Source organism: Robinsoniella sp. RHS (assembly GCF_001029355.1).
In the GTDB taxonomy this organism is placed as follows: domain Bacteria; phylum Bacillota; class Clostridia; order Lachnospirales; family Lachnospiraceae; genus Robinsoniella; species Robinsoniella peoriensis.
The window spans coordinates 1-57,671 of sequence record NZ_JNGB01000038.1; the positions used below are offsets into that span (position 1 = coordinate 1).

Here is a 57,671-nt window from a genome sequence, read left to right on the forward strand (position 1 = left end):
GGTTAGTGCGTGTACGTATTATGAATATCCGCCTGGGACATTTGAAAGCAGGAACATACCGTAAACTGACCGATAAGGAAATCGAAGAACTTTATCAGATGATACAGGATTCCAGTAATGGACCGGAATACACAAGCCGTATATAGGGGATGAATGAGTTATAAATATATAAGCACATTGCTGTAGAGTTTAAGAATCAGTAAAGAGAGGCCATATTATGAAACAGAGAATCGACGAACTTAAAGAACAGATCAATTACCACGCAGATCGTTATTACAACATGGATGCACCGGAAATTAGCGACTATGAATATGATCAGCTGATGCAGGAATTAAAGAAGATTGAAGCAGAGAATCCGGAGCTGGTGACTCCGGATTCCCCCACGCAGAAAGTAGGTGGGAGTGCAAAGAGGGAAGCCGGAATACTTGTGAAACACAGGGTTCCCATGTTAAGCCTTCAGGATGTCTTTTCCAAAGAAGATGTAATCCAGTTTGTAGAGGACATGAGGCAGCAGCTTCAGGAGCCTGAATTTGTGGTTGAAACGAAGATTGATGGTCTGTCCATGGCTCTGCGCTACACGGATGGTGTTCTTACTACAGCCATTACCAGAGGGGATGGGGTAACTCAGGGAGAGGATGTAACGGAAAATGCAAAAGTAATCAAAGATGTGAAGAAAAAACTGAAACATCCGATTCCTTATCTGGAAATCCGTGGAGAGGTCTACATGACCAATGCTGCTTTTGACGAGGTGAATGAGAAGCAGGAAATACTGGGTAAGAAGCCGTTTGCCAATCCGAGAAACTGTGCAGCGGGAACCCTGCGTCAGTTAGAGAGCAAGGTGACGAAAGAGCGGAATCTTTCTATGTTTATCTTTAACATCCAGGAAACCCAGGGAAGGACATTTGAAACCCACACAGAAGGGTACGAATACCTGAAAAGTAATGGCATTAAGGTAATTGACCAATATACGATCTGCCATACAGGGGAAGAAGTCTGGGCAGCCATTGAGAAAATAGGTGAGCTGCGGGGATCTCTGGCTTATGACATTGACGGAGCGGTAGTGAAAATTAACCGGCTTTCTGACAGGGAAACCCTTGGCAGCACATCGAAAGTGCCAAGGTGGGCAGTAGCTTATAAATACCCTCCGGAAGAAAAAGAAACCGTGCTGCAGGAAATTGAACTCTCGGTAGGAAGAACCGGAAGAATCACACCTACGGCAATCTTTGAACCCGTCAGGCTATGCGGAACCAGTGTGGCAAGAGCGACGCTGCATAATCAGGACTTTATTGATGAATTGGACATAAGGATTGGAGATTCCATTGTCGTTTATAAATCTGGAGAAATTATTCCAAAGATAAAATATGTTGTAAAAGAAAAAAGGCCGGAAGGTGCCATGCGTTATGTGCTGCCGGATGTATGCCCTGTCTGTGGCTCTCCGGCTGTCCGGGAAAAAGATACGGCGGATATCAAATGTACCGGCGCCAACTGCCCGGCACAGCTGGAACGGCACATCATTAATTTTGTGGGCAGGGATGCCATGGATATAAAAGGCTTTGGCGAAAGTTATATTATGGAACTTGTCCGGCAGGGATATCTGAAAAATGTCGCAGATATCTTTGTGCTTAAAGATCACAGAGATGAAATGATAGAAGCCGGAATCATCGGAAAAGAGAAAAATACGGATAAATTACTGGCGATGATTGAAGAAGCAAAAAAGAATGAACCACAGCGCCTGCTCTCCGGACTGGGGATTGCAAATGTAGGCAAGGCAACGGCAAGGGAGCTGATGCGTCATTTTGGTTCCATTGACCGGTTAAAAGAGGCTACTTTAGAGGAGCTGGTTGCAGTCTCCGATATTGGAGAAATCAGTGCCGTATCCATCCGCCGATTCTTTGATGACCCGGTAAATCAGGAAGTGATGGAGAGACTGCGGGAATACGGCGTAAACATGACTGCAGAAGAGGAAGATGGGGATGATTTGTTTGCGGGCATGACTTTTGTGGTAACGGGGACACTCCCTACACTTGGAAGGACAGAGGCAAGTGAACTGATTCAGAAGCACGGCGGAAAAGTCTCCGGTTCTGTTTCGAAAAAAACATCCTATGTTCTGGCTGGAGAAAATGCCGGAAGCAAGCTGACGAAAGCACAGGACCTGGGAATACCTGTGATTTCCGAAGAACAATTGAATGAAATGTTAGCCGGAGAGAAATAATAATTATAAACGTATCTGCGGGATGGAAGCCTTCACATCAGACAGGCATCCATCCCTTTTGTGTATTAAAAAAGAATGTATGAGGATAGACTTTCTAAATTATTTATGAATATTTTACACTTGCTTCGTTGACAATTCAGAATACTTCACCTAAGATAGACTTTATATTAATAATTAACCCAAGATAAAAGATTGATGTCTTTTATATCAGATAAGGAGGAAAGGATTATGAAAGAAGTAAAACCGTCAAAAAAGCCTCTTATTTTTTATTATGTTACAGCAGTGATAGTCATATTTTTATTAAATGGGCTTTTATTTCCAAAACTGCTGTCTCCCAAAGTTCAGGATGTGGATTATGGGACATTTTTGGAGATGATGAATAACAAGCAGATTAATGAAGTGGAAGTCTCCAGTGACGAAATATTATTCTCGGACAAAGCAGAAAAGCCTAATTATTATCGGACCGGTGCTATGAATGATCCTCAGCTGGTTGACAGACTGTACAGTTCCGGAGCCAAGTTTTCCCAGGAAATCGTTCAGCAGATGTCACCGATTCTGAGTTTTCTGCTTACCTGGATACTGCCAATTGTTCTGCTCTATGGAATTGGAACTTTCTTTATCAAAAAGATGATGGGAAAGGTTGGTGCCGGAGGTGGAATGGGAAATGCCATGTCCTTTGGGAAAAGCAATGCCAAAGTGTATGTGGAGTCCACAACGGGTATTAAATTTGCAGATGTGGCAGGTGAGGATGAGGCTAAAGAAATTCTGACAGAAATCGTTGATTTCCTGCATAATCCGGCTAAGTATACCGAGATTGGTGCAACCATGCCAAAAGGTGCACTGCTGGTAGGACCTCCGGGTACTGGTAAAACGCTGCTTGCAAAAGCAGTTGCAGGGGAAGCCAGTGTTCCGTTTTTCTCAATTTCCGGTTCGGAATTTGTGGAAATGTTTGTAGGTATGGGGGCGGCAAAGGTTCGTGACCTCTTTAAACAGGCATATGAAAAAGCACCATGTATCGTATTTATCGATGAGATTGATACGATTGGTAAAAAACGTGATAATGGCGGAATGGGTGGTAATGATGAAAGAGAACAGACCTTAAATCAGCTTCTCACCGAGATGGATGGTTTTGACGGCAGAAAAGGCGTTATTATTCTGGCGGCAACAAACAGACCGGATTCGCTGGATCCGGCACTTTTAAGACCGGGACGATTTGACCGCAGAGTTCCGGTGGAACTTCCAGATTTAAAGGGAAGGGAAGATATCCTGAAGGTACATGCCAGGAAGATAAAGATATCGGATGATGTGGACTTTAATGCAATTGCCAGAATGGCATCGGGAGCATCCGGCGCAGAACTTGCCAATATGATCAATGAAGGAGCACTCCGTGCAGTCAGGGATGGCAGAAAGTTTGTCAGCCAGAGAGATTTAGAGGAAAGCGTGGAGGTAGTAATAGCAGGTTATCAGAAGAAGAACAAGGTATTGTCGGATAAGGAAAAACTGATAGTCTCTTATCATGAAATCGGACATGCGCTGGTTGCTGCAAAACAGAACCACTCGGCTCCGGTTACCAAGATTACGATTATTCCGAGAACATCAGGTGCCCTTGGCTACACCATGCAGGTGGATGAAGGGGAACACAACCTGATGACGAAAGCGGAAATAGAAAATAAAATCGCAACTTTTACAGGCGGGCGTGTGGCAGAGGAACTGGTATTTCACTCGGTCACTACAGGAGCTTCCAACGATATTGAGCAGGCAACGAAACTTGCAAGGGCAATGATCACCAGATTCGGAATGTCTGATGAATTTGACATGGTGGCATTGGAAACTGTCCAGAATCAATATCTGGGCGGGGATACTTCTCTTATGTGTTCTGGTGATACGGCAGCTGTGGTGGACAAAAAAGTTGTGGAGGTAGTAAGGGAACAGCACGGGAAGGCAAGAAAAATTATAGAAGAGAATATTGGCAAGCTGCATGAACTTGCAAAACATCTCTATGATCAGGAAACCATTACCGGAGAAGAATTCATGAGAATTCTGGATGGCAGGGAGGCAGAATTGCCGGTGCAGCCTTAAGCAGCAGCCCTGGGAAATCATATAAGAAATAAAAAAGCGATCGTAGTTTATCGCTTTTTTATTTGCTGTGTTTTCCGATAATGTGTCGGATGTCATCATAAATATAGGGTTTTATCACCTCAATAGGAGCAGGCTGGTCATATAGTATGGGACTGTATATACTGCCGCTTACCAGTTCAATGATCATATAGATCATGATTTCAGGCTCCTCAAAAGTTCTTCCGGATTCTGCCAGAATCTGTTCGTAGAGCTCATATACATTTTTATCGTAATCGTTATCCATTCTTGTCATGGCATTTTTGAAGATACCCCAGCTTAAATGCTTGGCAATTAAAAACAGCAGGGATTTGTCTGCAACCAGGTGGTCAATGATATTGTCTACCATGAAGATCATCTGCTCTTCAAAGGCTTCAAAATTCTTCGTCTTCATTTCCTCATAGGAGGAGCTTAACAATTGATTTGCCTTATGGGAAATTAATTTGTTGCGCAGGTCATATTTATCCGTAAAATACAAATAAAAGGTTCCCTTGGCTACCCCGGCCTTCTCTACAATATCGGCAATGGATGTCTTTTGAATACCCTTTGTGATGAACAAGTCAAAGGCGGTGTTTAACAGGGCATCTTTTTTTTGCTTTTTATTACTCTCTAATTTACTCATCAAAATCATCTCCTTCGCATAGAAGTGTTACAATCATTATTCTATAGAAATGACTAAAAGTCAATGGGACAAATTCTATTTCTAAAAGAATTGTAAAATTTATACTCAAAAGATTGACTAATGGTCACTTTTATAGTATAACATGTTTGAAAGTAAATGACTAGTGGTCATTTAAATGAAAGAAGGAGATGTAAAAAGGATGATGATTAAGATTGGCAAAAAGATTGTAAAGTTTCGTATTCCTATTTTTATACTATCCCTTCTGCTGTTGATACCGGCAGGGATTGGTTATCTGAACACAAGAATCAATTATGATATCCTGAGCTATCTGCCAAACTACCTGGAGACAGTAAAAGGACAGGATATTATGGTAGATGAGTTTGGCATGGGTGCATTTTCCATGGTGATTGTGGAAGATATGGAGCCAAAAGATGTGGTAAAGCTAAAAGAAGAGATTAAAAATGTGGATCATGTGAAGGATGTACTCTGGTATGACAGCATTATGGATATTACCTTTCCCATAGAGATGCTGCCGGACAGTATTCGGGAGGCATTTAACCAGGGTAATGCTACGATGATGATCGCATTGTTTGATGACACCACTTCTGCAGACAACACGATGAAAGCGGTAAGTGAGATGCGTACCCTCTGTTCTAAGCAGTGTTTTATCAGCGGAATGTCCGGTGTGGTTACAGACATAAAGAATCTCTCTCTGCAGGAAATGCCGGTTTACGTGGTAATTGCGGCACTCTTATCCCTGTTGGTGTTAAGCCTGACTATGGAATCTTTTGTTGTACCGGTATTATTTTTATTCAGTATCGGAGCAGCGATTGTTTATAACCTGGGCAGTAATGTGTTCCTGGGGCAGATCTCCTATATCACCCAGGCACTGACAGCGGTGTTACAGTTGGGAGTTACCATGGATTATTCCATTTTCCTGTTAAACACATATGAGGAAAACAAGATACGGTTTGAAGGAGATAAGAATCGTGCAATGGCACATGCCATATCCAATACATTCAAATCTGTGGCAGGAAGTTCCGTTACTACGATCGCAGGGTTTGTGGCACTTTGTTTTATGACATTTTCCCTCGGACGTGATATTGGGGTTGTAATGTCAAAAGGTGTTGTAATTGGCGTTATTTGCTGTGTTACACTGCTGCCTTCCCTGATATTAATATTTGATAAGCCCATTGAAAAGACAAAGCATAAATCCCTGATTCCAAGCCTGGATAACATTTCAGCATTTATTACGAGGCATTATCGGATTTGGATGGTACTGTTTCTCATTCTGATTATACCAGCGGCTTACGGAAATGCGCATACGAAAGTGTATTACAATATTGATAAATCACTTCCCCGGGATCTGGCAAGTTCTGTTGCAAACGAAAAACTGGGCGATGAATTTCATATGAATAATGTATATATGGTGCTGCTGAAGAATGGGCTGGATGTCAAAGATAAACAGGAGATGCTGGATGAGATAGAGAAAGTGGCAGGCGTTAAATGGGCGCTTGGCATGGATTCCTTTGTAGGAGCCGGAGTGCCGGACGATATGATTCCGGATGACATTAAGAGCATGCTGAAAAGTGGTCACTATGAGGTCCAGTTTATCTGCTCGGATTATAAGACTGCAACGGATGAAGTTAATAAACAGATCGCTGATGTAAATGAGATTGTTAAAAGATATAGTCCGGAATCTATGGTAATAGGAGAAGCACCCCTCACCAAAGATTTGGCGGATGTAACCGATGTGGATTTGAAAAATGTAAATATTGCTTCCATTGCAGCAATCTTTGTAATAATTATGATTGTGTTTAAATCAATTACGCTCCCGGTAATTCTGGTATCAGTAATTGAATTTGCAATTTTTGTAAATATGGCGATTCCCTATTATGCCGGTATTACGCTTCCTTTTGTGGCGAGTATTGTAATTGGTACCATACAGTTGGGAGCTACAGTTGATTATGCCATATTGATGACCAGTAAGTATCAGAGGGAGAGAAGCAGGGGAGCAGGGAAAATGGATGCGATCCGGACGGCACACCAGTCTTCCATGAAATCTATATTAATCAGCGGGTTCAGTTTCTTCGCAGCAACATTTGGGGTAGGACTTTATTCTAAGATTGATATGATCAGTTCGATTTGTACACTGCTTTCAAGAGGTGCCATAATCAGTACGGTGGTAGTTATCCTGGTACTGCCCGCAATGTTTGTAGTGTTTGACAAAGTTATTATAAACACATCCATTGGATTTAAACCTAAAAAGCAAAAATAAGGTGAGGAGGATAAGAATCATGAATAAGAATAGAGTGTTAAAGAAAACATTGGCTGCCGGTCTAGCTGTTATGGTGGCTGGCAGTACCTGCTGTCTGGACGCAGGAGTGGTATATGCTTCCGATAAGGATGCCGGAAAAAAAGATGGTAAACAGGAAACAAAAAAGGTGGAAAACCAGACAGAGGCAAAGCAGGATGTTGATAAAGAAGAAACGGTTTATGTAAAAGCTAAAGCAGATGGCAGTACCGACAAGGTGATTGTCAGCGACTGGCTGAAAAATTCAGGAACGGATGTGGAAATCCAGGATGCCTCAGATCTGCAGAATATTAAAAATGTCAAAGGTGATGAAACATTTAAACAGAATGGCAGCAGCCTTGTCTGGGAAGCGAACGGCAATGATATTTACTACCAGGGAGAGACGGATAAGCCCCTTCCCGTAGAAGTGAAAGTGACATATTATCTGGATGAGAAAGAAATCAGCCCGGATGATCTGGCGGGAAAGAGCGGAAAGGTCAGAATCCATTTTTCTTATATCAATCAAGCTAAAGACGGAGAAGTGTATACGCCATTTACGATGGTGACCGGTATTATTCTTCCGACTGCCAATTTTACCAATGTTCAGGTCACAAACGGAAAGGTAATCTCAGATGGAAGTAAAAATATCGTAATCGGTATGGGATTCCCCGGGCTGTCAGATTCCCTGAAACTAAAGGATACTGACTTTGGAAAAGATATTGACTTGCCGGATTCCTTTGATGTAACGGCAGATGCAACCGATTTTACACTGGCTATGACTGCTACGGTTGCTTCAGCAGATACTCTGTCAGAATTTGGACTGGATAAGACAGACAGCCTTGATGAATTGAAGGATTCTCTGAATGATATGAAATCTGCGTCGGAAAAGCTGGTAAATGGCAGCGGAGATCTTCTGAAAGGAGTAAAGACGTTAAAGGATGCCTGCATAGTTCTGAAAGACGGAACCGGCACCGTAAATGAAAAAATGGGAGAACTGGCTGAAGGAATCGGAACCCTGAACATTAAAAAGGGAGAACTGATTACCGGGCTGAATACGTTAAATGATGGGATCGAAACTCTGCACACCGGAGCATCTGACCTGAAAAACGGGATTGGTCAGTATACCGGTGGTGTCGGTACACTTAGCAGTGGTTTAAGCCAGTATATAAAGGGTGCCAATACACTGTCTGACGGAGCCGTACAATATGTAAATGGAGCAGGAGCCCTTGCAGATGGAACTACCCGGTATGTGAATGGAGCTAAAAAATTAACAGATGGAGCCGCAAAGTATGCAGATGGGGCAGAACAGGTGGCAGCAGGAGCAATTCAGTATGTTGAAGGCTCTAAGAAACTGTCATCCGGAATTTTGGGTTATGTGACAGGAGCTGACCAGCTGGCAGCAGGAACCGCACAGTATGTGGCGGGAGCAGGAAAAGTGGAAGAGGGTGCGGCAAAATACGTGGCAGGCACAACAAACCTTGCGTTAGGTGTTCAGCAGCTGGGGCAAAACGCATCCGGTCTGCCGGACGGAATAATGGGAATTAACGGCGGAATCAAAAGCGCAGGAGAAAATGCGGCTAAGTTATCCGAAAATATGGATACTTTATATCAAAAAAGTGACCAATTGGCGTCGGTATTGGAGTCTATGAGCGGATCAGTAAGTGGATCCGGGAATGCTTCAGGAAATCCGGGCAGCCGGACTGATTCCATGGGAACAGACCAGTCAGGTGCTATCACAAGCCTGCAGTCATCGATTGCCCAAAATGAAGAAGTCCTGCGAACCTTAAATGATGTCAGAAGTAAAATTTCTTCCGTTCCTGAACTTTTAAAGTCACAGTTTAGTGATGCCTATCAAACTTATTCAGGGGCATTGGATGCAAGTATCCAGGAGATGAACAATAGTATTGAATTACAAAAATCAGTCCTGAATTCCCTGGTTGCCCAGCAGAATCAGCAACTGGAAAACCAGAAACAGCCTAACCGGTCAAATGAGCCAAACCAGTCAAATCAGCCTAACCAAAGCCAGAGTAATGATATTAACGGCCAGGGCGTCAGCCAGTTGGCGAAGAGTGCCAGAGAACTGGCAAACGGTATTCAGAAAGTATCAGAAGGATCGGAATCTCTGGCAGGGGGATTAGAACAGCTTGGCAGTTTAAGCGGATTGTTGTCTGAGCAGACAAAAGATCTTCCACAGGCACTAAACGGACTGACAGAAGGCGCTAAAAATCTGACGGCAAACAACCAGGAATTAACGGACGGAATCTCAGAGCTGCAGAAAAATAACAAAGAGCTCCAGGACGGAGCAGCAGCCGTACAGGCGGGAAGTAAAACGGTAAAAGAAGGAACAGCGGAATTAGGTAGCAACGATAAAGCCCTGAAAGACGGTGCTTCAGCTGTATTGGGTGCCGGAAAAGACTTAAGAACCGGAGCAGCAGAATTAAACAAAGCAGATAAAAACCTGAAAGACGGTGCTGCGCGGATTAAACAGGAAGGGAAAAAATTAAAATCCGGAGCTTCCGATCTGGAAAAGGCCGGAAAAACGGTAAAAGAAGGGACGAAAGCTCTGACAGATAAGAGCCAGGATTTAAATACCGGTGCGTCAAAACTGTATGACGGCACCAAACAATTAGCAGAGGGAAGCAGCCGGCTGTCAGCAGGAGCAGCCACACTCAGTGATGGAATCGGAAAGCTTGCAGATGGAAGTACGCAGTTAAAAACAGGAACTGCCGCCTTGGCAAAAGGAGGCACGGATCTGTCTTCTGGTGTTGGCGAATTGTATGATGGTGCCAAAGATTTAAATAAGGGCATGAAAAAGTTTGATAAAGAGGCAGTGGACAAATTAAAAGATACGGTTGACGGGGATATTCAGAGTGTCCTGGACAGATTGGATAAAGTTCTGGATGCCGGAAAGGAGTATAAAACTTTCGCCGGCACTGCGGATGATAAAGAGAGTAGTGTTAAATTTGTGATTGAAACGGCGGGGGTATCAAAGTAGCAGAATGTTACTGTGAAAATAAGTATTGCAGATAAGAAGCGGTGAACAGAGTGAGAATGAGGCTGGCTATTGCCAGCCTCATTCTCATTTCCACGTCTAAGATTTTTATTTGTACATAGGATTCTTTATTTTAAGTAATGATTCATAAGTTTATCCTAAAAAAACCTTTTCCCTATTGCTTATTTCATCCACTTTGAGTACAATGTCTTTATGCGTATTAAGAACACATTAAAATTGGTGGCATAATACTAAATTCGCATTAAAATTTTACATAATCATGATAATTTTATATTAAAATTATGCGAAAAGAAAAAAAGATTTTATTAAGACACTTTGGAGGAAAACATGAAGATTATTATTATAGGCTGCGGAAAAGTTGGGGCAACCCTGGCGGAGCAGCTTAGTAAGGAAGAAAACAGTGTAACAGTAATTGACCGCAAATATGATGTGGTGCAGAGTTTATCCAATGAATTTGACGTAATAGGACTGGTGGGGAATGGTGCCAGTTATTTAACCCAGGTAGAGGCGGGAATTGAAGAAGCGGATCTGATGATCGCGGTTACCGGTTCGGATGAACTGAACCTGCTTTGCTGTTTGATTTCGAAAAAGGCAGGTAACTGCCAGACTATAGCCAGAGTAAGAAATCCGGAATACAATCATGAGATTCGGTTTATTAAGGAAGAATTGGGACTTGCAATGGTTATAAATCCCGAGTATGAAGCTGCAATGGAAATTGCACGGGTTATGAGATTTCCATCGGCAATTAAAATTGAGCCCTTTGCAAAAGGCAGGGTGGAATTGCTGAAGTTCAAGATCCGTGAAGGTTCTGTTTTACATAATATGGAGGTAAGGGAAATTACATCAAAGCTGCGATGTAATGTTCTGGTATGTATGGTTGAACGTAAGGACGAAGTCATCATTCCTACCGGTACCTTTGTACTGCATGAAAAAGATATTGTATCGATTGTTGCGCCGCCAAAATTGTCAAATAGTTTCTTTAAACATATTAAGGTTGGAACAAACCGTGCACATACAGCAATGATCGTCGGAGGAGGTTCCATTGCCTATTATCTGGCAAATCAGCTGCTCCGCATGGGAATTGATGTGGAAATTGTGGAAAAAAGCAGGGACAGATGTGAAGTACTCAGTGAGCTGATTCCGAAAGCAACGGTGATTCACGGAGATGGAATCAACCAAAATTTATTGCTGGAAGAGGGACTTGCCCGTATGGATGCATTTATCGCGCTTACCAACCTGGATGAAGTAAACATTGTATTGTCGTTGTTTGCCAGAAGTAAAGGCGAGATGAAGACGGTAACAAAGATCAACAGCATTAATTTTGATGAAGTCATTGATGGGCTGGATCTGGATAGTGTTGTTTATCCCAAATATGTTACGTCAGAAAGTATCATCCGTTTTGTCCGGGCAATGAAAAATTCTATAGGCAGTAATGTTGAGACACTGTACCGGCTGGTTGGAAATAAAGTAGAGGCACTGGAGTTTATTATAAAAGATAACGCGCCGCTTCTGAATATTTCATTAGAAGAGCTGGAACTGAAAAATGGTCTTTTAATTGCCTGTATTCATAGAAACGGACAGATTATTATCCCCAAAGGAAAAGATGTGATAAAAATGGGAGATACGGTTGTAATTGTTACTACAAATATGGGGCTGAACGATATCAGCGATATTTTACTAAATTAAAGAAAGGTATAGAGCGTGTACGCTCTTGAGCCGCTGTAAAAGGCGGCCCGGAGGGAACTATGAATTACGCAATGATTAGATACATGTTGGGATATATCTGTTATTTTGAAGCTGTCTTCCTGGCACTCCCATGCATCGTATCTATAATATACAAAGAGAAAAGCGGATTTTCTTTTGCTGCTATTATGCTGTTGTGTGCGGCTATCGGCTTCACCATGACATTTAAGAAACCGAAAGACAGGACCATGTTCGCAAAGGAAGGTCTGGTTATTGTTGCCCTAAGCTGGATTATACTGAGTATTTTAGGTGCCATGCCTTTCGTCATATCAGGGGAAATACCCTCTATGACGGACGCATTTTTTGAAACCGTTTCCGGATTTACCACAACCGGAGCCAGCATATTAACAGAAGTGGAAAGTTTGTCCCAGACAGCATTGTTCTGGCGAAGCTTTACCCATTGGGTAGGGGGGATGGGTGTGCTGGTATTTATACTGGCAATTATCCCTACGAAAAGTGATTCGGGCATTCATCTAATGAGAGCGGAATCACCGGGACCATCTGTTAATAAACTGGTACCTAAGGTTCGGACAACCGCAATGATTTTATATGGCATATATCTGGGAATGACCGTCGTAGAGATTGTATTTCTTTTAATAGGGGGAATGCCATTGTTTGATGCCCTTACCATTGCTTTTGGTACTGCGGGTACCGGTGGTTTTGCCATTAAAAATGACAGCATAAGCAGTTATTCCACTTATTTGCAGGGAATTGTTACGGTTTTCATGATTTTGTTTGGAATTAATTTCCATGTTTACTATCTGTTTTTGGTTAAGCGGCCGAAGGAAGCGCTGCGGACCGGTGAATTATGGGCATATCTTGGAATCATAGGTACGTCCATACTGGTGATTGCTTTTAGTGTCAGGGATATGTTTCCTTCTTTCTTTATGGCATTTCACCAAAGCGCATTCCAGGTAGGATCCATTATCACCACCACCGGTTATGCCACGGTAGATTATGAGACCTGGCCGGAAATAGCACGGACGATACTGGTGCTGTTAATGTTTATTGGTGCCTGTGCAGGCAGTACCGGAGGGGGAATTAAAGTATCCCGTATAATCCTTTTATTTAAAGGGGTAAAAAAGGAGATTACAATGATTTCCCATCCAAGGAGCATCAAGAAAGTTAAAATAGATGGAAGGCTGGTCGAACATGATGTTGTACGTTCTGTAAATGCATTTCTTGTCATCTATGCAGTTATTTTTGTAATCTCCCTGATGATCATTTCCCTGGATAATATGGATATGACCACAAACTTTACCGCAATCGCGGCAACCTTAAACAATGTAGGGCCCGGACTGGGCGTAGTAGGTCCTACCGGAAATTATGCGGCTTTTTCCGATCTGTCTAAGCTTGTGATGTCTTTTGATATGCTGGCAGGAAGACTGGAACTGCTGCCGATGCTGATTTTATTTGTTCCATCTACGTGGAGGTAGCGCTCTGAATCCTCAAACAGACTCTGACTACGTGGAGGTAGCGCTATGCATTCTCAAACAGACTCTGATATTGTGACTTTGTAACTAGTACTCAATCCAGCCAGTAGCGAGAAAAAGGAACTTTATCTTGTGAATAATATAGCACCATGGTATAATTATCATATCTCCAAACTCCAAAGGGCAGCACCTGAGGGGAAAGGGCCATGAAGACAAAGTCATTAATTTAGGCAAAATGAAAACACTGGCGGAACAGCAGTTTCCGGCAGTGTATATTTGTTAAACATGCTCTATAGCCGGTGCTGTAATTAGTACCGGCTTTTTTGCGTGGAAAGGAAGTGAAATATGGATACAAGGATTGCAGTAATTGCAATTATAGTAGAAGACAACCGGGCGGCAGAGGAAGTGAATCATCTGCTCCACCAATATGCAGAATATGTGGTGGGAAGGATGGGGGTACCTTACCGTCCGAAAGAAGTTTCAATTATCAGTGTTATCCTGGATGCTCCGCAGGATGCGATCAGTGCACTGTCCGGTAAACTGGGAATGCTAAGCGGTGTCAGTACCAAGACCGTTTACTCAAAAGTCTGATTAGGGAGGTGTTAAAAAAATATATGGAACATAGAAAAATTTGCAAAGAATATATTGAGCGGCTCGCTGTCTGTCAGGTTCTTAGTGCGGAAGAATTCACCTATCTGATTCTGAATTATGATCAGGAGGTCAGTGACTACCTTTTTGAAAAGGCGAGACAGGTCAGGACCAGATATTACAACCACGATGTCTATATCCGGGGACTGATTGAATTTACCAATTACTGCAGGAACGACTGCTATTACTGCGGTATCCGAAGCGGCAATAAGAAGGCCATTCGTTACAGATTGAGTAAAGATGAAATTTTAGGCTGCTGTGAAACGGGATATCTGCTGGGATTTCGTACGTTTGTATTGCAGGGCGGTGAAGATGGCTACTATACCGATGAACGGATGGCGGATATCATAAGAAGTATACGTGATAAGTATCCGGATTGTGCCATCACACTGTCTGTGGGAGAAAAATCTTATGAGACCTACAAATTGTTCTTTGATGCAGGGGCGGACCGTTATCTGCTGCGCCATGAGACGGCAAATGAAGAACATTATGCCAGACTGCACCCCGCAAAGCTATCCGGAGCGGCACGAAAGAATTGTCTGTATGATCTGAAAAAGATTGGGTATCAGGTGGGAAGTGGATTCATGGTAGGATCCCCCTGTCAGACTGCCGGGAATCTGGCGGAGGATCTGTTATTCCTAAAAGAATTGCAGCCGCAGATGGTAGGAATCGGACCGTTTATTTCCCATCACGATACACCTTTTGCCAAAGAAAAAAGCGGAACGCTGGAATTAACTCTTTTTATGCTGGGACTTTTGCGGCTGATGCTGCCAAAGGCATTACTGCCCTCAACCACAGCGCTTGGGACGATTCATCCAAAAGGCAGGGAACTGGGCATTCTGGCAGGTGCCAATGTGGTGATGCCGAATCTGTCACCACAGGGCGTTCGGGATAAATACCTCCTTTATGACAATAAGATCTGTACCGGAGATGAAGCGGCTGAATGCAGACAGTGCATGGAGCGCAGAATGCGTTCTATCGGGTATGAAGTAGTTGTATCCAGAGGAGACAATGTGGATTTCAGGTAACTTGACGTTTAATAGAATAAAATCATAGAAAATACGAGAGAAGGTAAAATTATGTATGATATAAAATCTTTAAAAGCAGAAGAATTTATCAGCCATCAGGAAATTTTAGACACGCTGGCTTATGCAGAGGCAAATAAGCATAATGAAAAACTGATAAGCGAAGTGATTGAAAAAGCGAAACTGAGAAAAGGCCTTACCCATCGGGTAAAGCCATTCTTCTTCTGGACTGTGATATAGAAGAAAAGAATCAGGAAATTTATGCGTTGGCGGAACTAGATTAAAAAAGATTTTTATGGCAACCGTATTGTTATGTTTGCGCCGCTGTATCTGTCAAATTATTGTGTGAATGGTTGTGTTTACTGTCCATACCATGCGAAGAATAAACATATTGCTAGAAAACAGCTGTCACAGGAAGAAATTGTGAAAGAAGTTGTGGCACTGCAGGATATGGGACATAAGCGTCTGGCATTGGAAACGGGGGAAGATCCGGTAAACTGTCCCATAGAATATGTGCTGGAAAGCATTAAAACAATTTACAGTATCAAACATAAAAACGGAGAAATCCGCCGTGTCAATGTTAACATTGCTGCTACGACCGTGGAAAATTACCGCAAATTAAAAGATGCGGGAATTGGAACTTATATATTATTTCAGGAGACTTATCATAAAGAAAGTTACGAAAAACTGCATCCCACAGGTCCAAAACATAATTATACTTATCATACGGAGGCTATGGATCGTGCAATGGAGGGCGGTATTGATGACGTTGGGATCGGTGTGCTCTTTGGGCTCGAACTGTTTCGCTATGAGTTTGTAGGATTGTTAATGCATGCGGAACATCTGGAAGCTGTGCATGGGGTTGGACCGCATACCATCAGTGTGCCCAGAATCCGTCATGCAGATGATATTGACCCGAATGCATTTGATAATGGTATTGATGACGAAACCTTTGCCAAACTAGTTGCCTGTATCAGGATCAGCGTGCCTTATACCGGCATGATTGTCTCCACCAGAGAGAGCCAGAAATGCAGGGAAAAAGTATTGCATCTGGGAATTTCTCAGGTCAGCGGCGGATCCAGAACAAGTGTAGGCGGTTATGACCACCCGGAAGAAGAAGACGATAATTCATCCCAGTTTGATGTGAGTGATAATCGTACATTGGATGAGGTCGTAAACTGGCTTATGAGGTTAGGGTACATACCGAGCTTCTGTACAGCCTGTTATAGAGAGGGAAGAACCGGCGACAGGTTTATGAGCCTGTGTAAGAGTGGTCAGATACTGAACTGCTGTCATCCAAACGCACTTATGACTCTGAAAGAGTATCTGCTGGATTATGCATCGGAAGACACAAGGAGGATTGGTTATGAGCTGATCAAAAATGAAATTGGAAATGTTCCAAAGGAAAAGATCCGGGAAATCTTATGCCGGAATCTGGAGGAAATAGAAGAAGGAAAACGAGACTTCAGGTTTTGATGAGATTAAGTTCGTTAGATAAAGATTAGGATTAAGTTCGTTAGATAAAGATTAGGATTAAGATATTTAGATAAGGTTAGGAGGACACATATGGGATTAAACAGTACACCTTCGGCTGACCGGGTGCATATTGGGATTTTTGGGAGAAGAAATGCAGGAAAATCCAGTGTCATTAATGGGATCACCGGCCAGAGCCTGGCAATAGTATCGGATGTAAAAGGAACGACGACGGATCCGGTGTCAAAGGCAATGGAACTGCTTCCCCTGGGACCGGTAGTAATGATTGATACACCTGGGATCGATGATGAAGGGGAGCTTGGCGCTTTGCGTGTACAAAAAAGTTATCAGGTCCTGAACAAAACAGATATTGCCGTTTTGGTGGTGGATGCATCCCTTGGAATGACCAGCCAGGATTATGCGCTGGTGAAAAAGATCGAAGAGAAACAGATTGCTTATGTAGTAGTTTTTAATAAGTCAGAGAGTCTATCGGAAGACGAGATAAATAAATTATGCCTGGGACGTCCCAATTATATAGCAGTCAGTGCGGTTACCGGACAAAATATTTATAAGCTAAAAGAACTGATCGCAAGCCAGGCACCGCATGATAAGCCGGAAATTCCTATTGTGCAGGATTTGCTGGATCCTCTTGACATGGTAGTGCTGGTAGTGCCTGTAGATAAAGCGGCTCCAAAGGGCCGGCTGATTCTGCCGCAGCAGCAGACAATTCGGGATATCCTGGAGGCAAGGGCATCTGCGTTGGTGGTACAGGATGTGGATCTGGCCAAAACCCTTAAGAAACTGGCACAGCCTCCAAAACTTGTAATAACTGACAGCCAGGCTTTCAAACAGGCTGACAAAGAAACACCCCGGGATATTCTGCTCACTTCATTTTCCATTCTTTTTGCAAGGCATAAAGGAAATCTGAAGACTTTGGTGGAAGGGGTGGCAGCGTTAGAGAATCTAAAAGATGGAGACACCATATTAATTTCGGAGGGATGTACCCACCATCGACAGTGCAATGACATCGGAACAGTTAAGATTCCCGCCTGGCTGAAAGAATACACGAAAGCAGCAATTAATCTGGAGTTTACAAGCGGAGTGGAATTTCCTTCTGATTTATCGAAATACAAATTGATTATTCACTGCGGCGGCTGTACTCTGAATGAACGGGAGATGAAGTACCGGATACAATGTGCCAAAGATGCCAATGTACCGATTACAAACTATGGGATGTTTATTGCCCAGGTGCAGGGGATCTTGAAGAGGAGCCTGGAGATATTCCCTTTTATTTATGAAAAGATAAACTGATGAAGCTAAAAATTGGGTTTTGCTGAGGAAGGGGACGCTTTGTAGATTGAAGTAGTGCGCGGAAAGAGAAGGGGGCGGACCATGGCAGGCGTTTGGAAGGCTTACCGCAGAACTGGCATTTTCTAACCTTCCCGAAGCGCTTTTTGGCGGCACGCGGGCATTCGCTCCGAAATCCTGATGCATTTCGCAGCTCACTGCTCGCTTAGTATCCGATGGGAGCCAGTCGAATACTATCCGCCAAAAAACACTCCGGCAAGGTAAGTAAATGCTCAGATCTGCTATACGCCTTCCAAACGCCTGCCATGGTCCGCCCCCTTCTCTTTCCGGGATGCAGTTTATTGATACAAAGCTGGTTTTTTCAGCGTGGTGGGGCCCCGGGGTTGTGGCATGCTGTACGCTATTGGCATAGAACACTTAAAAACCAATAAACCAGCTGGATGTTATCACTCTGTACTGTCTCTAAATTCTACTAAAGTATATTTGTGGTTATAGTACCTACATCCAGTTAAGTCTGTGATCAGGAAAGCAGGTGAAATTTCGTCTTATCATCCCCCTTTCACACTGAACTGCCGTAACACACTCTGCTGCATCCAAAAACGAACAGACCGTCACAACCCAAGGGTCTCCATCAGGCTGAGAAAACCAGCTTTGTGGCAGTAAACTGAATCCCGGAAAGATGGGTGTGGGAAACTGGTATGGGCGGAGGAAGCGTAGAGCAGAGCTGAGTATTTTACTTACCTTTTCGAAGTGTTTTTTGGCGGATAGTATTCGACTGGCTCCCATCGGATACTAAGCGGGCAGTGAGCTGCGAAATGCATCAGGATTTCGGAGCGAATGCCCGCGTGCCGCCAAAAAGCGCTTCGGAAAGGTTAGAAAATACCAGTTCTGCGGCCAGCTGACGGAGCCCGTGCCAGTTTCCCACACCCATCTTTCCGTACACTACCTACATCTACAAAGCGTCATTCCTCAGCTAAACCCAAATTTATCATGTACGCTCCAAGTTGCACCTTGATGTTTCTCCAACTTAGCAGTACAATAAAAGCAATGCAAATTATCAAGGAGGTACATCATGTACAGAGAACAAATTGACGCATATATTGATGCACATAAGGAACAACTGATTGACGATGTGATGAAGCTTGTCAGAATTGACAGCCAGAGAACACAGGAGGAACCGGGAAAACCATATGGGGAAGGACCGGCAGAAGTACTGGAAGCTGCAAAAGAACTGATGGATTCTTATGGATTTGCAGTCAGGAATTATGAAAATCGTGTTGTGACCGGGGATTTTAATGAAAAAGAGAAACAGCTTGATATTCTGGCACATTTGGATGTGGTACCGGTGACAAAAGACTGGACTGTTACAGAACCGTTTAAGCCGGTGATCAGAGATGGAAAAATATACGGAAGAGGTACGGCAGATGATAAGGGACCGGCAATGGCAGCCTTATATGCCATGAAGGCTATCAAAGATCTTGGGATTGAACTGGATTATAATGTACGGTTGATTCTGGGATCGGATGAGGAGTGTGGTTCTTCTGATCTGGTGTACTATTATGGAATTGAAAAAGAGGCACCCATGAGTTTTACCCCGGATGCAGATTATCCGGTAATTAATATTGAGAAAGGGCATTTTTCGAAAAAATTTCATGCTGCCTTTGAAGACTGTGAAGCTTTGCCCAAGATTGTGAAAATCCAGGGCGGAGATAAGGTAAATGTAGTTCCTGCAAATGCAAAAGCGGTTATATTGGGATTAGAGGAACAGGCGGCGTTAGATGCAGCGAAAAAGGCAGAAAATGAGACAAAGGTTAAGTTTACCGTTACGAAAAACCAAGAAGAGATTGTGATAACTGCTAAGGGTGTAGCAGGACATGCCTCCACGCCGGAGGTTGGAAACAGTGCATTGACTGCGCTGCTGCAGCTGCTGGCGGGACTTGAAGCAGCACCCAGCCAGGGATTTGACAGAATCAGGGCTTTGGCAGAGCTCTTTCCTCATAATGACTATTATGGAAAGGGCATGGGAGTTGATATGGAAGATGAAATATCCGGAAAGCTCACCATGAACCTGGGTGTATTTCAATATTCTCCAACAAACTTAAGCGGACAGTTTGACAGTCGTGTACCAATTTGCGGTACAGAAGAAAATGTTACAAGGGTTGGGAAAAAGAATATGGAAGAAGCAGGGCTTACAATGGAAGAGGGACCGATGACCCCGCCTCATCATGTTCCAGGTGATTCCGTATTTGTTCAGACGCTGCTTGAGAGCTATGAGACTTATACCGGAATAAAAGGAAAACCATTGGCAATCGGCGGAGGTACTTACGTTCACGGGCTCGAGCGTGGTGTTGCATTTGGCTGCATGGTACCGGAAGTGGATAACCATATGCATGGGGATGATGAGTTTATGGATATCGACATGCTGGTCATGAGTACGAAAATTTTTGCAGATGTCATTGTAAAGCTCTGTAAAAAATAAAATAGGAACAGGCAGGACATTATGGATTACACAGGAATTGTGACGGCGCTGGTAAAGTTATTTATTTTAATTGCATTAGGGTATTATCTGAAAAAAAAAGACATTCTGGACGAGAGGACAACCTCGAAGCTGACAACACTGATTCTTCGTTTTGCATGTCCTGCGCTTATTATTAGTTCGGTAAGTACCGGACAGATCGGTGATAAAGGGGTTGTTATTAAAATATTCCTGGCAGGGGCGTGCTTATATGCCCTATTGCCGGTTTTTTCTTATTTTGCAGTGAAGCTGCTTCGGGTGCAGAAGGAAAAAGAAGGTATTTTCAGGACACTTTTGATTTTTTCCAATACATCTTTTATGGCATTTCCCATTTTAGATGCGCTTTATGGTAAAAGCGCAATTTTTTACTGCACCGTAGTACATATGTTTTTTAATATTCTTATCTATACCTATGGGATTCGCCTGATTACAGGAGAACGGATGAAAAAAGGCGGATTCCATATAAAAAAGATTTTGAATCCCGGGGTTGTGGCAAGTTTCCTGGCATTGGTTATTTTTCTCCTGGATATCCCCGTACCAGGGGTTATTGGAGAGACATTAGGCACTATCGGATCCATTACCACACCACTCTCGATGATGATTCTGGGAAGTCTGCTGGCGGGTTATTCTATGAGGGAGATTTTTTCGGAAAAGAAGCTGTACGGAATTGTACTGATAAAACTGCTGGTTTACCCTCTATTGTGCCTGCCCATTGCCCGCTTTTTGTTTCCGGATCCGGTAATTGCAGCAAGTATCATATTGTCCATAGGTATGCCTACAGCATCCATGGTTGTAATGTTCTCAGAGCAATATCAAAAAGATGTAAAAACAGCGTCGTCCGGTGTGATTTTGACTACGGTTTGTTCTCTAATCACAATCCCTGTTATTTATATTTTCTTTCTAAATTAAAGCGTGTTTGAAAATTCATTCCAGCCATCTGCACGCCCCGTTTTGTGTGGGATTTGCTCCGGGAATAGTCAGCACAGCCATCTGCGCCTCGTATTTGCAGAACAAATTACCTAAAAGTGTGATGAGCAGCTGTTGAAAATCAATTTTCAAACATGTTATAAGAATTTTTGGTTTTGATGACGGATATATTCCCATACGATTTGCTATGTGTTAAAAAATATACAATAAATATCCCCCACACGGGCTTGTGGGGGGTATTTTTTACTGATATACTCTCGTTACATGATGCAAAATACGTATCAGATTTTGTCGTTTCTGTCGGTTATGATCGCTTTTGCGGGAATGAATTATCAAATACGCTTTAAGACAGTTACGGTTACACATAAACACAACGGGAGGAAAAAAATGAAGAAAAGAATTGTCAGTATCGTATGTGCATGCTGTATGGTAATCGGGCTTACAGCCGGATGCGGTGCATCTGGTAACGGAAATGAAACCAATGCCCAGACAAGTGCCAAAACAGAAAGTTCAAGTGAAGCAAAAACAGAGAATGAAACAAAGCCTGAAAATGAAACAAAGGCGCTGTCAGAGTCAGCAAAGGGATCAGAAGCCGCGGAAACTGCGGCAGACAGCAAGGATTCAGTTGTAGTGACCATGCCTACAGCATCGGAACCAGAGTCTGGTTTTGACCCGGCATATGGCTGGGGAGCAGGCGAACATGTACATGAGCCATTGATTCAGAGCACATTGACGGTTACAACTACGGATTTGAAAATAGACAAAGATCTTGCTATGGATTACTCAGCCAGTGAAGATGGATTGACCTGGACCGTAAAAATACGTGATGATGTAAAGTTTACAGATGGCGAGAAGCTTACAGCGAAGGATGTTGCATTTACATATAATAATGTTAAAGAAAAAAGTTCCGTTAACGATTTTACCATGTTAAAAGAGGCGGTTGCGGTAGATGATACAACGGTAGAATTCCATATGGAAAAGCCATTTTCAATCTGGCCTTACACCATGGCGATCGTGGGAATTGTTCCGGAACATGCTTATAATGAAAATTACGGACAGAATCCAATCGGATCCGGACGCTATATTATGAAGCAGTGGGACAAAGGTCAGCAGGTGATCTTTGAGGCTAATCCGGATTACTATGGAGAGGCACCGAAGATTAAGAAGGTAACGGTTTTATTTATGGAAGAAGAAGCAGCACTTGCAGCAGCTCAGGCGGGACAGGTAGATGTGGCTCATACGGCAGCTTCCTATGCAGACCAGCAGATCAGCGGATATAATCTGTTGTCGGTGGCAAGCGTGGATAACAGAGGTTTTAATCTGCCAACGACGAAACCGGAAGAAAAAGACGGTGTAACTTACGGAAGTGATGTGACATCTGATATTGCAATTAGAAAAGCGATAAATATCGGTATTGACCGGGATGAGATGATTCAGAATGTATTAAATGGTTACGGTACACCGGCATACAGCGTATGTGATAAAATGCCATGGTATAATGCGGATTCCCAGGTGCAGTACGATCTGGAAGGTGCAAAGAAAATTCTGGATGACGCCGGCTGGAAAGAAGGCAGTGACGGAATCCGTGAAAAGGATGGTGTCCGTGCTGCATTTACGTTAATGTACAGTACCGGAGATTCCGTGCGTCAGGCATTAGCAGAGGATACTAAGAATCAGCTGAAAGAATTGGGCATGGATATAACTACCGAAGGAGTAGGCTGGGATGTCGCTTATGACAGAGCACAGTCAGAGCCTCTTGTATGGGGATGGGGCGCACATACGCCGATGGAACTTTACAATATCTACCATTCTATGCCGGATACCGGACTTGCACAGTATTCTCCATATGCAAATGAAAAGGTAGACAAGTATATGGATGAAGCTTTAGAAGCATCCAGTCTGGAAGATTCCTACGAACTGTGGCAGAAAGCTCAGTGGGATGGAACGGATGGAATTACCCAGGAAGGTGATATACCGTGGATCTGGTTATGCAACGTAGATCACCTTTACTTTGAAAGAGATGGATTAAAGGTAGCAGATCAGAAAATTCATCCTCATGGACATGGATGGTCCATCGTAAATAATGTTGACCAGTGGAGCTGGCAATAATTCAGAAAAATAAAATAAGCAGTTAAAAGGTTGGCCTGCCAATCCGGAAAATATTTCCGGATTTACAGGACAACCTTTGGTGCATTTTGAAAGGACTAAAGATTTGAAGGGGAATTGTTTATTTATAGGTAAAAATTTGATACGGATGATCTTGCTTCTGGTTGCGGTAAGCATCGTTGCATTTGCGTTAATCAGCGCCTCGCCTATTGATCCTCTCCAGGCAAATGTAGGGCAGGCGGCACTTGGAAGCATGAGCCAGGAACAGATTGCAAAACTACAGGAGTACTGGGGTGTAGGCCAGCCTCCGGTAGAACGGTACCTTTCCTGGGCAAAAGATTTTGTCAGAGGTGATATGGGAACCTCTCTTTTATACCGGCAGAGCGTAGCGGATGTTATTGGGGTGAAGCTGGGAAATTCTTTATTTCTAATGATTATGGCATGGGTTATTTCAGGTGTTCTTGGTTTCTTTTTAGGGGTTGTGGCAGGAATGAACAGAGGAAAGGCAGTGGATAAAATAATCAAAGGATATTCACTGATTGTCGCCAGTACACCTGCTTTCTGGCTGGCATTGGTATTGCTGATGATATTCGGCGTCTGGCTGAAAGTACTGCCCATCGGATTAAGTGTTCCCATTGGAGTAGAAGCAAGCGGGGTTACCTTCCTGGACAGAATACAGCATGCAATTTTGCCGGCAGTTACTTTAAGTATTACCGGTATTTCCAATATAGCCCTGCATACCAGGGAAAAAATGATCGATGTTTGTGAAAGTGATTATGTGTTATTTGCAAGAGCCAGAGGAGAAAGCAATTTCAGCATCTTCAGACATCACGGGTTCCGCAATGTTATACTGCCGGCAATTACGCTTCAGTTTGCCGCCATCAGTGAAATTTTCGGAGGTTCTGTTCTGGTAGAACAGGTATTTTCCTATCCGGGACTTGGACAGGCGGCCGTTACGGCGGGACTTGGAAGTGATGTTCCCCTTCTGATGGGGATTGCCGTGATTAGTGCTCTCTTTGTGTTTGGAGGAAACTTTATTGCAAATGTACTATACACGGTGATTGACCCCAGAATTAGGAAAGGGGGTCGAAAATAATGGAGACAGCAATGACTTATGGAAGTAAGAGGAGAATCAACCAGAGAAAGATGACGCTGATTATTTTTGTGGCAGCGGTAACTTTTCTGGTGGCAGTGGCTGTGGGAGGAATTTTCTGCGGGGAGGCTGCGCAGGAAACAGACTTTTCCAGAAAAAATATGATGCCCGGATTTCAGTATCTGTTTGGCACAGACTGGCTTGGCAGGGATATGTTTGTCCGTACAATAAAGGGGTTGTCTATGAGTATCCTCATTGGTGTCTGTGCGGCTTCGGTAAGTGCTTTTGTGGCATTGGTACTTGGCATAGCGGCGGCCACCCTTGGAAGAAAAGTAGATGCGGTAATCACCTGGTTTATTGACTTGATCATGGGAATTCCACATATGCTGCTTCTTATCCTGATTTGCGTTGCCCTGGGGAAAGGATTAACCGGTGTAATTGTAGGGGTGGCCCTGACCCATTGGACTTCCCTTGCCCGGGTAATACGTGCGGAGGTTATGCAGCTAAAAGAAAGCCAGTATATTAAAATAGCTGAAAAACTGGGACACAGTAAATTTAAAATCGCAGTGAAACATATGCTGCCGCACCTGGTACCACAGTTTCTGGTAGGATTAATTCTTTTATTTCCACATGCAATACTGCATGAATCTAGCATTACCTTTCTTGGATTTGGACTGTCAAACGAACAGCCGGCAATCGGAATTATTTTATCAGAAAGTATGAAGTATCTGGTTACGGGAAAATGGTGGCTTGCTCTGTTTCCCGGAGCTATGCTGGTCTTAACAGTAGTACTGTTTGATGTGGCGGGAGAGAGCCTTAGAAAAATAATAGATCCGGCAAGTGCACAGGAATAGCAGAAATAAATGCTGTGGATGCACAAAGTAAATGGTTGAGAGAAATTTTTATGATGAAAGGAAGCCGCACTGTGCTTCTTTCAACCTGCTTTACCTGCGGCAGTATTACAGGTCTGTCTGTAATAAAAGGGGTGGAAACCATGGAAGAAACGAAGAAAACAATATTGGAGATTAGAAACCTCTCTATTTCATTTACACAATATGACAGAGGGTTTCATCAGATAGACCTTCCGGTAATAAAGGATTTGAATGTACGGATACGGGAAGGGGAGATGGTAGCAGTGGTAGGATCCAGCGGATCCGGTAAAAGTCTGCTTGCCCATGGCGTATTGGGCATTCTACCATACAATGCCCATATGGAAGGCCAGATGCTGTATCAGGGGGAAGCGTTAACCCCCGAGAGAACGAAAAAGCTCAGGGGGGATGAAATTGTTCTGGTACCCCAGAGTACTTCCTATCTGGATCCCCTTATGAAGATTGGGCCCCAGATCAGAAAAGGAAAGAAAGACAAAGTATTAAAAAAGAAAACGGCAGATATATTTAAACGCTATTCTCTGGATCCTGCCATAGACAGTCTGTATCCATTTGAATTATCGGGTGGGATGACAAGGCGGACGCTGATTTCCACTGCCCTGATGGGGACTCCAAAGCTTGTAATAGCAGATGAACCCACACCCGGGCTGCACTTGTCTGTAGCAAAACGGGCAATGGAGCATTTTCGGGAACTGGCTGATCAGGGAGCAGGGGTATTGCTCATCACCCATGATCTGGAGCTTGCATTGGAAGTTGCCGACCGTATCGTTGTTTTTTATGCAGGTACTACAATTGAAGATGCACCGGCATCAGACTTTCGCGGGGAAGACACTTTACGGCATCCATATTCAAAAGCACTCTGGCGTGCCATTCCGGCAAATGGATTTCAGTTTATAAAAGGAGTTCAGCCTTACGTGAAGGATATGCCAAAAGGCTGTCCATTCGGTCCGCGATGTGAATATTTCAGTGAAAAGTGCAAGGGAGAAATCCCCTATCAGAAATCCGGGAACGGGTATGTTCGCTGCGTAAGAAAAGAACGGATCCAATATAAAAAGACAGAAGATAAATATGAAAAAGCAGTGGGAGAGGGGGCATAAATTTGGTACTCAAGGCAGAAAATATCTCTTTCCGATATGATAAAAACGGTCGGGAGATCTTCCGGGATTTTAATCTGGAGGTGCATGAAGAGGAAGTGGTAGGCCTGGTTGCACCAAGCGGATTTGGAAAAACAACGCTCTGCAAAATATTGGCAGGATACATGAAGCCCGATACGGGTGCAGTTTATCTGGACGATAAGCCTCTTTTCGATATGCGCGGATGCTGCCCGGTACAGATGATATGGCAGCATCCGGAGCAGGCAGTTAATCCAAGGCTGAGGATGGGTGAAGTGATAAAAGAAGGTGACCAGGTAGATGCTGCAATCATCCGGGGGTTGGGGATAGAAGAAGATTGGATGAACCGGTTTCCGGCGGAATTATCCGGAGGAGAGCTTCAGCGCTTTTGTATTGCCAGGGCTCTTGGTAAGAGCACCCGTTTTCTGCTGGCAGACGAGATCAGTACGATGCTGGATCTAATCACCCAAAGCCAGATTTGGAACTTTCTGTTAGAAGAAACAAGGCGAAGAAAAATAGGACTCATTGCAGTAAGCCATAGTGAGGCTTTGCTGGATGCAGTCTGTACAAGGCAGGTTGTGCTGGAGTCTGTTTAAAATTTGGTTAGCTGATTAAGAAACGCTTAAAGCTGGCTTTCTCAGCATAGTGAACACTACGTCCGGATACAAAGCGTCCCATAATCAGATAAACCTCATTTTAATAAACTTAGCGGCTTTCCAATAAAAGCGCAGCATATCACGACCTGAAATTGTGAATGCTGTGCTTTTTGAAAATTAGTATAGTATTTTTAGGTAATCTGCAGAGATTTGTTAAAAACCCTTTTTAAAAATCTTTTTAAATAAATATTAAAGTGTAACTTATGAAATAAATATGTTGCGAATAATAATGAAGTGTGATAATATATTTATATTGAAAATATCTAATTACTGGCTGTTCTGCCAGGTCATTTCCAAACTACACTAAATTTAATATAAGGCGTTGCCATGCGTGCTGTAAGTCGTTATAATATACTTAAGTCTTCTTGCGCTGCAAAGGATATATGCCTTAAGTAAAAGGAGACTTACTATGATAAATTCGCCCAAAATAAGTAATAATCAGACAGAAAATAAAAAAATGGAACCATTTATTATGTATCCTACCGTTGACTTTTGTTTTAAGGAATTGATGTGTAGTGAGAAAGCAAGGAAAGGTTTAATAGCGGCATTTCTAAACCTCAATCCAAAAGAGATTCAGGAAACGGTATTGTTGAATACAAACTTACGTAAGGAAAGCGAGGAGGAGAAGCTTGGAATTCTGGACGTAAGGGTATTAATGCATGACGGGACCCAGATTGACCTGGAAATGCAGGTGCTGCCTTTCCGATGCTGGGAAGAACGTACCCTGTTTTATACATGCAAAATGTACACGGACCAGATCATAAGTGGAGATAATTATGATGTTTTGGTGAAATGTATCCATATCAGTATATTGGACTTTAAATTTTTAAAGGATACAGATGAGTGGTATTCTTGCTTTCATCTGCGAGAAGATAAGCGAGGGAGTCTGTATTCAGAAAAACTGGAATTCCACGTACTGGAATTACCCAAATTAGGAGATAGATCCGAACCGGAAAATGAACTGTTACAATGGGCGAAATTCTTGAACGGAAAACGTGAGGAGGATTTCAAAGCAATGGCAGAGAAAAACGAATATATAAACGAAGCGTATCAAATATTAAAGAACATCAGTGCAGACGACAGGAAGAGAATTGAATATGAATCAAGAGAAAAAGCGATCAGGGACTATAACCATCTCATATATATGGCAAAAAAGGAAGGTATGGAAGAGGGGATAGAAAAAGGGATAGAACGCGGTATGGAAAAAGGGCGCGAAACAGGTATAGAAGTTTTTATTCAGGATAATCTTGAAGAGGGAGTTATTCAGGAACGAATTGTTGAAAAACTGCAGAAACGATTTAATCTGGATTATAATTCGGCTGAAAAATTCTATGAGAAATATAAATAGCTATCCTTATTTTGGGCGTGTTTGAAAATTCATTCCCGCCATCTGCACACCCCACTCTGCGGCATATTTACCTCAATTCAGGTTACGTAGCCCGCTGCGCGCCTTCATCCGGGACAAATCTCCCACAAAGTGTGACGCACAGCTGCCAGAAAGAAATTTTAAAACACGCTCCAGTACTCGTACTCCATTTGACAATAACGATAGTAACAGCACTGCCTATTTTGCCAACTGCTGCGTTGTCACTATCGTTACTGTCTGTATGGAGCTCTGGTGCATCCCGGCGTAAATACACCACTATATAGCACCCGCTATCCGCGCCAGCTGCACGTCTGTGAATCTAGTCGTAGCCCGCTACGCCGTCGATTCACAGACGCACACCTGACGCAGATATCAGGCACTATATATCGACGTATTTACGCCGGGAGGCACTAGAATCCATACTCAGACAATACAGATTCTGCTTTTTTTGTATCATCTACGACACATAAAACAACATAGTTACCGGCAGATTTTACAATTGCGGAATCCAGTTTTGCGGCTTCCGTGGTATTGTAAGTAGCAAACAGTTTGGACTGGTTTGTTGCACGGTTTTTAAACAGTGTTTCTACCTCAGAAACATAAGCACTGTCTTTACATTTTACAATGGCAACTTCACATGCTGTGGTGGCAGCGCTTAAATAGGCAGTGCTTTCTTCGATTTTATCCATGTCCACAAAATAGGTGGAAGCAAAGATATCTGTAGTTGCCTGTTTAAGCTCGCCAGAGGTGATTGCCTGGCTCTGGATTTCTTCTGCCAGTTTGTTAATATCTACATCAATATTTTTATCTTTGCCTCCTGAGCAGGCTGTGAGTGTGAGCATCATAAAAATTGTAATTAAAACTAAACGAAAGTATTTCATAGTATTCTCCTTTAAACTTGATTTAGATCTTGTGCTTCTGTTGCTTCTGTTGCTTCTGTTGCAGGTGTTGTTTCTGTACCTTCTGTGGACGGGCTGTTCCCGGTTGTACCGGAGCTGCCTGTATCACTGATATAATGGGATTTTGTATAGTCAAGCCACATTTTCAGATATTCTTCATACATATGTACTCCATCAGAAGTAGCACCCTTTATCAGGGAACCGTTGCCATCGGACAGCACCTCGTTTAAATTGAGGTAATGGTATCCTTTTTCCTTACAGATTTCCAGGATTTTCTCATTTGCCGCGTCAACATTCTTATTATTTACATAGTCAAATTCGGTCAGGTCTTCTTCTACGTATACAACGGAATAGACATAGATAATTGCATCCGGCTGAATCGTCTGGATGTCTCCAAGAACCTTGGTATAGGTTTCTTTGAAGGTGTTGAAATCATAGGTACCCAGTTCGTTGGTACCGATCATCATATAGACCTTCTTGTAAGGAGCCTTCTTCAGCGCGTCAAATACGGTAATATTACCGGAGGCAGTAGCAATATAAGGCGTGTCATAAATATCTTCCAATTCCATGCCTACAGCGGTCAGAAAGGAACCCTTGGTAATGCCGGATTGGTTTTTAAATCCTTCCATACGGGAATCGCCGATAAATACAGCATCAGCGAAATAAGAATCATCTGCAGGCGTTGCCGCTTTGGGAACCACAACATCACGATATGCTGCAGGTACCGTGCTGTCTGTCTGCGCCTGTGTTTCGGTCTGTGCAGGTGCTTTTTCAGTAACCGGCGTTTTTTTCTGCGATTCAGATTGTGCTTCTGATGCTCCCTTGTTTTGCGCCAGTTCTTCCTGGGCTAATACTTCATCTACTTCAGTCTTAATACGCTGTGCCAGACTGTCTTTCGAAAAAAGGCTAATCAGACTCTTGCCCTCAAAGACGACAAGTACGATCACGATTAGCGTCAGTACATTAATAACAAGACCGTTATTCGGTTTTTTACGCCGCATCCCCGGTCTTTTCTTCTGTTCTCCCATATATAACCACCTTATTAAAAAATTGTTTGTCTTTTGCCCTACTCTATTATATAATAAATGCGATAATTGTAAATACCTTTTTAGAAAATTAAAAAATGTTAATAAGTCCATAATATTTGAAAATAAGGTAATTAAGGAGTAGCAGATGGTTTTCAGCAGTATATTATTCATGTTTCGTTTCTTGCCGGCGGTGCTTATTCTGTATTATATAGCGCCCAGGAAGATACGAAATACCATATTATTTTTATTCAGTCTCTTTTTTTATGCCTGGGGTGAGCCTAAATACGTGTTCTTAATGCTTTTTTCCATTACCATGGATTTTACCTTCGGCCAGCTGATAGGTAAATACAGGGAAAGAGGCAATCTGAAAAAGGCAAAGCAATTTCTGTTAATATCAGTTTTTGCCAATCTGGGAATTTTAGGATTTTTTAAATATGCAGATTTTATCATAAATTCTGTAAACGGAGTTTTTGGAACCGGCATACCGCTTCTGGGAATCCCCCTTCCCATTGGGATTTCATTTTTTACATTCCAGACTATGTCTTATACTATTGATGTATATCGCGGAGTTACCAGGGTACAGAAAAACTGGATCAACTATGGTACTTATGTTTCTATGTTTCCTCAGCTGATTGCCGGTCCGATTGTGCAGTATAAAACAATTGCAAAGCAGATGCGGGACCGCAGAGAGAACAGTGATGATTTTGTGGTTGGAATACACCGCTTCATGATTGGTGTGGGAAAGAAGGTTTTGTTAGCTAATAATATAGGAAAGCTTTGGGATACGATTTCAGCGATGCCGGCAGGGGACATTCCGGTTGCAACAGCCTGGCTTGGAATTCTGGCATATACTTTCCAGATCTATTATGATTTTTCCGGCTATTCGGATATGGCAATCGGCCTTGGCAAAATGTTTGGGTTTCATTTTCTGGAGAACTTTAACTATCCGTATGTATCTAAGAGTATTACGGAATTCTGGAGAAGATGGCATATTTCCCTTAGCTCCTGGTTTCGGGAATACGTCTATATTCCCCTTGGCGGCAACCGCAAGGGTGCTTTAAAGCAGGTGCGCAATATCCTGGTTGTATGGCTGCTCACCGGAATCTGGCATGGAGCCAGCTGGAACTTTGTGATGTGGGGCGTATATTACGGTTTGCTGCTGCTGCTTGAGAAATTCGTGTTAGGAAGATTTTTAGAAAAGCTGCCTGGAGTGATACGAATTTTATATTCCATGTTCTTTGTAATGATTGGCTGGGTAATCTTTGCGTTTGATGATCTGGCAAAAGGTTTTTCCTACATAGGAGCTTTGTTTGGCGGTCACGGACAGGCATTGTTCAACCAGGAAAGCATTTATCTGCTATATAATAACGGGGTTTTGCTGGTGCTTCTGATTCTGGGAGCTACGATGTTACCCAAACTGACAGCGGAGAAATGGCTTGCATGCCTGAAAAACACGCAGTGGGTATGCGTGTTGCTGAAGAGCGTGTTTTATGTGGGGATATTTATCATATCCGTGGCATATCTGGTGGATGCAACCTATAACCCATTCTTATATTTCAGGTTTTAGATATGGCAGAAGTGAGGTTGAAAGAAAATTATGATGTAGAAAGGAAGCCACGATGCGATTCTTTCAACCTGTTTTATTGCGGCAGTATTGCAGGTCTGCCTGCAATGGGTATAAATATGAGCAAAAAACAAAATTGGATAATCATTATATTATTCTTAATTCTAATATTCGGATTCACAATTGCGACACTTCTGAAGTCAGACACCGGATTTTCTGAAAAAGAGAACAGGGAACTGGCACAGAAGCCGGACATATCTCCGGAACGCATTTTTAATGGAAGCTATACAAAAGACTATGAAAAATATCTCACAGACCAGTTTGTGCTGCGGGATGCCTGGATTGGTTTAAAGACGCAGGTGGAACGCGGTACGTTTAAACAGGAAATCAATGATATTTATTTTGCAAAAGACGGGTATCTAATTGAAAAGCACACGGGAAGTTTCACTACGGATACTGCTCTCAGGAATATCCAGGCTTTAAAAGGATTTATGGAAACAGCAGAACAAAAATATGGTTCGGGTCATGTGAAAGCAATGATTGTACCTAATGCCGTGGATATCCTGAGAGAAAAGCTTCCGCCTTTTGCTAGTCCGGCAGAGGAAAAAGGGTATCTTAAAAAAGTAAAGGCGGCATTGCCCGGGGATACCTACTTTGACTGTGAAAGTGTATTAAGGGAACATAAGGACGAGGAAATCTATTACCGCACGGACCATCACTGGAAAACGCTGGCGGCATTTTACATGTATGAGGCATGGGCAAAGGAAATTGGGATTACGCCTCTGACTAAGGATGATTACCGTATCGAAACTCTTTCAAATGATTTTCTGGGTACCATAGAATCTAAGGTGAATTGCAGGGTACAGAGTGATTCCATAGAGGCATTTATACCGAAAAAAGAAGTTCCCTATGTGTTGAATTATAATCATTCCCAGGAAATACGCAGAGATCTGTATGACCGTTCCTTTCTGGAAAAAAAGGATAAGTATGCTGTATTCTTCGGGGGGAACCAGCCGGTTATTGAAGCCAATACGGAGTCGGGAAGCAGCAGGAAGCTGCTGGTGATTAAGGATTCATATGCACATTGTTTTGTACCGTTTGCTTTTCATGATTTTTCAGAGGTGGATATGATAGACCTGAGGTATTTTAATGAAAGCCTTAAGGACTATATGAATGCAAGAAATTACACGGATATCTTATTCTTATACAATGCTTCCGGATTTGCGGAAGATCCAAGTGTAATAAAATTAGGCAATTGACTCATTCCCGCGGGCAAGGAGCCTGACGGGACAAGAAAAATAAAAACAGGAGGTAATGACTATGAAAATGGGGATTTTAGGAGCAGGAAATATTGGTGGTGCCATGGCCAGAACAATAGCTGGGATGGACAAAGTAGAAGCTTACGCCGTGGGAGCAAGAGATTATGCGAGAGCAGAAGCATTTGCCGGACAGTATCATTTTACAAAAGCATTCGGGTCATATGAAGAAATGCTTTCGGATCCGGAGCTGGAACTGGTATATGTGGCAACACCGCATTCCCACCATTACGAACATGTAAAGCTCTGCCTGGAGCATGGAAAACATGTATTGTGTGAAAAAGCATTCACGGTAAATGCAAAACAGGCAGTGGAATTATGTGAGATGGCAAAGAGCAAAAATCTGCTTTTAACGGAGGCGATCTGGACACGTTATATGCCAATGCGCAAAACGCTGGATGAGGTCATTGAAAGTAAGGTAATCGGGGAAATAACATCACTTACGGCAAATCTGGGATATGTGGTAGGGCATCTGCCCAGAATGCAGGAGCCTGCACTTGCAGGAGGAGCGCTGTTGGATCTGGGTGTCTATCCGATTAATTTTGCTTCAATGGTATTTGGGGATAAAATCAAAGAAGTGTCCTCTACTGCAGTGTTAACAGAATCAAAAGTAGATGCGGTTAACAGTATTACACTGATCTATGAAGATGGAAAAATGGCCCAGCTTCACAGCAATATGATGGTTGCCACCGACAGACGGGGTATGATTTACGGTGATAAGGGGTATATTGAAGTACAGAATATTAATAACTGTGAGGGAATCCGCGTATTCGACACCAGTCACAAACTGATTGCTGAATACGAAACCCCAAAGCAGATTACCGGATACGAATATGAAGTGGAAGCATGTATGGATGCCATGGGGAAAGGTGAGCTGGAATGCCCGCAGATGCCGCATAAGGAAACCATACGTATTATGGAATTAATGGATAGCCTGCGTGCACAGTGGGGCGTGAAATATCCAAACGAATAAGGAGGTTAGAATATGAGTTACGCAGATAAAATTTTTATAGATATGTGTCAGGATATTATTGAGAACGGAGTCAGCACAGAAGGGGAAAAAGTCCGCCCTCACTGGGAGGATGGGACATCTGCATATACCATCAAAAGATTTGGCGTTGTGAACCGCTATGATCTGAGAAAGGAATTTCCGGCACTTACCCTGAGAAGAACTGGACTGAAAAGTGCATTTGATGAACTGCTTTGGATCTGGCAGAAAAAGTCCAATAATATTCAGAACCTGAACAGCCATATCTGGGATAGCTGGGCGGATGAAGATGGATCTATCGGGAAAGCTTACGGCTATCAGATGAGCGTTAAACACCAATACAGGGAAGGTATGATGGATCAGGTGGACCGTGTCATTTATGATCTGAAAAATAATCCCTACAGCCGCAGGATAATGACTAATATCTATGTACATGCAGACCTGCATGAGATGAACCTCTATCCTTGTGCTTACAGCATGACTTTTAATGTGACAAAAGAAAAAAATGAAGACAGGCTGACCCTGAATGCGATTTTAAACCAGCGCTCTCAGGATGTACTTGCTGCAAACAACTGGAATGTATGCCAGTATGCACTGCTGGTTCACATGCTGGCGCAGGTATGTGATATGAATGCAGGAGAGTTTGTCCACGTAATTGCAGATGCCCATATTTATGACAGGCATATTCCAATCATTAAAGAGCTGATACAGCGGGAAACTTTTGAAGCTCCGAAAGTATGGCTGAATCCGGACGTAAAGGATTTCTATGCATTTACGGTAGATGATCTTCATGTGGAAGACTATGTAACCGGACCGCAGATTAAGAATATTCCCATTGCAATTTAATTCTCAGTACAGCGGCACTCAGATAAAAGCGGGTGCTGCGGTACCGGGCACAGGAGGTTTAAAATGAATTTTATAGTAGCAGTAGATAAAAACTGGGGCATTGGAAATGAGAATAAGCTTTTGGTGAGCATTCCGGCGGATATGAAATTTTTCCGTGAAACGACTTCAGGAAAAGTAGTTGTTATGGGAAGAAAGACACTGGAGAGTTTTCCAAACGGTCTCCCGTTAAAAAACAGAACAAATATAGTACTAACCGGCAATAAGGATTATAAAGTTAAGGATGCAGTAATTGTACACAGTATGGAGGAACTTCAGGAAGAATTGAAAAAATACGACAGTGACGATATCTACGTCATCGGCGGAGACAGCATTTATCATCAGATGCTTCCTTACTGCAGTTTAGGCCATGTAACGAAGATTGACCATGAATATGTAGCAGATTCCCGTTTTCCGGATTTAGATAAAATGGAAGAGTGGGAGGTGACAGGTGAAAGTGAGGAACAGACATATTTTGACCTGGAGTACACCTTTATCAGGTATGAACGAAAGAAAAACTAAACAGATTCATTGAAATAATGTCACTTTCATAATTTCATGCATTAAATTAAGAAATTTCCGGCTTTGTCTTGACAATCTGTAAGAAAAGTAGAATAATGGGAAGAAAAAAGTTTGAAAGTTTCTTTCAAACTACTTATTAATGCAGTATCGCTGGAGGAACCTGTATACTGCAGGGGTAAAAATATGATAAAAGCTTTCAGGGAAGGATGAGAAAAATGTTAGATATCAAAATTGAAAAAACTATGAATCCGAAACCAATTCCAGGACCGGAAAATCCGTTGGTATTTGGTACCATTTTTACAGATCATATGTATGTAATGGAATATAGTACGGAAAAGGGATGGCATGATCCTGCGATTATGCCTTATCAGCCTATTACATTGGATCCATCCGCTATGGTATTTCATTATGGACAGGAGATGTTTGAGGGCTTAAAAGCTTATAAAACAGAAGATGGAAGAATCCTGTTATTCCGCCCGGACAAAAATGCAGAAAGAGCCGTTAACTCCAACAAAAGACTGATGATTCCGGAAATTCCGGTGGAGGACTTTATTAACGGTGTCAAAACACTTGTCGAAATAGACCAGGCGTGGATTCCTACAAAAGAAGGTACATCCCTTTATGTAAGGCCATTTGTAATCGCAACAGATCCTTTCCTGGGAGTACGTCCATCTAATACATACAAATTCATCATCATTTTATCACCGGTAGGTGCTTATTATCCGGAAGGACTGAATCCGGTTAAGATCTGGATTGAAGATGAGTATGTAAGAGCGGTTCGGGGCGGTATCGGTGAAGCCAAAGCAGGCGGCAATTACGTAGCTTCCATGGCGGCACAGGTAAAGGCACATGAAGAGGGATATTCCCAGGTACTCTGGCTGGATGGAGTTGAAAGAAAGTATATTGAAGAAGTGGGCGCAATGAATATCTTCTTTAAGATAAACGGAACGGTTGTGACACCGGTATTAAACGGCAGTATTCTTCCGGGTGTAACCAGAAATACCTGTATAGAACTGTGCAAAGAGTGGGGACTACCGGTTGAAGAAAGAAGAATTAGTGTGGATGAACTGGAAGAAGCAGCCAGGACAGGTGCATTGGAAGAAGTATGGGGAACCGGAACCGCAGCGGTTATTTCTCCGGTAGGTCATCTGCGTTATGTGAATGACGTATTCCAGATTGGAGATGGTGGAATTGGTGCGATCAGCCAGAGGCTGTATGATACCGTAACCGGAATCCAGTTAGGAAAAATAGAAGATACACATGGCTGGACAATGGAAGTTGGGAATGCCAGGTAAGTGTAAAAATTAATTTCAAAGTAGACATTACAATAATTAAGCGTACAGACAAAGGAGACAGCGGCTTCACTGCCGGGTTTCTGTGTCTGTACGCTTTTTGTGTTACCTTTATTCCAGTTCCCTGGAATTATAGATTTGGAGAGAAAAAAATATGGATATACCCATCGCGACTGATATCAATACAGTTACCAGAAGATATTTTGGAAAAACCGGCATAGCGGACAGTTTTTCCGGGTTGAAAGACTGGATCAGCCCGGCAATTTCCTTGGGAATCAGTGCGATGACGAGTATCATGCCGGTGAGAATAAACTTTGTCTTCGCATATCCAAACTTATATTGGACGGGAATGTAAATGGATAGTGGTACCAGTGCAATTGCCGTTACCAGAAAGCAATGAAACAAACTGACCGGTGCAGTTCCCGGAAGTATCAGGGCTATGGACTGGTACAGGATGATACAGCATATTAAAGGCAGCATCAGGAAAAGGTAACGGGCGATAACCAGATCACATCTCATATAGGGAGAGGAACACAAAAGGGACTCTGCCTTTTCAAATTTGAACTCTTTAAGGGAGAGATTCTGGCATACGAGCAGATAAACCATAATCACGATGTATAGCAATACCATCGTTTTGGGCAGGTCAGGAAACACAGTGTGGATGAGCACCTGGATAAGAGCAGCAATTGCCAGGCTCACAATAAAATATAATCGGATCATATAATAATCTTTTTTAATCAGGTGTAATATCATTTCAGGTCCTCCTTTTCCATATATCTCTTCATAGTTATCATAGTTCCCGGCGGGAGAAGATATGGGAAGAAATCACTATGGATACGGCATTGACTATGATAATGGCGGCTGCCATCAGGATATAGAGTACAGAATTTGGCGGCATTTTTGTGATTTGAATGTTGGACAGCAGATCGAGTTTTATGATAAAAGCAATTCCAAAAGGAATCACCATAATAAGCATTATGAATAGATATTGTACTTTCTCGAATCCTATCTTATACTCCAACGGCTCACAGATACCATAAAGGATGGATAAAATCAAAAAGGATGTCAATACCGACATGAAATGAATCTGCTTCATTTGCAGAATGGACATGATGGTGATATAAACAATACAGCAGTAAAAAAACATCATGTATAAAAATACATAGCGGGCAATTACCATAGCGGTTCTGCTGTAAGGAGAGGCACACAGCAGGGGAATCACTTTATATGCTTTATAGTCTGCCTGTGAAACAAAGCTGGTTGTGAGCATAGGAATGAAGATACTCAGCGTGATAAACAGGGGGACGCCTGCCAGTCCGGGTGTCCGTAATACCAGAAAGACTGAAAAAAAGATGGTAAAACCCATCATCAGCAGCAGATTGGTTTTAATAATTATACAATCCTTTTTTAGCAGATTCAGAATCATTTTGATTTTCCTCCTTTTATGCATCCCAGCATAATGTCCTCTATTCCCGGTTTTTCCACCAGAATATCCGGTATGCTCCGGCGTATTTCTGCTATTTGTTTTGTAATTCCGGTGAAACCAAAACGCGTTTCTTCCAAATTCAAAAACAGCTCTTTTACCGATGGAGACAGATGCGTGCCATCGCCTTTTACCAGTCGGTATTGCTCTAAAAGCATATCTTTCTCTTCTTCAAATAGAATGCGCCCCTCATCAATCAAAATCAGCATATCTGCGATCCGGTCCAGGTCGGAAGTGATATGGGTAGAAAAAAATACACTCTTTCCGCCTTCCTTCATAAAGTCTGTTAAAATATTCATAAACTGACTGCGGATCAGAGGGTCGAGTCCACTGGTTGGTTCATCCATGATCAGAAGCTCCGCTTCATGGGAAAGTGCCAGCGTAAGAGCAAACTTCATATGCATGCCTTTGGAAAGAGTCGCTATTTTCTGCTTCGGATTCAGGGAAAAACGGTCCATATAATCCCGGTATGTCTTTTCGTTCCACTTTGAGTAGGCGGGTGCCAGGATGCTTTTCATCTCTGACATGGTGAGATCTTCGTAGAAACATCCGCTGTCCAGGACTATGCCTAATCGGTTTTTGATTTCCCGGCTGTGTTCAGCCATATCAAGCCCAAATACCTTGATGTGTCCTGCATCTTTATTGGCAAGGCCTAAGATTGATCGGATGGTAGTTGTTTTGCCGGAGCCGTTGATCCCGATAAATCCTGTAATGCAGTCGCAGGGAAGTGTGAAAGTTACATCTTCTAATGCAAAGTTCTTATAATTCTTATTTAATCCGGTTACTTCTAATACATTTTCCATATATAAATCCTCCTGCTTACTCTTCGTCGTATAGGATATCCATCATATCCATCAGTTCCTGTTTGGAAATTTCCAGGGTTTTTGCCGACATGATCATATCCTGCATTTTCTGTTCTACCAGACGCCGCTTGGAGTCCCGCAGCAGTTCCAGATTACCGGCAGAGATAAATGTTCCGATCCCAACCTGGCTGGTAACAAAGCCTTCGGCTTCCAATTCATCGTAAACACGGCGTATGGTAAGGACGCTTACCTTTAAGTCGTTGGCAAAGCCCCGGATAGAGGGCAGGGCATCCCCCTCTTTTAATTCGCCTTTGAAAATGGCGTCTTTGATTTGTTCTTCGATTTGCTGGTACAGAGGTTTGTCTGTAGTGTTGGAGATTAATATTTTCATTTGGACTAATCACTTTCTGTATATAGTGTGTATGATTGTAATACACACTATATACTTATAACACGGTTTTGTCAAGAGGGTTTGCATGAGATTGCGTCATATTTTTATGCTGAAATGGCGGGTATCCTTTTGTATAAGCAAATGTGCTCACAGACAGAATCAAAATGGTTAAAAATGCAAAGAATCCAACAAAAGATAACCAGAAATAATATATAGAAAATGCTAAAATATTATAATAAATCAGCAACAAGATCTAAAAAAGAATCAAGTTGCACAAAAAGGAGGTAAAGAGAGATGAAAGAAAGTCGTAAAAAAAGGCGCCGGGTATCCTCGGCAGCAGCATTCTGTCTGGCTGCATCTATGGTGGTAACAAATATGCAGGCGGCAGTGGCTTTTGCAGCGGAAAATAGTGGTGGGACCGCTGCGGCAGAAGAACAATTGATTATGGAACAGACAGAAGTAAATCTTGAAAAAATACCGGAGACAGAGAAGGTCGGGGAACGTTCCGCGGTAGAAACGAATGAAGAAAAAGTAGAGTCAAAAGAGAAACTGAGTGAAATACCTGCATCCATACCGGAACCGGAACAGGAAACGCAAGGCATACGTACAGCGGAAGATGGGAATACCGGGACGTTTCTGTTTGGTACAAAGCCAGTCAATGGAGTAACCAGTAAAAATCTTTATTCGGAAGAGACTGGCTTTGGATTTTCAGACCTCACATATCCGGAAGAAGCGGCAGGCTGGCAGGGAAATGTGTATTATCCAAGAAATGCATCTATAACCACCGGGAGTGCTGCTTACGTTACAGATGAGCAATCGTATCTGCGGATTGCAAGCCAGGTGTGGACAGAGACGGAGAATACCGGATATGGTGTTTATACATATGAAAATACTTCTACATTGGATGTAAAACTGGAAGCTAAGGATTATGATGTTACGGTGGAACTGGTAAATCCTACGGATATGGATTATTCCGCCAGTCTGGAAGCTGAGGATATTACGAAAGCTTCGGATGTAGCAGTGCCGGCAGGCAGCAGAAAAACCGTAACATTTCATACCTGTCTCATTGATGGTGTGCTGAATCTGAAATTCTTAGCTGACAGCAAAGCCGTTTCTGCAGAAGAGGCAGCAGAGCAGGCTGTCTATGTGGAAAGTATGAAGATTGAGGCATCTGCAGAAAAAGCGGCAGGAGATAAGCCCACCATATTCCTGGCATCGGATTCTACGGTGCAGACTTATGAGGATTACTATGATCCACAGACAGGATGGGGAGAGGCACTGCACAATTTCTTCGGAAATTATATAGGCGAGGGTCCATGCGATGACTGTAATTACAGTCAGTCCAGAAGCTATGAAACAGATCAGGTGATCATAGAGAACAGGGCAATTGGTGGAAGGAGTTCCAGATCCTTTATTGAAGAAGGGAAGCTGGACGACCTTTTAGAGGATGTAAAGCCCGGAGATTATCTGCTGGTACAGTGGGGGCACAATGATGCAACATCCTCCAGACCAAACCGCTATGTATCTCCGGAGGATTTTGGTAAGTGGATTCAATATTATATTGATGGAGCCAGCCAAAGAGGAGCGTCTTGTATTCTGGTAACTCCGGCAGCAAGGTACAGTTACAATGCAGACGGTACTTTTAATGAAAATTTTAAAGCATATGGGGATGTCATGAGGAGCATTGCAGCACAGGAAAATATACCGTTAGCAGACTTAAGTGCAGCATCCATTGCGTTGTGTGAAAGCTTTGGCATTGAAGGGGCAAAATCTCTGTTCCTTTGGGTGGAACCGGGAGAATATACCGGCGCCTATGCAGGGGGAGCAACAGACAGTACCCATTTGCAGTATTATGGAGCTTATAAGTTCGCTCAGTGTGTAGCAAAAGAGATTTCAGAAATATCCCAGCCGGAAGACCCGACGATCAGCCGCCTGCAGTCTTTAATTAATCTGAAGGAGTCAGCCAGTGTTCCCCAGGCTGTTACGGGGTTAATGCCAATTACCATAGGGGCTTCCAGTGTGTCGATGCAATGGGATGCATCCCAGGGGGCTGAAATGTACTATATTTTCAGGGAGGAACTGACAGAGGGGGCAGCCGCGGATACGATTGACTTTACAAATGCGGAAAAGTATTCCGTTACTGCAGGCACCAGATATACGGATAATGGATGCGAGGGCGGCAGGAATTATGTATATGCCGTATGCGGTTATAATGATAAAGGTCTGGGTGAAATGTCGGAAAACTTGACGGTCACAACAAAATCCGCCCAGTATAAATATGATTTTAATTATAATAATTCACCTACCATGGAGGGATGGACCGGCGTAAACCAGAACCAGGGGTATACAAAAGAAGCGGGTTATGGATGGATTAAAGCACCCAATAATGGCCGTAACCGCGCAGGTAACGGAAATGCCGATTCTTCGGCTATGGCAGATGATTTCAATCTGGGAGAAGGAGAATTTGCCGTAGATCTTCCAAATGGTGATTATGAGATCAAAGTATATGCAGGCGATCTGCTTCCCGGAACTTCAACGATTAAGGCGTCTTATACGGCTGAGGGAAAAGCAGCGGGAGGTATTTCCACTAAACAGGCACTGGCGAGTATGGCAGCTTCTGTGCGTGTTATGGATGGGCAGCTCAACCTTACCGTAGGAGGATCAAATCCCTATATTAATGGGCTTGAAATTACCCCGGTTTTATTAGCGCCATCCGGTTTAAATTATTCTGAGATGAGCATTGAAGGAAATTCTGCTTCTTTTCTGATAGGTTTTACCGGAGTGGGAGAAGCTGCGGCGTACCGGATTTACCAGAAGGGACAGGCAGATGAAAAATTTACCATGGTGAAATCTTTTACGGCAGAGGAGTATCAGACGGATGAATTGTCCTGCCGGTCCATGAAGGCCTCGCTGGGAGAAACTTACCAGTACTATATTACTGCACTGGGAACGGATGGAACAGAATCAGCACCAAGCAATACCATTGAAATAGATATGCTGGATCCTGGGGTTAAAAAACCGGCACCTCCCGCAAATATAAAATGTGACAGTGCTAAAAATGGAGAGATAAAACTCTCCTGGGACAGTACGGATACCGCTTTTAAATATATGGTTTACCGTTCTGATAAGTCTGAGGATGAAAAAGGGTTTAAAGAGTTTATAAAAGTTGGAGAAACCCAGGTTCCCGGTTTTACAGATACGGGAGACGATTTGACCGCGAATATACCGTATTATTATAAAATAAAGGCAGTAAATGCCGGGGGAGCGGGGGAATTTTCAAAGGTCTGCAAGACAGAAGTGACGGGGGAATTAATTGCCTCGCCTGCGGAAACATTGACGGACCGAGGCGCAATTGCCATAAATCTGGCGGGAGCTGACGGAGGGGAAACCGTTGTAACTGCTTCTGATGCAGCAGGAAAGGAATATACCAGCGGTGTCTATTTAAGCTGGCGGTCATTTGAAAAAGACCCGAAAGGAACTACGTTTAATATTTACAGAAATGAAACGAAAATTGCAGAAAATCTCTCCGTTACCAATCTGGTGGATGAGGGAGGTACCGCTTCTGACATCTACCGGGTAGAAGGATCTTCCGATGAGGAGCTTGGATTAAAGGTATTGGACACTGCTGTGTGGCAGGATAAATATCTGGAATTAAAGCTTTACAGCCCGGCAGATCAGACAATGCCGGATGGAACTGCCTGTACTTATTCGGCAAATGATATGTCCGTAGGGGATCTGGACGGGGATGGACAGCTGGAATTAGTTGTAAAATGGTATCCTTCCAATGCCCAGGATAATTCTGCAAAAGGATATACGGGAACCACATTCCTGGATGGATATGATGTGAATTTTGCAACCGGGGAAGTGTCTCTGCTGTGGAGGATTGATATGGGTGTCAATATCCGTTCCGGTGCTCATTATACCCAGTTCCAGGTGTGGGATTTTGACGGGGATGGAAAAGCAGAGATTGCAGTTAAGACAGCAGATGGAACGACTTCTTATCAAAGCACAGACGGTACGGATGCCGGACTTGTGGAAAAGGCATATGTAGGTGCCTGCAATGCAGCGTCCCTTCCAACGGATCAAATAAGCAAGGCTCATGATTATCGGAACGGAACGGGATATATTCTGGAAGGACCTGAATATTTTACGATGTTTAACTGCGATGATGCATCTCTGATCGATACTGTTGACTATGAACCAGGCAGAGGAAATGTAAATGCCTGGGGGGACGGATATGGCAACCGTGTAGACCGGTTCCTGTCGGCAGTGGCATATTTAAATGGAACTACACCAAGTGCAGTGTTCTGTCGGGGTTATTATACGAGAACCTGTCTTACGGCATATAATCTGGCAGATACGGATGGCGACGGTGTTGGGGATAAAATCAAGACCTTTTGGAAGTTTGACACCAATGAAGCAGGAAGCCAGTATGAAGCTCAGGGAAATCATGGCTTAAGTGTGAATGATATCGATAACGACGGAAAAGATGAGATTATTTACGGTGCGCTGGTCATAGATCACAATGGAACCGTAAAGTATTCAACCGGACAGGGACATGGCGATGCCATGCATGTATCCGACTGGGTGAACTGGAATGAGGGGCTGGAAGTTATGGCGGTCCATGAACATGATGATGCTTCTTATCATGTAGAAATACATGATGCTGAGACCGGCAAAATCTTAATGGGATATCATGTTGGACGGGATACCGGAAGAGGTGTAGCTGCTGATATTGATCCAACCGCATCCGGGGCGGAATTCTGGTCTATTGCATCTCCCAATTCGTCAGCAGAGGAAGAGCCTTCCTGGGATTCCAGGGATGGTGGTGTATATTCCACAATGTCAACTTTGGAAAATTTAATTACACTGGCTGAGAAGTCTCCTGCATCCAATGCAAGCATTTTCTGGGATGGAGATCTGTTAAGCGAAATTCAGGACCACAGGTTTGACAGTGGTGCTTACAAACCGATTGCCGTAAACCTGACAAAATGGGACTACGAAAACAATCAGGAAGTTACGCTGTTTGATTCAACGCAAATTTTGTCAAACAACGGAACCAAAGGAAATACCGGTTTGACCGCGGATATCTTAGGCGACTGGAGGGAAGAAATAATTTCCCGCTGCAGCAGCGACCAGAACAGGATCCGCATCTATGCATCCACAATTCAAACAGATTATGTAGTCCCGTGCCTCCTGGAAAACAGGGCATACAGACAGGGGGTAGCATGGCAGAATGTGGCATACAACCAGCCGGCTAATTTAAGCTATCTCTTATCGGAAGGCCTGATCACAGCTCAGTTAACGGCACAGGAAGATAAGACAGCATCTGATTCCCTTACCTTTACCTTTACGCCTGCAAGTGATGGTGTCCGTGGACATGAAATTGCGGGTTATGAAATTTACAGATCAGAAGATGGCAAAACATATAAGCTGATCGACACTGTATCGGCAGACCGGAATCAGAAAGTTTATTCGTATACCGATAAAAATTTAGAAACGGATACAATGTATTTTTATAAGACAGCAGCAGTCGTGGATGGAAAAACCTCTTATATGTCAAAGCCGCTGGAAATGAAAACAAAAAGAAAAGCTGCTGAAGTGCTCTACCGGTTTGATTTTGGGATTTCAAATGACAAGGCAGCAGAAGGCTGGATTGGAATCACCGTAAATGGCAAAGGAGGCAGCAAGACCAATGATGAATTGGGGATTACTTATTCGAAAGAGAAAAAGTTTGGATTTGCTGATGGAGCAAATATAATTACAGGGCGCTCAGAAGACTATATCTGTGATCAGGGGGAAATTCCGGCAGATGTCTATCAGGATTTTGCATTGCCTGATGGGAATACTTTTTGTGTCGACGTGCCAAATGGAACCTATCAGGTAGATATTGTAGGAGGTTCAGCATATAAAAGTACGGTAAAAGGCGACCTGGAAGGGACTGTGGCAGTAAAGGTGGAAAATGGTGCAAACAGCTATACCGTTGGGACTTATGAAGTAGAAGTCACGGATGGACAGCTGAATTTAAACTGTGCTCCAAAATCAATATCAAGGTTGGATGCCATGATTATTACCAGGATATAGACTGCAGGATCTTACATCCATCCCGTATATTCCAGAACCGACTGATTTTTAAGAACAGACATCTTCTTGCGCCATTCTTTCGGAGAAATACCTAAAAGTGCGGAAAAATGCCTGTTAAAGCTGGAAATAGAGTGGAAACCTACCCGCTCGGAAATGGTCAGTATCGAATATTCCGTGGTACGCAGCATGGAACTGGCTTTTAGTATTCGTGTGGTATTGATAAATTCAAGCGGGCTGGTATCCATAATAGCATGAAACAGCCGGCGAAAGTGTGTAGGGCTTAGGTGGCATAGGTCTGCGAGATAGTCAATGGAAAAGGAATTCATATAATTTGTCTTAATGTAGTCCAGTGCAGGGGCGATCACCAGCATGTTTTCCGGTGCCTGAAATTCCTGACTGGAAGCAGAATCCGAACGCAGCCGCATTAATTCAGTTATAAGAGCAACAAATAATCCCCGGACACTGACCTGGTAATTCATTTTCTTCTCCTGCATTTCAGAAATCATGCTGTTGACAAGATAGAAAATATGGGGATAATCATCTTTGTGCATGATTCTGCGGAAATTATGAATCAGGTCAGTTAAGATCTGTGCATGGGGAAGGGCATCGATAGGAAAAAAGGGATGGAGGAATTCTTCCACATCTACAAAGAGATAGGACCATCTGCTGGCAGTTCCGGGGGAGCTGTATGTAGTGTGGGGAATATCGCATGCCACAATGGTAACATCATCTGCCTGGAAAGAAAATGGCGTATCTTCGAATTCCATAAATCCACTTTCGGAGTGGCAGAGCCCGATCTCCAGGCAATTATGGAAATGAAGCCTTCCTGACTTGATGTCTGAGATATGCCAGCGGTCACCCGTCAGCAGCAGAATTGGAAAGTTTTCCGGCAGTTCATAATTGCGGTATTCAATAATTGTTTTTGCTTGCTTAGACATTATGCACACTCCTATTCTTGATAAATTAAAACTATTATACATTATAAACAGTTAATATTTCAACCATAATTTAAAAAGAAAAATCTTCTTAAATGTATAAATGCACAAAAAAGTTAGATTTTAAATGGAAAATCTATAGTTGGTTATAGAAAAAAGAATGATAAAGAAATTTATTCTAAATAAGTTTAGACAAAAGTAGACATAATTTTTAAATAAATGGTTGAAAATGCATAGATTTGGCTTTTGTATGCTGAGAAGATGGTTTTGTTCTTTTGTATAATTATAACCATGTAGAGAAGAACAAATTTGTGAATAGGAGAGTGAGTCAAATGAGTGTGTCGGCAAAGCAGAAGAATCAGAAAACGGCACTTGTGGTGCCCGGCAGGAAAAACGGAATGCTGTACTATTTTAAGAAAGACTGGCAGTTATATTTGTTAATGTTATTACCAATGCTTTTCATACTAATCTTTAAATTTGGTTCCTATTTTGGGCTGTTTATCGCATTTAAAGATTACAAAGTTGCCAAAGGATTTTCCGGCAGTGAATGGGTTGGAATGGAAGTTTTTCAGAAGATTTTTGCGAAAAGGGATTTTGGAAAAGCAGTGTTTAATACGCTGTATCTGAATATTCTGGATTTGATTTTTGGCTTTCCAATGCCGATCATACTTGCTTTGATTTTAAATGAAATCCGAAATAAATATTTCAAAAAAGTAACACAGACTTTATTATATCTGCCGCATTTTTTATCCTGGATCATCATTGGAGCGGTGGGATACCAGTTATTCAGCCTGAACAGCGGTGTCATTAATACGATTTTAGAAAATGTGGGAGCTCACAGAATTCCCTTCTTACAGGAAGACACCCAGTGGCTCATTACTTACATTGCGATCGGGGTATGGCAGTCCATGGGATGGGGAACGATTATTTACCTGGCATCGATTACCAGTGTCAGTCCGGAATTATATGAGGCAGCAAAAGTAGATGGCGCGGGGCGGTTTAAACAATGCCTTCACGTTACCCTGCCCTGTATCCGGGGCACCATCGTAACACTTTTGATTATGAATCTGGGTAAGGTAATGGGAGGATCATTTGAACGTATTTTCGCAATGTCCAATGCCAAAGTAACGGAATACACAACTACAATTCCGGTACTGGTTTACCGATGGGGTATCGAGAATAATAAATTCAGTGAAGCTACGGCACTTGGCTTATTCCAGTCGGTGATTGGACTTCTGCTGGTTCTCGGGGCAGATTTTATTGCAAAACGGCTGGGTGAAGACGGATTAATTTAAAGGAGGAAAGTTATATGAGTCAGACAGCAGCAGCCCTGCCCCGCAAAAGGGAAGGACTTAAAACGAGGGTTTCGAATGTAACCTGGAATACCATATTTTATATTATTTTAGCCATATCTTCATTAACGTGTGTGTTACCCTTTATACATATTTTTGCTAAATCCATCAGCGCGGAAGCATACGTATCGGCAAACAAAATATTTCTTCTTCCTAAAGGAATAAATCTAAATGCATATGCGAAGGTGTTTGCAGATTCTTCCATTATCCGTTCACTGTTCGTATCCGTGGTAGTAACGGTCACATTTACCGTCATCGGAATGTTTTTGACCATCTGCGCCGCGTATGCATTGACCAGAAAGGAACTGAAGGGAAGAAAGGTTATGAGTTTCCTGTGCATGTTCACCATGTATTTTGCAGGAGGTACTATTCCGGAATATCTGCTTATGAATAATCTTCATATGCTGGATACCTGGTGGTGTATGATTTTGCCGCTGTCCTTTTCGGCATATAATCTTTTGATTATGAAGAATTTCTTCCAGTCCTCCATACCGGACAGCCTGGTGGAATCGGCGGTACTGGATGGTGCCGGACATGTCAGGATACTTTGGAGCATTGTTGTACCCTTGTCAAAACCTATTAATGCAACCATTGCGCTGTTTTATGCAGTGGGAAGATGGAATGCTTATCAGGATGCATTATTCTATATTAAACAGAGAACGGATTTAAGACCATTGCAGTTAAAATTATATTATCTTATTGTATCTGCATCTGAATCCTTCAAATCAGAAGGCGGGTCTACCGGATTAATGACCAATCCGGAAGTATTACAGGCAGCCTGCATTATGTTTGCAACCATTCCGATTATCTGCATTTATCCCTTCGTACAGAAGTATTTCGTACAGGGAACCATGATCGGAGCCGTAAAAGGATAGGTCATTGAGGAAACTCGATACTATATAAACATTTAATTAAGAAAAACCAGGAGGAATGAGTATGAAAAGAAAAATGCAAAAAGCGGCAGCGCTAACATTGGCAGGAACTATGATATTAGGAACCATCACCGGATGCGGCGGTGAAAAAACAGCGGCTACCGATGCAAAGACAGATCAGAAGACCGAAGCCGGTTCCAATGAGGCAGATACAAATAAAGGATCAGAAAACGGATCAGATGCCGGTTCAGAGGCTGCGAAAGGTGAATATACCGATTATTCCAAAGGATTTCCGGAGAAAGTAACGATTAAGATTCCGGTTTATGACAGGGGATTCGAGGGATGGGATCCAACGAATAACTATTATACAAAGTGGATTCAGTCTGAATTTGGGGACAAATATAATGTGGATGTGCAATATGTGGCAATCGGAAGGACAACGGAAGTAACGGACTATATGCAGATGATAGCAGCCGGCAGCGCACCGGATATTATTTTCCACTACGATATGCCTCAGGCAGTCAGCTATTATAATGAAGGTGCCATGCAGCCGCTGGATCTGGACGAAATTGCTTATTATGCGCCCACCTATTCCGAAAAATTAGGGGACACCATCCGGGACTACGGAGAAATGAATGGAGAAAATATATTTTTCTTCGCAGACAGGGACGCGATCTATTATAACTGGGTAACCCTCATCCGACAGGACTGGCTGGATCAGGTAAAGATGGAGATGCCCACAAACCGTGAAGAACTGGAGGCAGTTGCTCAGGCATGGAAGGATGCAGGACTTGGAACCCTGGGTGACAGGCTTGTAAATAAGAGCTTTACTTATGATTATGCATTTCGTGGGGAAACGGTTGATCAGACAGAGTTAGCCTTATACTCCGATCTGAATGTGCCTGCACTAACCTGGAAGCCAACTGAAAATTATCTTAGAACTTTGAACAAAGAATATAATGCGGGGCTCATTGATGCAGAATTTTATCTGAAAAAAGAAGAGCCTGACGTGGTTGGCGATTTTGTTTCCGGTAAAACAGGAACTTATGGCTTCTATATGACCAATACAACAGACGTAATTAACAGTTTAACAACCAATGATCCAAATGCAAAAGTAGCTGTTTTAGATCCGGCAGCTTTTGCACCTAAAGACAGCAAACCATATTATTATGAATATCCGTCTTATGGAATGGTTATGGGTATGAATTCCAAGACCACAGAAGAGCAGAGGGCGGCAATCTGGATGTTCTTAGACTGGATGATTCAGGATGATAATTTGTTCTACCTGCAAAATGGTGTGGAAGGACAGAATTATACGCTGGATGAAGATGGTATCGCAGTACCGGCAGCTGATTATAACGGAGAATCCAAACTTTCTAACAATAATAATAAAGATTACTGGTGTCTGGTTGCAGAAGTTGCAAGTTATGGCGATGAACAGAAAAATTTAAAAGCAAATATGAAGACTCTTGCACCGGCAGGATATGAAGATCTGATCCAGCAGTCTTATGACTACACCAAGAAGATTGAACAATATGGATTAATCAATACGATTTTTACAAAACCGGTAGAGAGCTCCAGTGAGTATGCATCCGATCTGAGCGCCCTGTGGCAGGAAGTTTATGTAGATATGGTTACTTCAAGTCCTGAAGAATTTGATGAGAAATATAAGGCTGCTTGTGAAGAATATCTGGATGCAGGATATCAGGAAATTCTGGATGAGAAGCAGGAGCTGTTAGATGAAGGGTCTTACAAATAAAAAAGCGTGAAAAAATGGATGGCTGTTGCAGGGTAAAAGCCTGCAGCGGCCTTTTAAAGCAGAAAGAAGGATGGATATGGCAGGATTGGTGTATAATAAAAAACAGGTGGAAGAGGCAATTGATCAGATTGTGGCACGTACGATGCGTATGGATATGCCCTGGGACTGGCCGTGCGGGGTTGCTTATTATGGAATCAGCAAAGCATATGAATTCACAAAAAAGGAAGAATATCTGGATTTATTAAAGGAACGGATTGATGAATACATAGAACTTGGGGTACCTAAATGGACGGTCAATACCTGTGCAATGGGGCATTGCCTGATTACTTTATATGAAGCAACCGGTGAAGAGAAATACTGGGATCTTGTGATGAGAGGAGCAGAATATCTGCGCAGTGATGCAAGACGGTTTGCGGATCGGGTTTTACAGCATACCGTTTCTGTAAATAATGATTTTCCGGAGCAGGCATGGGCAGATACACTGTTTATGGCGGCATTTTTTCTGCTCCGGGTAGGGGTGAAATTAAAAGAAGAAGAGATGATTGCAGATGCATTGAACCAGTATTACTGGCATATTAAATATCTGCAGAACATGGATACAGGCCTCTGGTATCACGGATATAACAATATTACCAAAGACCATATGTCAGGTTTTTACTGGGGGAGAGCAAATGCATGGGCGGCATATACCATGTCCCAGGTAGGAAAATACCTGCCGGAATGTTATCTGTATCCGCAGTTTCTGGATATTGTGGGCTCATTGAATGAACAGCTGGCAGCAATCAAGCTTTTGCAGACTGAAAATGGTCTGTGGAGGACAATACTGGATGATGAAGAATCCTATGAAGAAATTTCAGTGTCCTGCGGAATTGCATCGGCAATGCTGGAAAAGGGGAATCCACTGCATCTGAAATACATTAACAAAGCACTGCAGGGCGTATTAAATAATATCAGTCCCGATGGAAGGGTATTAAATGTATCCGGAGGAACTGCGGTTATGAAAGACCGTGACGGCTATTGCAATATATCCAGAGACTGGATACAAGGCTGGGGACAGGGGCTTGCACTGGCATTTCTGACGGGGGTGTTAGACTATGAAAATTGTCGAAGCGACGGGGCATTATAAGACGGGACATCATAATAAGAAAGACTGTTTGTGCAATGAATTTACCTTTGCACCGGGAGCAGCCGGGGCGGGAGCACAGCAGGTAACTCCGGAAGATCTCTATACGAAGGAGAAAACATGGGGATTTCTGACAGAAGCAAACAGGCGGGAGGATCCTTTGCTGCAGATTCCGGAATTAAATACCGGATTTGACACATTTTACTGGTATCGGGAAAAGGATATAACCCGGATCACGCAGGATGTGTCCGGCTGTTATGCAGATTCGTTATGCATCGTAAATGAACTTTGTGCAGATGGCAGCAGAAGGATTCCGCTTTCCTTTAAAGCAGATGTTCCCCTAAGCGGAAATTACAAAGTACGGCTGAAACTTACAGCGGCAGTGGAAGAAGAGGAACTGCTTATTTTTCTCGGAAGAAGAAAGCTTTTTTATCGGGGAAGACTGTCGGCGGGTGAGGTATTGGAAACAGAATTTTTATTAAATATCAGTGATATTATTCCAAGAGGCCAGGTGGCGGCTTATCAGGATTACAGTGCAGCTATTACCATTATAGGAAAAGAGCCAAGACTGACAAATGTCGCTATATATCCTGTAGAAAGTCCGGTTATTTATATAGCAGGGGATTCTACTGTAACGGACCAGAGCGCGGAGTATCCCTATGCGCCGGGTACCAGTTATTGTGGATGGGGGCAGATGCTTCCGGCTTTTATAGATGGTAAAGCAGCAGTTTCCAATCATGCCCATTCCGGACTGACAACAGAAAGTTTTCGCAGCGAAGGCCATTATCAGATTATTTTAGATCACATTCAAAAAGGGGATTACTGCCTGTTCCAGTTTGGACATAATGATCAGAAACTGAACCACCTCAGGGCAGAGGAAGGCTACCGGGAAAATCTGATTACGTATATCGAAGAGATCAGAGAAAAAGAAGCATATCCCATTTTGGTAACTCCATTGGCAAGAAATTCCTGGAGAGGTGCGGATGGTACTTATAATGATATGCTGCTTCCCTATGCGTGTGTCTGTAAAGAGATTGGAAAAACGCTGAATGTTCCGGTTCTGGATTTACACGGTAAAAGTAAAGAGTTTGTAATCCGACAGGGACTGGAAGGAGCGAAATTTTATTATTTCCCCGGTGATTTCACCCACAGCAATGATTACGGGGCATATAAAATGGCTGGTTTTGTGGCAGCAGAATTATCGGAACAGCTTTGTCTTCCGGGGCAGCAAAGCGCTCATGATTCCATCCCGGAATATACGGATGAGTGGAAGATATCAAGAAAAACCAATCTGCCGGCTCCACCCTCAAATATGGATGGAATGGATAATCCCACCGCATGTCCCATTGTGTTTCAGGATCTGAAAAGACCGGAAGAGTGGCTTACAAGAGCTGAAGCAATGGATATGGTCATTCAGACAATGAATTTCTTTCCCATTAATGTATATAACGATATGTTTGAGGATGTAGTGGGGCATGAGTGGTATGCGGGAACGGTGGAATGTGCTGCCCAAAATGGAATGATTCCAAACACTATGGTAATGGAGAAGAAAATTTTTCCCGCTAAAGAGATCACCTTGCAGGAATTCCTGTGCATCGCAATGACCGGTTATAAATGCAGGAAGTACCTGCCGGTTGTGCAGAAAAAGTACCGGATCAATGTGGCATCCTGGGCAGAAGAAGAGATACAGGCAGCCTGTGAAATTGGAATTGCGGCAGAAGAAGCAGATTTTAATAATCTTATATCCAGAAAAAATGCTGCAGATATATGTAAAAGGCTTTACGTGTCATTGCATCATCATGGAAATTAGAATAGGAGGACATATAATGACAGCAGAATTAACAGGGGGCTTCACCTTACCGGGAGAATCCGGGTATGAAGAATTGACATTGAAGCTGGCAAAGAAATGGGGGGCTGATGTGATCAGGGACAGTGACGGAACCGCCTTGTCGGATACGATTTTAAATGCCGGTTATGGAATCTATTCTACTATTTGTATCATTCGTGACCATAATGAGTGGGCAAAAAATCATATGGATAAGCTGCAGCAGTCCTTTTTAGTCACAAATCCCAAGACGGCAGTGGAACCGTTTGTAACCTTTCATCTCATGAGTGATTTTTCCCAGGGACAGTTTTCGGTGAATGACAGTCCGGAATCGATGCAGTTTTGGCAGGTCTTTGACCGTACCTCCAACATGGAAGTCTCCAGAAGGCTGTGGACCTATGAGAAAGAAGCCGGGAATCTCACCATTCAAAATGCGGTTCCCTATCATAAATATACGGTTAGTTTTCTGGCATACCGCATTTGGGAAGAAATATCCATGTATAATCATGTTACCAATGGCTGGAATAAGGAACATTTAATGCCTGTAGATCCCCGGTATGTGGAAACCAGGGAGTACCTGCTGCAATGGATGGAAGACTGGTGTGCCGCTCATCCGGATACTACCGTTGTGCGGTTTACCTCTTTGTTTTATAATTTTGCATGGATCTGGGGCAGCAGTGAGAGAAACCGTTCGCTGTTCACAGACTGGGGGTCTTATGATTTTACAGTCAGTCCTCTTGCATTGCAGCAATTTGCATCTAAGTACGGATATCAACTGTGCGCAGAGGATTTTGTGAACAAAGGTGCATATCAGGTGACCCATATGCCGCCAAATGCAAGAAAACTGGATTACATGAATTTCATCAATGATTTTGTTATTCATTTTGGAAAAGAACTGGTAGATATCGTACACCGCCATGGCAAACAGGCATATGTTTTTTATGATGACAGCTGGGTTGGCCTGGAGCCCTATGGGAAAAGATTTCATGAATTTGGATTTGACGGATTGATTAAGTGTGTATTCTCTGGATATGAAGCCAGATTATGTGCAGGGGTAAAGTCAGTCACTCACGAACTGCGGCTGCATCCATATCTGTTTCCGGTAGGGCTTGGGGGAGCTCCGACTTTTAGCGGAGATGGAGATCCCGCCCTGGAAGCGAAAAAATACTGGAATCAAATACGGCGCGCCCTCCTTCGCGTACCGATTGAAAGAATCGGTTTGGGCGGATATCTGCATTTAACAGAAGGCTATCCGGAATTTTGTGACTATGTAGAGCAGATAACAAAAGAGTTTCGCAGAATCCGAAAACTACATGAAGAAGGACCGGTATATCATTTAAAATGCACAGTGGCAGTTCTTCATAGCTGGGGCAGGCTTCGGTCCTGGACACTTTCCGGGCATTTCCATGAGACAGAACAACACGATCTCATACATGTGATTGAAGCACTGTCGGGTTTGCCGGTTGAAGTAACCTTCCTGGATTTTGAAGATATTAAAAACGGAGCGTTAGACGACGTACAGGTTCTGATCAATGCCGGAAAAGCCGGGAGCGCATGGAGCGGCGGCGATGCCTGGAAAGACGCAAGAGTAGTTGAACAGATCACAAAATGGGTTTATCATGGCGGAACCCTGATTGGAATCCGGGAACCGTCGGCAGTGGAGGGTTTCGATACATTTTTCCGCATGTCCGAAATCTTAGGAGTGGATAAAGATAAGGGGGCAAGAGTATGCCATGGAAAGTGGGAGTATCACATAGAAAAGATAGAAGGTCTTCTTCCTGCCGGCTTTAATATCCCCGGCGAGAGTCAGATTTATTTAACCGACGGCAAGAACAGGGTGCTGGCTGAAGAAAATAAAGTACCTGCGCTGACCATACGTGATTTTGGCAAGGGAAAAGGTATCTATCTGTCATCCTTCCGTTACAGCCTGGAAAATACGAGACTGTTCTTAAATCTTCTGCTTTATGGAACAAACCAGGAATTGATTCCGGATTATGTCACTGCCAATCCGTATACAGAATGTGCGTATTACCCGGAGAGCAAGGTACTGGTAATCATTAATAACAGTGAGAAGAGTCAGATTACCAGTATCAGCACGGAGTTTGGGGTAGTGAATGCGCAGCTGGAGGGGTATGAGACCAGGGAAGTGCTGCTTTAGAGCGAATACTCAGCTCTGCTCTACGCTTCCTCCGTCCATACAAGTTTCCCACTCCCATCTTTCCGAGATCCAGGTTGTCGCCACAAAGCTGGTTTTCTCAGCCTGGTGGAGACCCTTGGGCTGTGACGGGCTGTTCGTTTTTAGATGCAGCCTTTCCTATTCATAGACCTAACTGGCTGTAGTGCTGTAATCAAAAATATATGTAGTAGAATGAAGAAACAAGCTGCCATGGTCCGTCCCCTTCTCTTTCCGAACACTACCTATATCTACAAAGCGTCCACTTCCTCAGCTAAACCCAAATCTAAGCTGATTTTATGCGCTCTAGGACACTTTTCTGTTACACTGATTTACATCACCCTATCTTTTACATCTTGTCATGTCTTTTCATATCAGTTATAATTAACATCAATGACCTTAACAGTGTATATAACATAGCCGTTTAAAATGCGGCATAGGAGGATATGATGCACAGAGAACATACAAAAGTAATACAGATAGGGAACCGGGTTATTGGCGGCGGGAATCCTATTTTAATTCAGTCTATGACAAATACAAAAACGGAAGATGTGAAAGCTACCGTGGCACAGATTCAAAAATTAACCGCAGCAGGGTGTGATATTATCCGCTGTGCCGTACCAACAATGGAAGCCGCAGAAGCTCTTGCGGAGATAAAAAAAGAAATTACCATCCCTCTGGTGGCAGACATACATTTTGATTACAAGCTCGCCATTGCGGCAATGGAATATGGAGCAGATAAGATTCGGATTAATCCGGGGAATATCGGAGGCGGTGACCGCATCCGCGCCGTAGTAGAGAAGGCAAAGGAACTTGGAATTCCCATCCGTGTAGGGGTAAACAGCGGGTCTTTAGAAAAGGAACTGGTCGAAAAATACCATGGTGTTACGGCGGAAGGAATTGTAGAGAGTGCCCTGGACAAAGTCCGTATCATTGAGGAACTGGGTTACGACAACCTGGTAATCAGTATCAAATCGTCTGATGTAATGATGTGCGCAAAAGCCCATGAGCTTATTGCAAAAGAAACGAATTATCCTCTTCATGTGGGAATTACGGAATCCGGTACGGTGCTTTCCGGAAATATTAAATCCGCAGTAGGTCTTGGCATTATTTTGTCACAGGGAATCGGCGATACGATAAGAGTATCTTTGACCGGTGATCCATTGGAAGAAATTAAATCTGCGAAACTGATTTTAAGGACCCTGGGATTGAAAAAGGGAGGGATCGAAGTAGTTTCCTGTCCTACCTGTGGCAGAACCCAGATCGATCTGATCGGTCTTGCCAATAAAGTAGAGAATATGGTAGAAGATATTCCGCTGAATATAAAAGTTGCAGTAATGGGATGTGTGGTAAACGGACCGGGTGAGGCAAAAGAAGCGGATATCGGAATTGCAGGCGGAAAAGGCGAGGGACTGCTGATCAAAAAAGGTGAAATTATTCGGAAGATTCCGGAAGATCAGCTGCTTCATGCATTGAGAGAAGAATTGGTAAACTGGAGTGAATAGTGTGGAAAAGCTGTTTTTTGATGTATTTCCATCTTTAGAAATAAGTGAAAATATACAAAGCCTTTTTGCCCAGGTGACAGTACCTAAGGTATCTGTCACTTCGGCAAAGGATTTTATGCGGGTTTATCTAAAGAGTGAAAAATTAATTCATAAAAAATATATTAACGAAGTGGAGCAGGCAATAAAAAGCCAGCTCTTTTTAGCGATGCCCATCACCATCAAAATTATAGAACGGTTTAGTCTGTCCCAGCAGTATACACCGGAGAAGCTGCTGCCTATATATAAGGACAGCATACTGCTGGAATTAAAAGACTACAGCATTTTTGAA

At 43.0% G+C, this 57,671-nt stretch carries 43 protein-coding genes and 1 pseudogene (1 of these 44 running past the window's edge); 34 read left to right on the top strand and 10 right to left on the bottom strand.

What is annotated here, in order from left to right; translation table 11 throughout:
- The first annotated feature begins 217 nt into the window (after nt 1–217).
- Together ligA and ftsH are read left to right on the top strand one after the other, a co-directional pair.
- Nucleotides 218–2,212 (top strand): NAD-dependent DNA ligase LigA, encoded by a 1,995-nt coding sequence (gene ligA / locus RHS_RS16735; RefSeq protein ID WP_027296551.1) that lies wholly within the window; start codon nt 218–220, stop codon nt 2,210–2,212.
- A 228-nt stretch (nt 2,213–2,440) separates the two neighbouring features.
- Complete coding sequence (gene ftsH, locus RHS_RS16740) at nt 2,441–4,291, top strand: ATP-dependent zinc metalloprotease FtsH (protein ID WP_047833826.1); 1,851 nt, start codon at nt 2,441–2,443, stop codon at nt 4,289–4,291.
- A gap of 58 nt (nt 4,292–4,349) precedes the next feature.
- Here ftsH and RHS_RS16745 read toward each other — a convergent pair whose 3' ends face one another.
- On the bottom strand, nt 4,350–4,949 hold the full coding sequence (locus RHS_RS16745; protein WP_027296553.1) for a TetR/AcrR family transcriptional regulator: 600 nt from the start codon (nt 4,947–4,949) through the stop codon (nt 4,350–4,352).
- 202 nt (nt 4,950–5,151) lie between these two features.
- Here RHS_RS16745 and RHS_RS16750 point away from each other — a divergent pair, with 202 nt between their 5' ends.
- The 8 genes and pseudogenes from RHS_RS16750 to hydF all read left to right on the top strand — a co-directional run bounded on the left by RHS_RS16750 (nt 5,152) and on the right by hydF (nt 17,888).
- Nucleotides 5,152–7,227: an MMPL family transporter gene (locus tag RHS_RS16750; RefSeq protein WP_047833844.1), complete on the top strand. Its 2,076-nt coding sequence runs from the start codon at nt 5,152–5,154 to the stop codon at nt 7,225–7,227.
- A 19-nt stretch (nt 7,228–7,246) separates the two neighbouring features.
- On the top strand, nt 7,247–10,237 hold the full coding sequence (locus RHS_RS31225; protein ID WP_395022721.1) for a hypothetical protein: 2,991 nt from the start codon (nt 7,247–7,249) through the stop codon (nt 10,235–10,237).
- Nucleotides 10,238–10,582: 345 nt separating this feature from the next.
- Nucleotides 10,583–11,941 (top strand): Trk system potassium transporter TrkA, encoded by a 1,359-nt coding sequence (gene trkA / locus RHS_RS16760; protein WP_047833827.1) that lies wholly within the window; start codon nt 10,583–10,585, stop codon nt 11,939–11,941.
- Between the two features lie 59 nt (nt 11,942–12,000).
- Nucleotides 12,001–13,434, top strand: a complete 1,434-nt coding sequence (locus RHS_RS16765) for a TrkH family potassium uptake protein (RefSeq protein ID WP_027296556.1) — start codon at nt 12,001–12,003, stop codon at nt 13,432–13,434.
- A gap of 342 nt (nt 13,435–13,776) precedes the next feature.
- On the top strand, nt 13,777–14,022 hold the full coding sequence (locus RHS_RS16770; protein ID WP_027296557.1) for a TM1266 family iron-only hydrogenase system putative regulator: 246 nt from the start codon (nt 13,777–13,779) through the stop codon (nt 14,020–14,022).
- 23 nt (nt 14,023–14,045) lie between these two features.
- Complete coding sequence (gene hydE / locus RHS_RS16775; protein ID WP_047833828.1) at nt 14,046–15,107, top strand: [FeFe] hydrogenase H-cluster radical SAM maturase HydE; 1,062 nt, start codon at nt 14,046–14,048, stop codon at nt 15,105–15,107.
- A gap of 51 nt (nt 15,108–15,158) precedes the next feature.
- Nucleotides 15,159–16,580 (top strand): annotated as a pseudogene (hydG, locus tag RHS_RS16780) ([FeFe] hydrogenase H-cluster radical SAM maturase HydG).
- Nucleotides 16,581–16,670: 90 nt separating this feature from the next.
- The gene (gene hydF, locus RHS_RS16785; protein WP_027296560.1) at nt 16,671–17,888 is read left to right on the top strand and encodes a [FeFe] hydrogenase H-cluster maturation GTPase HydF; all 1,218 of its coding nucleotides are present in this window, start codon (nt 16,671–16,673) and stop codon (nt 17,886–17,888) included.
- A gap of 817 nt (nt 17,889–18,705) precedes the next feature.
- On the opposite strand, the gene RHS_RS31230 is transcribed toward hydF, so the two are convergent.
- Nucleotides 18,706–18,828, bottom strand: a complete 123-nt coding sequence (locus RHS_RS31230) for a hypothetical protein (RefSeq protein WP_255348096.1) — start codon at nt 18,826–18,828, stop codon at nt 18,706–18,708.
- A 129-nt stretch (nt 18,829–18,957) separates the two neighbouring features.
- Here RHS_RS31230 and RHS_RS16790 point away from each other — a divergent pair, with 129 nt between their 5' ends.
- Both RHS_RS16790 and RHS_RS16795 read left to right on the top strand, forming a co-directional pair.
- Complete coding sequence (locus RHS_RS16790; RefSeq protein ID WP_047833829.1) at nt 18,958–20,364, top strand: Sapep family Mn(2+)-dependent dipeptidase; 1,407 nt, start codon at nt 18,958–18,960, stop codon at nt 20,362–20,364.
- Between the two features lie 21 nt (nt 20,365–20,385).
- Nucleotides 20,386–21,309, top strand: coding sequence for an AEC family transporter (locus tag RHS_RS16795; RefSeq protein ID WP_047833830.1), 924 nt, complete (start codon nt 20,386–20,388; stop codon nt 21,307–21,309).
- Here the strand turns inward: RHS_RS16795 and RHS_RS31235 are convergent.
- Entirely contained in the window at nt 21,284–21,409 is a 126-nt protein-coding gene (locus RHS_RS31235; protein ID WP_395014915.1) for a DUF6783 domain-containing protein, read from the bottom strand. The genes RHS_RS16795 and RHS_RS31235 overlap by 26 nt on opposite strands.
- A 305-nt stretch (nt 21,410–21,714) precedes the next feature.
- Between RHS_RS31235 and RHS_RS16805 the strand changes: the two genes are divergently transcribed.
- The 7 genes from RHS_RS16805 to RHS_RS31240 all read left to right on the top strand — a co-directional run bounded on the left by RHS_RS16805 (nt 21,715) and on the right by RHS_RS31240 (nt 28,815).
- The gene (locus RHS_RS16805) at nt 21,715–23,436 is read left to right on the top strand and encodes an ABC transporter substrate-binding protein (protein ID WP_047833832.1); all 1,722 of its coding nucleotides are present in this window, start codon (nt 21,715–21,717) and stop codon (nt 23,434–23,436) included.
- A 145-nt stretch (nt 23,437–23,581) separates the two neighbouring features.
- Nucleotides 23,582–24,529 carry an ABC transporter permease gene (locus tag RHS_RS16810; protein ID WP_138002106.1) on the top strand — a complete coding sequence of 316 codons (948 nt, stop codon included), beginning with the start codon at nt 23,582–23,584 and terminating at the stop codon, nt 24,527–24,529.
- Entirely contained in the window at nt 24,529–25,380 is an 852-nt protein-coding gene (locus RHS_RS16815; RefSeq protein WP_176731068.1) for an ABC transporter permease, read from the top strand. The genes RHS_RS16810 and RHS_RS16815 overlap by 1 nt, the downstream gene beginning before the upstream one ends.
- Before the next feature lie 140 nt (nt 25,381–25,520).
- Entirely contained in the window at nt 25,521–26,510 is a 990-nt protein-coding gene (locus RHS_RS16820) for an ABC transporter ATP-binding protein (RefSeq protein ID WP_044290457.1), read from the top strand.
- 2 nt (nt 26,511–26,512) lie between these two features.
- The gene (locus RHS_RS16825; RefSeq protein ID WP_027296567.1) at nt 26,513–27,121 is read left to right on the top strand and encodes an ABC transporter ATP-binding protein; all 609 of its coding nucleotides are present in this window, start codon (nt 26,513–26,515) and stop codon (nt 27,119–27,121) included.
- A gap of 469 nt (nt 27,122–27,590) precedes the next feature.
- On the top strand, nt 27,591–28,529 hold the full coding sequence (locus RHS_RS16830) for an Rpn family recombination-promoting nuclease/putative transposase (protein ID WP_395022728.1): 939 nt from the start codon (nt 27,591–27,593) through the stop codon (nt 28,527–28,529).
- 106 nt (nt 28,530–28,635) lie between these two features.
- Nucleotides 28,636–28,815, top strand: a complete 180-nt coding sequence (locus RHS_RS31240) for a DUF6783 domain-containing protein (RefSeq protein WP_395022763.1) — start codon at nt 28,636–28,638, stop codon at nt 28,813–28,815.
- Nucleotides 28,816–28,957: 142 nt separating this feature from the next.
- Here the strand turns inward: RHS_RS31240 and RHS_RS16835 are convergent, their stop codons facing one another.
- Nucleotides 28,958–29,428 (bottom strand): DUF4358 domain-containing protein, encoded by a 471-nt coding sequence (locus tag RHS_RS16835; RefSeq protein ID WP_047833833.1) that lies wholly within the window; start codon nt 29,426–29,428, stop codon nt 28,958–28,960.
- A gap of 11 nt (nt 29,429–29,439) precedes the next feature.
- The gene (locus RHS_RS16840; RefSeq protein ID WP_027296569.1) at nt 29,440–30,474 is read right to left on the bottom strand and encodes a GDSL-type esterase/lipase family protein; all 1,035 of its coding nucleotides are present in this window, start codon (nt 30,472–30,474) and stop codon (nt 29,440–29,442) included.
- A 145-nt stretch (nt 30,475–30,619) separates the two neighbouring features.
- Between RHS_RS16840 and RHS_RS16845 the strand changes: the two genes are divergently transcribed.
- From RHS_RS16845 to RHS_RS16870, 6 genes are all read left to right on the top strand, one after another.
- A complete protein-coding gene (locus tag RHS_RS16845; protein WP_044295520.1) occupies nt 30,620–32,041 on the top strand; it encodes an MBOAT family protein in 1,422 nt (473 codons plus the stop codon).
- Nucleotides 32,042–32,058: 17 nt separating this feature from the next.
- Complete coding sequence (locus tag RHS_RS16850; RefSeq protein ID WP_395022730.1) at nt 32,059–33,297, top strand: DHHW family protein; 1,239 nt, start codon at nt 32,059–32,061, stop codon at nt 33,295–33,297.
- Between the two features lie 61 nt (nt 33,298–33,358).
- Entirely contained in the window at nt 33,359–34,327 is a 969-nt protein-coding gene (locus tag RHS_RS16855; protein ID WP_027296572.1) for a Gfo/Idh/MocA family protein, read from the top strand.
- Nucleotides 34,328–34,339: 12 nt separating this feature from the next.
- Nucleotides 34,340–35,188 carry a thymidylate synthase gene (gene thyA / locus RHS_RS16860; RefSeq protein ID WP_027296573.1) on the top strand — a complete coding sequence of 283 codons (849 nt, stop codon included), beginning with the start codon at nt 34,340–34,342 and terminating at the stop codon, nt 35,186–35,188.
- A gap of 63 nt (nt 35,189–35,251) precedes the next feature.
- The gene (locus RHS_RS16865; protein WP_027296574.1) at nt 35,252–35,746 is read left to right on the top strand and encodes a dihydrofolate reductase; all 495 of its coding nucleotides are present in this window, start codon (nt 35,252–35,254) and stop codon (nt 35,744–35,746) included.
- A gap of 215 nt (nt 35,747–35,961) precedes the next feature.
- Entirely contained in the window at nt 35,962–37,041 is a 1,080-nt protein-coding gene (locus tag RHS_RS16870) for a branched-chain amino acid aminotransferase (protein ID WP_027296575.1), read from the top strand.
- 108 nt (nt 37,042–37,149) lie between these two features.
- Here the strand turns inward: RHS_RS16870 and RHS_RS16875 are convergent, their stop codons facing one another.
- The 4 genes from RHS_RS16875 to RHS_RS16890 are packed head-to-tail and all read right to left on the bottom strand — an operon-like array spanning nt 37,150 to nt 39,715.
- Nucleotides 37,150–37,791 (bottom strand): ABC-2 transporter permease, encoded by a 642-nt coding sequence (locus RHS_RS16875; RefSeq protein WP_047833834.1) that lies wholly within the window; start codon nt 37,789–37,791, stop codon nt 37,150–37,152.
- Between the two features lie 37 nt (nt 37,792–37,828).
- Nucleotides 37,829–38,464 carry an ABC-2 transporter permease gene (locus RHS_RS16880; protein WP_047833835.1) on the bottom strand — a complete coding sequence of 212 codons (636 nt, stop codon included), beginning with the start codon at nt 38,462–38,464 and terminating at the stop codon, nt 37,829–37,831.
- Complete coding sequence (locus RHS_RS16885) at nt 38,461–39,324, bottom strand: ABC transporter ATP-binding protein (protein ID WP_027296578.1); 864 nt, start codon at nt 39,322–39,324, stop codon at nt 38,461–38,463. Before RHS_RS16885 ends, RHS_RS16880 begins: the two co-directional genes overlap by 4 nt.
- A 16-nt stretch (nt 39,325–39,340) precedes the next feature.
- Nucleotides 39,341–39,715, bottom strand: a complete 375-nt coding sequence (locus tag RHS_RS16890; RefSeq protein ID WP_027296579.1) for a GntR family transcriptional regulator — start codon at nt 39,713–39,715, stop codon at nt 39,341–39,343.
- 294 nt (nt 39,716–40,009) lie between these two features.
- On the opposite strand from RHS_RS16890, the gene RHS_RS31245 reads away from it, so the two are divergent.
- Nucleotides 40,010–45,799 carry an SGNH/GDSL hydrolase family protein gene (locus RHS_RS31245; protein WP_395022740.1) on the top strand — a complete coding sequence of 1,930 codons (5,790 nt, stop codon included), beginning with the start codon at nt 40,010–40,012 and terminating at the stop codon, nt 45,797–45,799.
- Nucleotides 45,800–45,810: 11 nt separating this feature from the next.
- On the opposite strand, the gene RHS_RS16900 is transcribed toward RHS_RS31245, so the two are convergent.
- Nucleotides 45,811–46,737, bottom strand: a complete 927-nt coding sequence (locus RHS_RS16900; RefSeq protein WP_027296580.1) for a helix-turn-helix domain-containing protein — start codon at nt 46,735–46,737, stop codon at nt 45,811–45,813.
- 329 nt (nt 46,738–47,066) lie between these two features.
- Here RHS_RS16900 and RHS_RS16905 point away from each other — a divergent pair, with 329 nt between their 5' ends.
- The 8 genes from RHS_RS16905 to RHS_RS16940 all read left to right on the top strand — a co-directional run.
- Nucleotides 47,067–48,029, top strand: coding sequence for a sugar ABC transporter permease (locus tag RHS_RS16905; protein ID WP_047833836.1), 963 nt, complete (start codon nt 47,067–47,069; stop codon nt 48,027–48,029).
- A 14-nt stretch (nt 48,030–48,043) separates the two neighbouring features.
- Entirely contained in the window at nt 48,044–48,961 is a 918-nt protein-coding gene (locus RHS_RS16910; RefSeq protein ID WP_044289740.1) for a carbohydrate ABC transporter permease, read from the top strand.
- Between the two features lie 61 nt (nt 48,962–49,022).
- Nucleotides 49,023–50,717 carry an ABC transporter substrate-binding protein gene (locus tag RHS_RS16915; RefSeq protein ID WP_047833837.1) on the top strand — a complete coding sequence of 565 codons (1,695 nt, stop codon included), beginning with the start codon at nt 49,023–49,025 and terminating at the stop codon, nt 50,715–50,717.
- 76 nt (nt 50,718–50,793) lie between these two features.
- Nucleotides 50,794–51,843 carry a glycoside hydrolase family 88 protein gene (locus RHS_RS16920; RefSeq protein ID WP_047833849.1) on the top strand — a complete coding sequence of 350 codons (1,050 nt, stop codon included), beginning with the start codon at nt 50,794–50,796 and terminating at the stop codon, nt 51,841–51,843.
- Nucleotides 51,812–53,650: a rhamnogalacturonan acetylesterase gene (locus tag RHS_RS31250; RefSeq protein ID WP_070041489.1), complete on the top strand. Its 1,839-nt coding sequence runs from the start codon at nt 51,812–51,814 to the stop codon at nt 53,648–53,650. The genes RHS_RS16920 and RHS_RS31250 overlap by 32 nt, the downstream gene beginning before the upstream one ends.
- Before the next feature lie 16 nt (nt 53,651–53,666).
- Nucleotides 53,667–55,823, top strand: coding sequence for a 1,3-beta-galactosyl-N-acetylhexosamine phosphorylase (gene gnpA, locus RHS_RS16930; protein ID WP_027296585.1), 2,157 nt, complete (start codon nt 53,667–53,669; stop codon nt 55,821–55,823).
- Nucleotides 55,824–56,287: 464 nt separating this feature from the next.
- Nucleotides 56,288–57,343 carry a flavodoxin-dependent (E)-4-hydroxy-3-methylbut-2-enyl-diphosphate synthase gene (ispG, locus tag RHS_RS16935; RefSeq protein ID WP_027296587.1) on the top strand — a complete coding sequence of 352 codons (1,056 nt, stop codon included), beginning with the start codon at nt 56,288–56,290 and terminating at the stop codon, nt 57,341–57,343.
- A 1-nt stretch (nt 57,344) separates the two neighbouring features.
- Nucleotides 57,345–57,671 carry the beginning of a PolC-type DNA polymerase III gene (locus RHS_RS16940; protein ID WP_047833838.1) on the top strand. 4,275 nt of this gene lie beyond the right edge of the window, so only the first 327 of its 4,602 coding nucleotides appear in the window; its start codon is at nt 57,345–57,347; the stop codon falls past the right edge of the window.

Excerpts from the sequence above, each read along its gene's own strand:
- RHS_RS16870 (WP_027296575.1), top strand. The coding sequence starts at position 35,962 with ATGTTAGATATCAAAATTGAAAAAACTATGAATCCGAAACCAATTCCA.
- gnpA (WP_027296585.1), top strand. The coding sequence starts at position 53,667 with ATGACAGCAGAATTAACAGGGGGCTTCACCTTACCGGGAGAATCCGGG.
- RHS_RS16790 (WP_047833829.1), top strand. The coding sequence starts at position 18,958 with ATGTACAGAGAACAAATTGACGCATATATTGATGCACATAAGGAACAA.
- RHS_RS16920 (WP_047833849.1), top strand. The coding sequence starts at position 50,794 with ATGGCAGGATTGGTGTATAATAAAAAACAGGTGGAAGAGGCAATTGAT.
- hydE (WP_047833828.1), top strand. The coding sequence starts at position 14,046 with ATGGAACATAGAAAAATTTGCAAAGAATATATTGAGCGGCTCGCTGTC.
- RHS_RS31225 (WP_395022721.1), top strand. The coding sequence starts at position 7,247 with ATGAATAAGAATAGAGTGTTAAAGAAAACATTGGCTGCCGGTCTAGCT.
- RHS_RS16880 (WP_047833835.1), bottom strand. The coding sequence starts at position 38,464 with ATGATTCTGAATCTGCTAAAAAAGGATTGTATAATTATTAAAACCAAT.
- trkA (WP_047833827.1), top strand. The coding sequence starts at position 10,583 with ATGAAGATTATTATTATAGGCTGCGGAAAAGTTGGGGCAACCCTGGCG.
- RHS_RS16820 (WP_044290457.1), top strand. The coding sequence starts at position 25,521 with ATGGAAGAAACGAAGAAAACAATATTGGAGATTAGAAACCTCTCTATT.
- RHS_RS16810 (WP_138002106.1), top strand. The coding sequence starts at position 23,582 with ATGATCTTGCTTCTGGTTGCGGTAAGCATCGTTGCATTTGCGTTAATC.
- ispG (WP_027296587.1), top strand. The coding sequence starts at position 56,288 with ATGCACAGAGAACATACAAAAGTAATACAGATAGGGAACCGGGTTATT.
- RHS_RS16765 (WP_027296556.1), top strand. The coding sequence starts at position 12,001 with ATGAATTACGCAATGATTAGATACATGTTGGGATATATCTGTTATTTT.
- RHS_RS16900 (WP_027296580.1), bottom strand. The coding sequence starts at position 46,737 with ATGTCTAAGCAAGCAAAAACAATTATTGAATACCGCAATTATGAACTG.
- RHS_RS16770 (WP_027296557.1), top strand. The coding sequence starts at position 13,777 with ATGGATACAAGGATTGCAGTAATTGCAATTATAGTAGAAGACAACCGG.
- ligA (WP_027296551.1), top strand. The coding sequence starts at position 218 with ATGAAACAGAGAATCGACGAACTTAAAGAACAGATCAATTACCACGCA.
- RHS_RS16745 (WP_027296553.1), bottom strand. The coding sequence starts at position 4,949 with ATGAGTAAATTAGAGAGTAATAAAAAGCAAAAAAAAGATGCCCTGTTA.
- RHS_RS16875 (WP_047833834.1), bottom strand. The coding sequence starts at position 37,791 with ATGATATTACACCTGATTAAAAAAGATTATTATATGATCCGATTATAT.
- RHS_RS16855 (WP_027296572.1), top strand. The coding sequence starts at position 33,359 with ATGAAAATGGGGATTTTAGGAGCAGGAAATATTGGTGGTGCCATGGCC.
- RHS_RS16835 (WP_047833833.1), bottom strand. The coding sequence starts at position 29,428 with ATGAAATACTTTCGTTTAGTTTTAATTACAATTTTTATGATGCTCACA.
- hydF (WP_027296560.1), top strand. The coding sequence starts at position 16,671 with ATGGGATTAAACAGTACACCTTCGGCTGACCGGGTGCATATTGGGATT.
- RHS_RS16905 (WP_047833836.1), top strand. The coding sequence starts at position 47,067 with ATGAGTGTGTCGGCAAAGCAGAAGAATCAGAAAACGGCACTTGTGGTG.
- RHS_RS16750 (WP_047833844.1), top strand. The coding sequence starts at position 5,152 with ATGATTAAGATTGGCAAAAAGATTGTAAAGTTTCGTATTCCTATTTTT.
- ftsH (WP_047833826.1), top strand. The coding sequence starts at position 2,441 with ATGAAAGAAGTAAAACCGTCAAAAAAGCCTCTTATTTTTTATTATGTT.
- RHS_RS16890 (WP_027296579.1), bottom strand. The coding sequence starts at position 39,715 with ATGAAAATATTAATCTCCAACACTACAGACAAACCTCTGTACCAGCAA.
- RHS_RS16910 (WP_044289740.1), top strand. The coding sequence starts at position 48,044 with ATGAGTCAGACAGCAGCAGCCCTGCCCCGCAAAAGGGAAGGACTTAAA.
- RHS_RS16885 (WP_027296578.1), bottom strand. The coding sequence starts at position 39,324 with ATGGAAAATGTATTAGAAGTAACCGGATTAAATAAGAATTATAAGAAC.
- RHS_RS16815 (WP_176731068.1), top strand. The coding sequence starts at position 24,529 with ATGGAGACAGCAATGACTTATGGAAGTAAGAGGAGAATCAACCAGAGA.
- RHS_RS31250 (WP_070041489.1), top strand. The coding sequence starts at position 51,812 with ATGAAAATTGTCGAAGCGACGGGGCATTATAAGACGGGACATCATAAT.
- thyA (WP_027296573.1), top strand. The coding sequence starts at position 34,340 with ATGAGTTACGCAGATAAAATTTTTATAGATATGTGTCAGGATATTATT.
- RHS_RS16865 (WP_027296574.1), top strand. The coding sequence starts at position 35,252 with ATGAATTTTATAGTAGCAGTAGATAAAAACTGGGGCATTGGAAATGAG.
- RHS_RS31245 (WP_395022740.1), top strand. The coding sequence starts at position 40,010 with ATGAAAGAAAGTCGTAAAAAAAGGCGCCGGGTATCCTCGGCAGCAGCA.
- RHS_RS16795 (WP_047833830.1), top strand. The coding sequence starts at position 20,386 with ATGGATTACACAGGAATTGTGACGGCGCTGGTAAAGTTATTTATTTTA.
- RHS_RS16845 (WP_044295520.1), top strand. The coding sequence starts at position 30,620 with ATGGTTTTCAGCAGTATATTATTCATGTTTCGTTTCTTGCCGGCGGTG.
- RHS_RS16830 (WP_395022728.1), top strand. The coding sequence starts at position 27,591 with ATGATAAATTCGCCCAAAATAAGTAATAATCAGACAGAAAATAAAAAA.
- RHS_RS16915 (WP_047833837.1), top strand. The coding sequence starts at position 49,023 with ATGAAAAGAAAAATGCAAAAAGCGGCAGCGCTAACATTGGCAGGAACT.
- RHS_RS16840 (WP_027296569.1), bottom strand. The coding sequence starts at position 30,474 with ATGGGAGAACAGAAGAAAAGACCGGGGATGCGGCGTAAAAAACCGAAT.
- RHS_RS16805 (WP_047833832.1), top strand. The coding sequence starts at position 21,715 with ATGAAGAAAAGAATTGTCAGTATCGTATGTGCATGCTGTATGGTAATC.